This window comes from Frankia sp. AgKG'84/4 (assembly GCF_023242965.2).
Taxonomy (GTDB): Bacteria; Actinomycetota; Actinomycetes; order Frankiales; family Frankiaceae; genus Frankia.
The window spans coordinates 1-46,648 of sequence record NZ_JALKFU020000002.1 but is presented as its reverse complement, the minus strand read 5'-3'; the positions used below and the strand labels follow the sequence as shown (position 1 = coordinate 46,648).

25 protein-coding genes and 3 pseudogenes are annotated in these 46,648 nt (G+C 72.0%); 16 read left to right on the top strand and 12 right to left on the bottom strand.

The features are described 5' to 3' along the window. From MXD58_RS00515 to MXD58_RS00500, 4 genes and pseudogenes are all read right to left on the bottom strand, one after another. Nucleotides 1-1,051 (bottom strand): annotated as a pseudogene (locus MXD58_RS00515) (peptide synthetase); the annotation flags it as partial. Continuing rightward, the gene (locus MXD58_RS00510; RefSeq protein WP_250608967.1) at nt 1,048-3,504 is read right to left on the bottom strand and encodes an amino acid adenylation domain-containing protein; all 2,457 of its coding nucleotides are present in this window, start codon (nt 3,502-3,504) and stop codon (nt 1,048-1,050) included. The pseudogene MXD58_RS00515 and the gene MXD58_RS00510, both read right to left, overlap by 4 nt. Nucleotides 3,505-3,552: 48 nt before the next feature. Then, nucleotides 3,553-4,464, bottom strand: a complete 912-nt coding sequence (locus MXD58_RS00505) for an ABC transporter permease (protein ID WP_248839805.1) — start codon at nt 4,462-4,464, stop codon at nt 3,553-3,555. After that, nucleotides 4,461-5,447, bottom strand: coding sequence for an ABC transporter ATP-binding protein (locus MXD58_RS00500; protein WP_248839806.1), 987 nt, complete (start codon nt 5,445-5,447; stop codon nt 4,461-4,463). The genes MXD58_RS00505 and MXD58_RS00500 overlap by 4 nt, the downstream gene beginning before the upstream one ends. 258 nt (nt 5,448-5,705) lie before the next feature. Here MXD58_RS00500 and MXD58_RS00495 point away from each other — a divergent pair, with 258 nt between their 5' ends. The 3 genes from MXD58_RS00495 to MXD58_RS00485 all read left to right on the top strand — a co-directional run bounded on the left by MXD58_RS00495 (nt 5,706) and on the right by MXD58_RS00485 (nt 7,466). Then, nucleotides 5,706-6,038 (top strand): ArsR/SmtB family transcription factor, encoded by a 333-nt coding sequence (locus MXD58_RS00495; RefSeq protein WP_248839807.1) that lies wholly within the window; start codon nt 5,706-5,708, stop codon nt 6,036-6,038. Beyond that, complete coding sequence (locus MXD58_RS00490) at nt 6,035-6,304, top strand: hypothetical protein (protein ID WP_248839808.1); 270 nt, start codon at nt 6,035-6,037, stop codon at nt 6,302-6,304. Before MXD58_RS00495 ends, MXD58_RS00490 begins: the two co-directional genes overlap by 4 nt. Nucleotides 6,305-6,812: 508 nt before the next feature. Next, nucleotides 6,813-7,466, top strand: coding sequence for an AfsR/SARP family transcriptional regulator (locus tag MXD58_RS00485; protein ID WP_248839809.1), 654 nt, complete (start codon nt 6,813-6,815; stop codon nt 7,464-7,466). Nucleotides 7,467-7,575: 109 nt separating this feature from the next. Here the strand turns inward: MXD58_RS00485 and MXD58_RS00480 are convergent, their stop codons facing one another. Then, nucleotides 7,576-9,168, bottom strand: a complete 1,593-nt coding sequence (locus MXD58_RS00480) for a tryptophan halogenase family protein (protein WP_248839810.1) — start codon at nt 9,166-9,168, stop codon at nt 7,576-7,578. Between the two features lie 345 nt (nt 9,169-9,513). On the opposite strand from MXD58_RS00480, the gene MXD58_RS00475 reads away from it, so the two are divergent. The 9 genes and pseudogenes from MXD58_RS00475 (at nt 9,514) to MXD58_RS00435 (ending at nt 36,595) form a co-directional block, all read left to right on the top strand. After that, nucleotides 9,514-9,846: an ArsR/SmtB family transcription factor gene (locus tag MXD58_RS00475; RefSeq protein ID WP_248839812.1), complete on the top strand. Its 333-nt coding sequence runs from the start codon at nt 9,514-9,516 to the stop codon at nt 9,844-9,846. Next, a complete protein-coding gene (locus MXD58_RS00470; protein WP_248839813.1) occupies nt 9,843-10,112 on the top strand; it encodes a hypothetical protein in 270 nt (89 codons plus the stop codon). The genes MXD58_RS00475 and MXD58_RS00470 overlap by 4 nt, the downstream gene beginning before the upstream one ends. 227 nt (nt 10,113-10,339) lie before the next feature. Continuing rightward, complete coding sequence (locus MXD58_RS00465) at nt 10,340-12,502, top strand: MMPL family transporter (protein WP_248839814.1); 2,163 nt, start codon at nt 10,340-10,342, stop codon at nt 12,500-12,502. Nucleotides 12,503-12,636: 134 nt separating this feature from the next. Beyond that, on the top strand, nt 12,637-12,855 hold the full coding sequence (locus MXD58_RS00460) for an MbtH family protein (protein ID WP_248839815.1): 219 nt from the start codon (nt 12,637-12,639) through the stop codon (nt 12,853-12,855). Between the two features lie 30 nt (nt 12,856-12,885). Next, a pseudogene (locus MXD58_RS00455) lies at nt 12,886-24,330 on the top strand (amino acid adenylation domain-containing protein); the annotation flags it as partial. A 593-nt stretch (nt 24,331-24,923) separates the two neighbouring features. Further along, on the top strand, nt 24,924-29,339 hold the full coding sequence (locus tag MXD58_RS00450) for a non-ribosomal peptide synthetase (protein WP_248839816.1): 4,416 nt from the start codon (nt 24,924-24,926) through the stop codon (nt 29,337-29,339). A 61-nt stretch (nt 29,340-29,400) separates the two neighbouring features. Further along, entirely contained in the window at nt 29,401-30,462 is a 1,062-nt protein-coding gene (locus tag MXD58_RS30520) for a ketoacyl-ACP synthase III family protein (protein WP_248839817.1), read from the top strand. After that, nucleotides 30,450-35,867 carry a type I polyketide synthase gene (locus tag MXD58_RS00440; protein WP_248839818.1) on the top strand — a complete coding sequence of 1,806 codons (5,418 nt, stop codon included), beginning with the start codon at nt 30,450-30,452 and terminating at the stop codon, nt 35,865-35,867. Before MXD58_RS30520 ends, MXD58_RS00440 begins: the two co-directional genes overlap by 13 nt. A 317-nt stretch (nt 35,868-36,184) precedes the next feature. After that, nucleotides 36,185-36,595, top strand: coding sequence for a VOC family protein (locus MXD58_RS00435; RefSeq protein WP_248839819.1), 411 nt, complete (start codon nt 36,185-36,187; stop codon nt 36,593-36,595). Between the two features lie 136 nt (nt 36,596-36,731). Here MXD58_RS00435 and MXD58_RS00430 read toward each other — a convergent pair whose 3' ends face one another. Both MXD58_RS00430 and MXD58_RS00425 read right to left on the bottom strand, forming a co-directional pair. Beyond that, on the bottom strand, nt 36,732-37,688 hold the full coding sequence (locus tag MXD58_RS00430; RefSeq protein WP_284677671.1) for a DMT family transporter: 957 nt from the start codon (nt 37,686-37,688) through the stop codon (nt 36,732-36,734). A gap of 317 nt (nt 37,689-38,005) precedes the next feature. After that, nucleotides 38,006-38,485: a MarR family winged helix-turn-helix transcriptional regulator gene (locus MXD58_RS00425; protein WP_248839821.1), complete on the bottom strand. Its 480-nt coding sequence runs from the start codon at nt 38,483-38,485 to the stop codon at nt 38,006-38,008. Between the two features lie 110 nt (nt 38,486-38,595). Here MXD58_RS00425 and MXD58_RS00420 point away from each other — a divergent pair, with 110 nt between their 5' ends. Both MXD58_RS00420 and MXD58_RS30515 read left to right on the top strand, forming a co-directional pair. Continuing rightward, nucleotides 38,596-39,132 carry a nuclear transport factor 2 family protein gene (locus MXD58_RS00420; RefSeq protein ID WP_248839822.1) on the top strand — a complete coding sequence of 179 codons (537 nt, stop codon included), beginning with the start codon at nt 38,596-38,598 and terminating at the stop codon, nt 39,130-39,132. A 5-nt stretch (nt 39,133-39,137) separates the two neighbouring features. After that, complete coding sequence (locus MXD58_RS30515; RefSeq protein ID WP_248839823.1) at nt 39,138-40,109, top strand: zinc-binding dehydrogenase; 972 nt, start codon at nt 39,138-39,140, stop codon at nt 40,107-40,109. 60 nt (nt 40,110-40,169) lie between these two features. Here the strand turns inward: MXD58_RS30515 and MXD58_RS00410 are convergent, their stop codons facing one another. From MXD58_RS00410 to MXD58_RS00400, 3 genes are all read right to left on the bottom strand, one after another. Beyond that, nucleotides 40,170-42,071 (bottom strand): Ig-like domain repeat protein, encoded by a 1,902-nt coding sequence (locus MXD58_RS00410; RefSeq protein WP_248839824.1) that lies wholly within the window; start codon nt 42,069-42,071, stop codon nt 40,170-40,172. Nucleotides 42,072-42,386: 315 nt separating this feature from the next. Further along, nucleotides 42,387-43,502 carry a hypothetical protein gene (locus tag MXD58_RS00405; protein ID WP_248839825.1) on the bottom strand — a complete coding sequence of 372 codons (1,116 nt, stop codon included), beginning with the start codon at nt 43,500-43,502 and terminating at the stop codon, nt 42,387-42,389. A gap of 311 nt (nt 43,503-43,813) precedes the next feature. Next, a complete protein-coding gene (locus tag MXD58_RS00400) occupies nt 43,814-44,284 on the bottom strand; it encodes a MarR family winged helix-turn-helix transcriptional regulator (RefSeq protein ID WP_248839826.1) in 471 nt (156 codons plus the stop codon). A gap of 155 nt (nt 44,285-44,439) precedes the next feature. Here MXD58_RS00400 and MXD58_RS00395 point away from each other — a divergent pair, with 155 nt between their 5' ends. Next, a complete protein-coding gene (locus MXD58_RS00395) occupies nt 44,440-45,063 on the top strand; it encodes a malonic semialdehyde reductase (RefSeq protein ID WP_248839827.1) in 624 nt (207 codons plus the stop codon). A 37-nt stretch (nt 45,064-45,100) separates the two neighbouring features. Here MXD58_RS00395 and MXD58_RS00390 read toward each other — a convergent pair whose 3' ends face one another. Then, nucleotides 45,101-45,895: a TetR/AcrR family transcriptional regulator gene (locus tag MXD58_RS00390; RefSeq protein WP_248839828.1), complete on the bottom strand. Its 795-nt coding sequence runs from the start codon at nt 45,893-45,895 to the stop codon at nt 45,101-45,103. Nucleotides 45,896-45,979: 84 nt separating this feature from the next. Here MXD58_RS00390 and MXD58_RS00385 point away from each other — a divergent pair, with 84 nt between their 5' ends. Continuing rightward, a complete protein-coding gene (locus tag MXD58_RS00385) occupies nt 45,980-46,387 on the top strand; it encodes a VOC family protein (RefSeq protein WP_248839829.1) in 408 nt (135 codons plus the stop codon). A 73-nt stretch (nt 46,388-46,460) separates the two neighbouring features. Here MXD58_RS00385 and groEL read toward each other — a convergent pair. Beyond that, nucleotides 46,461-46,648: pseudogene (gene groEL, locus MXD58_RS00380) on the bottom strand (chaperonin GroEL); the annotation flags it as partial.

The following is a 46,648-nucleotide window of genomic DNA, read 5'->3' as shown; positions in this document are numbered from 1 at the left end:
GCTCCCCCCAGGCCGCGACCAGCGGGCGCAGCAGCGCGCCGACCAGGCCCGTCAGAACGGCCGGGGTCACCGGCGGCACGGCGGCGAACAGGGCCGGGCGCTCGCCCAGAGCGTTCTCGACCGCGTCCGCCCAGGCCCCGGCGGTGAGCGCGTCGTCGAGGCGCTGGTGCACGTAGGCGCCGAGCAGCTCGCCGCGGCGCCGCGGCGCGCGGGAGAGCTGGTGCAGGTGATTGCCGCGGGCCAGCGCGGTGTTCAGGTAGAGCTGCCAGTAGGCGCCGACGGTCGTGGTGAGCCCCGCCGCGGCGAGCAGCGCCGCCCAGTCGTCGCTGGCGCTCGCCCAGCGCCGGTAGTCGTCGAGCAGGAGCGTGCGGGCGCCCGGATGGGCCCGGTCGAACTCGCCGAGGGCGGCGCGGGCCGTCGCCGTGCGGGCCGCCGGCAAATACGCCGAGAGCTGCAGCAGCGCGAACGTCGTCGCCTCGCGGCGGTCGCGGGTGCCGCGCAGCACCGCGAACGCGTCACCCGGATGGTCGCGGCGCGCCTCCCAGTAGCCGACCACCTCCCCCACCAGCGCACGAAACGCTCCCTCGCCGGCCCGGCCGCCGGGCGGGGCGGGGCGGTCCTCGGCCAGGTGGGAGAACAGGTGGCGTTCGAGCACCGGCTGGGCGAGCGCGGCGCGCAGCCGGTTCGCCGGGCCGTAGAAATCGTCGATGTCGTGCTCGGCGGCGTCGTTGCGTTCCGCCGGCAGGTAGAGCAGGTCCGCGTCGTAGATGTTGCGCAGCATCCGGTGCCCGAGCAGGCCGGACAGCTTCAGCGCCTGCTCACCCCGCAGCGGCGCGCCGTAGTTCAGCCAGCGCAGGTCGTCCGGGCGGACGGGGCGCCGGTACGGGTTGTTCTCGGTGGTCAGCTCCTCCCATTCGGCCGCACGGAAGGCGGGGTTCGCCGCGAACGAGCGCACCAGCGCGTGCCCGTCCACGCCCAGCTGGGCGACCTCGACCACGCTGGCCAGGTCGCTGGCGGCGGACCTGGCCGGCGCCGTCTGATCCACTGTCACAGGATCTCCTCTGCGCTGGAACGGTGAGGGCCGCCGGTGCGGCCGGAGCGGTCGAAGGAGTCGCCGGCGAGGCGGCGGGCGAGGCCCTCGACGGTGGGATGCGTGTAGAGGTCGAGCAGCGGCACCGGCCGGCCCAGGCGCCGTTCGAGGCGCGCCTGGACCCCGGTGAGCAGCAGGGAGTGGCCGCCGAGGGCGAAGAAGTCGTCGCGGGCGTCGACCGTGGTCACGGTCAGGTCGAGGACCTCCGACCAGGCCCGCGCGATGTGCCGCGCCACGTCGTCGGCGGGCACGACCCGGTCCGCGCGCACACCGCCCATGGGCAGCTGCGCGACGGGCACGACCGCGGCCGGGACCATGTGCGCGGGCAGCCGTTCGGCCAGCCAGACCCGCGGGTCCGCCGCCTCGCGGGTCGGCGTGGCCGCGCTCACCCAGTAGGCCAGCAGCTCGTCGGCGCCGTCCTCGCCCGGGGCGAGGACCACCTCGGCGTCGCGCACGGCGGGATGGCGCCGCAGCACCTGTTCGATCTCCGCGAGCTCCACCCGGAAGCCGCGGATCTTCACCTGGCCGTCGGCGCGGCCGACGAACTCGATCTCCCCGTCGGCGCGGAACCGGGCGAGGTCCCCGGTGGCGTACATCCGGCTGCCCGGGACCTTGCTGAACGGGTCGGGCACGAACCGGTCGGCGGTGCGGCGCGAGTCGTCGAGATAGCCGCGGGCGAGCGGCAGGCCGCCGATGAACAGCTCGCCGACGGTGCCGACCGGCACCGGGTCGTACTCGGCGTCCAGGACGCGGACCTGGGCGTTCGGGTTCGGCCGGCCGATGGACACGTGGGCCGCCGCCGTCGCCGGCTCGTACACCCGGCAGGACACGCCGATCGTCGCCTCGGCGGGGCCGTAGCCGTGGAACATCCACGCCTGCCAGCGCTCGCGGAAACGCCGGTACATGGCGTCGTCCATCACCTCGCCGCCGCACCAGACGTAGCGCAGCGAGCGGCCCGCGGCGACACCGCCGGGATGATCGAGCATCGCCGCGAGCATGGACGTCGTGACGTAGATGAACGTCACGGCCTGGTCGTGGATGATCTCCAGGAGCGCGCCGGCGGCGTCCTGCGTCCCCGGCGGCGCGACGACGAGACGGGCGCCGGCGATCAGCGGCAGGAAGATCTCGTTGACGGCGATGTCGATGTCCAGCGGCGAGCGGTGCAGCACGACGTCGTCGCCGGTGAGCCGCAGCAGGTCGACCTGCCAGCGCAGCCGGTTGCAGATCGCCTGGTGCCGGATGGCGACGCCCTTCGGCGTCCCGGTCGACCCGGAGGTGTAGGCGACGTAGGCGAGGTTCTCCATCTCCACGCCGCTGTCGGCGTCGGCCGCGGCGGTTCCGGCGAGGGGCGGCGCCGGGTGGTCCGGGTCGGTGTCGACCGGCGTGACCAGCACGCCGGTCGGGTCGAGCTGGAAGACCCGGGTGGAGGCGATGGCGGGCGACGCGGGGACCGCACTGCCATCGGCGGTGATGACCGCGGCGATGCGGGCGCCGTCGGCCACCTCGTCGAGGCGCCGCGCCGGCCAGGAGGCGTCGAGGGGGACGAACGCCCCGCCGGCGCGCAGCACGCCGAGCAGGCGGCGCATCTCCGCGAGCGCCTCCCGCCCGGTCCGCGACACCTGCGTGATCGCCTGCTTCGCCTGCGGCGCCGAGCTGTCCAGCACGAACTCCGCGCCGTCGGCGAGGGCGATCATCACCGACAGGTTGTGGGCGACGACGTCGTGCATCTCGCGGGCGATCCGGGCCCGTTCGGCGGCGGCGGCGATCTGGGCCTGCTGGTCGCGCTCGCGCTCCAACCGGTCGGCGCGGTCGGTGAGACTCGCGAGGTAGGCGCGCCGCGTTCCCGCGTTGCGCCCGAGCACCCCCACGGTGACCACGACCAGGCCGAGCAGGCTCAGGTTGGTGGGGATCCGCACGTGGTTCTCCGCGTGCCACGCGATGCTCCCCACCACCGCCGCGACGGCCATGAGGGCGGTCGCCGCCCGCCGGGCGCGCCGGGTGCCCTGCGCCGCCACCGTGTAGAAGGCGACCAGCACCGCGACGTTGCTCGTCACCGCCGAGCCGATGAGGGCCTGCACCCCGGCGGCCGTGAGGCAGGCCCCGAGGACCACGATCGGGAACTGGCGCCGCCAGACCACCAGCAGCAGTTCCAGCGCGGCCAGCCCGAGCACGGTGAGCTGACGCGTACCGGACGCCCCGGCCAGCGTGTTCAGCAGCGCGGCGAACACGACCAGGCTGAGCCCGGCGGCCAGCATCCCGTCCACCAGCTTCGGGTGGGTCTGCAGGAAGCGACCGAGCCGGCCGTGGCGCAGCCGGCCGAGCACCAGGCCCGGTTCGGCCGGACCCGTGTTCCGCCGGGACCCGTCCACGGAGACGGCCGGGCCCGGTCCCGTCAGCAGTGCCATACCTGCCATCGTGACCTCCCGCGCGGTGGGAATCGAGACCATGCCGGTGGGTTCGGGTCAGGCGTCCCGCCGGACCAGCAGGACCGCCGCGGCGGCGAGGGTGGCGACCAGGTAGGCGAGCAGCACGAGCAGCCCGTGCGTCGGGGTCGGCACGCTGGGCGAACGCACGACCTGCAGCAGTGCGTCCCCGGACGCCGAGGGCAGGTAGTCGCCGATCCGGGCCAGCCGCGGCGGCAGCGCGCCGACGATCTGCGGGAGCACCAGCAGCACCCCGAACAGCGTGGCGATCGCCGCCGGCGTGTTGCGCAGCAGGGCGCCGAGCGTGAGGCCGAGCACCCCGATCCCCGTCACGAAGAACGCTGTGCCCAGCACCGCCCGCAGCACGCCCGGGTCGGACAGCGCCACGTCGATGTGCCGGGAGGACAGCTGTGCCTGGCCCAGGGTGAACGCGATCAGGTTGGCCACCACCATCAGCCCGAAGCTCGCGACCGCGAAGACCGCGACCTTCGCCCAGAGCACCGGCAGACGGCGCGGGACCACGCCGAGGGAGGCGCGGATCATCCCGGTGGCGTACTCGCCGGAGATCACCAGGACACCGAGCACCCCGATGGCCAGCTGCGCCAGGTACATCCCGCTCAGGCTGGTCGCGGTGGCGTCGAAGGTGCGCATGTCCTCGGCGGTGTAGTGCGGCCAGTCGTTGGCCGTTACCCGGGAGAGGACGAAGCCCAGCAGCACCGTCGCGCCCAGTGCCGCGGCCATCGTCCACACCGTGGAGCGCAGCGAGGTCAGCTTGGTCCACTCGGAGCGCAGGACCCGCAGCTGGGTGACCCGCATCGCCGGCCGGTGCCCGTGGCTCGCGGGCCGGGGCCCGCCCGCCGAGCGTCCCGCCGTCGCCGTCGCCGTCGCCGCCGCCGTCGGCCCGGCAGCGGTCGAGGTGGCGCCGAACATCTGCGTCGTCTGCGTGCTCATGCCCGGGTCTCCGATCCCGCGATGCCCGCCAGGGCAAAAGTCTTCTCGTTGTCTGTGCTGCTGGAGCTGGTGGCGTACGTGCCGGTGGTGCCGTACTCGACCGCGTCGCGGGTGAGGTCCATGAAGGCGTCCTCCAGCGAGACCTGCCTCGGCGTGAGCTCGTACAGGGCCAGGCCGGCGGCGCGCGCCGCCTCGCCGATCTGCACGCTGGTGGCGCCGGTGACGTCGAGGGTGTCGGCGGCGGTCGAGGTTACGGTGACGCCGGGACCGGCCAGTACGTCGCGCAGCGCCGCGCTCTGCGGGGTGCGCACGTGGATCGCGGCCGGCGAGGCGCTCGCGATGACCTCGTCGACGGTCGTCTCGGCGATGAGCCGGCCGCGCCCGACGACCACCAGGTTCGTCGCCGTCTGCGCCATCTCGCTCATCAGGTGCGAGGAGAGGAACACCGTGCGTCCCTCGGCGGCGAGATCGCGCAGCAGGCCGCGGATCCAGCGGATGCCCTCCGGGTCCAGGCCGTTCACCGGCTCGTCGAGGATCAGCGTCGCCGGGTCGCCGAGCAGCGCGGAGGCGATGCCGAGCCGCTGCCCCATGCCGAGGGAGAAGCCACCGGCACGCTTGCGGGCGACGTCGGTCAGCCCGACCATGTCGATCACCTCGGTGACCCGGCGCCGGGAGATGCCGTGGGTCTGGGCGAGGGCGAGCAGGTGCTTGGCCGCGGACCGGCCGGTGTGCACCGCCTTGGCTTCGAGCATCACCCCGACCTCGTGCATCGGCGCCGCCGAGTCGCGGTAGCGGCGGCCGTTGACAAGCACCTCGCCGCGGGTCGGCCGGTCCAGGCCGAGGATCATCCGCATCGTGGTGGACTTGCCGGCGCCGTTGGGACCGAGGAACCCGGTCACCGCCCCCGGCCGCACCGTGAAACTGAGGTCGTGTACGGCGACCTTGTCGCCGTACCGCTTCTCCAGGCCCCTTGCCTCGATCATGTGATCCCGGCTCCCGTGTGGTCGTCGCTCTCGGACAACCATCACGTTAGGGATCTTCGAGGCCCCTGCCGACATCCTCAAGGCCGATCTTTATCGGCCTCCACAGCGCCACATACGCCTGAGGTAGTACTCCTCATGGCTCGTGGCAACGGGGGTCCTCGCGCTCCGGTCGAACGGTTCCTCCAGCAACCGCGGAGGGGGTGCCCAGTCGACTCATCATCTGCTAATATTTCTTAGCATGTGCTTCAGGATCTCACCGTGACGGCTTCGGACCTCGCCGGAGACGAGCTGGTGCAGGTACTGGCGACGCTGGCCAACCCGCACCGACTGCGGGTCCTCGCGGCCTTGGTCACCGGGCGCAACTACGTCAGCCAGCTCGCCCGAGAGCTGGGTATCAGCCGTGCGTTGCTACAGGTTCACCTGCGCAAGCTCGAGGCGGCCGGGCTGGTAACCGCGCAGCTGGAACTGTCCGAGGATGGCAAGGCAATGAAGTTCTACGAGGTCGTGCCGCTCGACCTCCATCTGACGCCAGAGATCATCGTAGTCGCGGCCCGCACACTCAGCCCACCAGAGAAGAGGGAAGAAGAATGAGCACCACCGACTGGCAGGAAATCATCGGGACCATCGGGATCTTCTCGCTGATCGCCATCGTGATCGTCGTGTCGATCTGGCAGTTCGCGTCGACCCGGCGGGCGAAGATCGTGCTTGCTCGCGAAAGCGAATACCGCCGGATCGCGGACAAGTCCCTGCTCGTCCAGGAGTCCGTCGAACGCCACCTCGCCGAGCTGGGCGGGCGGGTGGCGGAGATGCAGACCCGGATACAGATGCTCGAGCGGCTCCTGAAGGAGGTGGAATAACCGCTGGCCGCCGGCCGACCAGCGGCGGCGGCACCGTGTAGACCCGGGTGGCCCACACGGCCACCCGCATCTTCGGCCAACCAGCCAGCAGAACTGTTGACCGAGTAAGTAGGCTCCCCTTTGACGGCCGGCCCGCATGGCGTTCGGTTTCCCGTAGGTCGCCGCTTTCCCCGCGACTTCGGGAAGCACCAGTTGATCGGAAACGATCCGCCCTGCGAGGATATGACCATGCTGCGTCATCGTCCGGGCCGGGCAGCCTGACACCCGACATTCGACCGTCGCACCCAGTGCAGTCGAAAAGGTTTCAGGCGCAGGCAGGCCACCGCCTTCCTGCGGCGACCAGACCGTTCTCTGCCCCATTCAGACGTTGCCGTGGTCGAGCTTTCCAGACATCAGATGCTGGTCGGACTCGAGGTGGGAGGCAACGTTGGAGTTCCGCGTCCTCGGCCCCGTTGGACTATGGGTTGACAACACCGAACTTCCGCTCAAAGGGATCAAACAAAGAACGATGCTGGCGGCCCTGTTACTCGCTGGCGAGTGGGCAGTTCCCGACACGCGACTCGGGGAGCTGCTCTGGGCCGGTCGAGTACCAACCACCTATCAGGCCCAGATCTACACCTACGCGTCGCGCCTGCGCAAAAATCTGGGCGCGGGCACGACCATCACCCGCCAGGGCAGCGGTTACCTGATGCGAATCGGTGCGGCGCGGTTCGACCTACGCGAGTTCGAGAAACTCTCCCGCGCCGGCCGGGACGCGCTGCGGGCGCATGATCCCGAGCGGGCGGCCGAGCTTCTGCGAGCCGCGCTGCACCTGTGGCACGGTCCGACGCTCACCTGGGTGAGCGAACCGCTGGCGGAGAACGAACGACCCCGGATCGAGATGGCCCGGATGGAAACACTGGAGAACCGCATCGCCGCGGATCTCGAACTCGGGCGGCACGAGCTGCTCACCGCCGAACTGGCCGGGCTGGTCAGCGCACATCCACTGCGGGAGTCGTTCCGTGCGCAGTTCATGGTGGCGCTGTACCGGTCCGATCGGCAGGCCGAGGCGTTCGCCACCTACCAGCAGGGCTGCCAGCTGCTGAAAGAGGAGCTGGGGGTCGATCCGGGCCCGGCGCTGCGCAACGCCTACCAGGCGATTCTGACGGATGAGTCCCACTGACGGGAACGCGGCGCCTTACCGGGGGCCCGTGCAGCCGTGGCGGCCATCGATCCGGCGGACCCGGTGCATCTCGGCCGGGCCCGCCGATCAATGGCTACCTGGCAAGCGGTCATCGCCCGTGCAGGGCGCTCAGGTACTCGTAGGTGGTCGGCAGCTGCGCCGCCAGCTCGGCCTGCCGCCGCTTGATCTCATCGAAGATCGGCATGACACCTTCGGCTGCCTCCGGCCGGTACGCCATGGACGGCAGCGGATGGTCCGGCAGGACGTCCAGGCCGGCGAAGATGCAGTAATAACTGCTGTTGGTCCAGTAGTTGCGAAACTCGGCCTCCAAGCTCGAGTAGTAGGTGGCCTCGTCGGTCACCGGCAGGTTGATGGGGAGACCGGCGCGGTAAGCGGCGATCTTGCTCTTGATGTTGTCGGCCAGCTCGAGTTCCTTGCATGCTCGCCAGAACGGCGTGTCCGACCGTGGCGCCAGGGTGAAGTGAGCCTGAATAAAGTCCCGCGAGTCGTCGAACATGGTCTCTATCTCACGGTTGAAGGATTCGGTCAGAATCGGGTCGAAACGCTTGTCCGGGAAGTGCTTGGCGAGCTGGAAAAGCGTGGCGGTGATGAAGTAGATTCCAGTGGACTCGAGGGGTTCCAGGAAGCAGGAGGACAGCCCGATGCTGACGCAGTTCCTAACCCAGGTACGCCGATTGCGGCCCACCCTGAACTTGATGTGGTTGAGCGGCTGTGTCTTCGGGTCGAGGCCCCACAGCGCGCAGAACTCCCTGGTCGCCTCGTCCTGGCCGGTGAATCGGCTCGAGTAGACGTAGCCGGTGCCGAACCGGCCGAGCATCGGAATCTTCCAGGTCCACCCGGAGCTCATCGCGATGGCGGAGGTGTACGGCTCGACGCCGTCCTCGGCGTCGTTCTGCGGCACCGCCGTCGCCACTGCGGAGTCGTTGAGCAGGTGGTCGCTCATATCCAGGAAGGGCTCGCGCATCACCTTGTTGATGAGCAGGCCGCGGAAGCCCGAGCAGTCGATGAACAGGTCTCCCTCGATCGTGCGGCCACCTTTGGTATGCAGGGCCTGGATGTGCCCCCGCTGGTCGATCGTGGCGTTGGTCATCTCATCCTGGACGTGCACTACACCCTGCTTCTCGGTGGCGAACCGGCAGAGGAAGTCGGCGACCAGGCGCGCGTCGAAATGCCAGGCGTAATTGGTCCATCGTGTTCCGTCCAGGAACCGCGGGGCGAGTCCCGCGTCGGCGGCCAGCGGCTCGCGGTAGCACGCGTAGTCGAACGGCTCGTCGGTCTGGCCGGCCAGTTTCCGGGCGGCCCAGTAGTGGGAGATGGGAAGGTTCTCGTGGTTGGGCAGCAGACCAAACAGGTGATAGAAGTGATCCGGGCGTCCATGCAGCTTCCGGGCTGCCGCTTCACCGGTCCCGGCGCTGCGCCAGTTGACGAACTTGATGCCCATCTTGAAACTTGCGTTGCACTCCCGCATCCACTCCTCCTCGGCCAGTCCGAGGAAGTCGAAGAAGGTCTTCTGCAGATTTGGGACCGTCGCCTCGCCAACGCCGATTCGCGGCACTGTCGGAGCTTCCAGCACGGTGATCCTCGCATGGCGACCGAGGGATTTCCCCAGATAGGCGGCAGTCATCCAGCCCGCCGTTCCGCCACCGAGAATAACTACGTCTCTGATACGGTAATCGTCCATCAGGATTTACACCTTCCACGACCTCATCATTTTCGCGGGTCGTGCCACTGTTCCTGGCCGGTCGATAGAACGACTATATCGAGGCTATCTCGGTGTGCTGTTCACCACCGGCCGCCGGGAAGGACTCGACGACCGCGACGATGGTCCACCCCGCCGGATCCATCCACCGTCCGAGCTGCCCTCACCCCGGCGGCCGGTCGCGGCCGAGCCCGGCGCGAGCACGGCACCGGATGCGAGCACCGCGCCGGGCGACGGCCACACCCGCTGAGCTGGAGAATCCCTGGCACCTGTACATCTCTACTCGCACCTGCTAGCATCTCTTAGCATGTGCTCTGGAGATCCTCCATGACTACGCCGGAGCCGTCCGGGGACGAACTGGTGCAGGTGATGGCGACGCTCGCCAATCCCCACCGGCTGCGGGTCCTCGCGGCCCTGGCCACCGATCGCAACTACGTCAGCCGACTCGCCCGCGACCTGGGCATCGGCCGCGGACTGCTGCAGGTCCACCTGCGCAGGCTCGAGGCGACCGGCCTGGTGTCGGCGACTCTCGAGATCTCCCTCGACGGCAAGGCGATGAAGTTCTACGAGGTCGAGCCGTTCGACCTCCGCCTGACGCCGGGGACCATCGCGATCGCGGCCCGCACGATCAGCCCAAACAAGAAAGGAGAGAGGGAATGAGCCCGTGGGACTGGCAGGAGATCATCGGCACCATCGGATTTTTCCTCCTGATAGCCACTGTGATCACAGTATCGATCTGGCAGCTCGCCGCGACGCGGCGGGCAAAGGTGGGGATGGCCCGCGAGGGTGAGTACCGCACCATCGCGGACAAGGGAGTACTCGTCCACGAGGCCATCGAGCGCCAGCTCGCCGAGCTGGGTGGCCGACTGGCCGAGATGCACTCCCGGCTGCACGCCCTCGAGCGGGTGCTGAAAGAGGTCGACTGACCCCCGGCGGCCAATGCCAGACGGCCAAACAGGAAAAGAAAGCGTGGAACCCGTGACCAGACCGGGAAACAGCTTCTCCCCTGCCGAAAGGACTCCAGGTCATGCTGCGCGATAAATCAGACCGGCCGCCGGGCACACCTGCCGAGGCGCGGGTGCGTCCGCCGCTGGTTGAACGCGTCGTTGGCTGGTCGATCCGGCGCCGAGGAAGGGTCATTGGCGGATGGTTGGTGCTCGTCGTGCTGACGGTGCTTGCCAGCGGGGCCGTCTCCGGCGGTGGTGCCAGCTCACACGATCCGGGCCAGTCCGGCCGCGCCCAGCAGGTGCTGCGGGCCGAGCCGAGCTACGAACCGAAGCTCGAGAACGTTCTGGTCCAGGCACGCCAGCCGGGCGGCGCGCTGTTCGCCGACGACCCGGCGCAGCGGGCCGCGGTCCAGGACCTGCTGACGACGCTGGGACGCACTCCCGGCGTGGTCACCGGCCTGCGCTCTCCCCTCGACAGCCCGCAGCAGGTTTCGAAAGACCGGCACTCCGGCCTGGTCACCTTCTTCGTCGCCGGCCCGAACAACCAGATGACCCGGCACTACCGGGCCGTGACCACCGCGGTCGCGCAGGTGACCGCCCGGCACCCGGACGTACGGGTGGTCCAGGCCGGCGATCGCAGCCTCGACAACGCGGTCGATGACGCGGTGCAGTCCGACTTCCACCGGTCGGAGACGATCTCCCTGCCGATCACCGCGGTGATCCTTCTGCTGGTCTTCGGGTCCCTCGTTGCCGCCGCCGTCCCACTGCTGCTCGCCGCCGCGACGGTGGCCGCCACGTTCGGGTTGGTGAGCGTGGTCGGCACCTGGGTGCCGGTCAACAGCGCCGCGTCGTCGATGATCCTGCTGGTGGGGGTGGCGGTCAGCGTCGACTACGCGTTGTTCTACCTGCGGCGGGAGCGCGAGGAGCGCGCGGCCGGGCAGGATGTCGCCCAGGCGCTGCGGACCTCGGCGCGGACTTCCGGACGGGTCGTCGTCGTGTCTGGCGTGACGGTGACTCTGTGCGTCGCCGGCCTGCTGTTCACCGGCCTGGACAACTTCCGCGGGCTCGCTGTGGGCACCGCCATGATCGTCGCGCTCGCTGTGCTCGCCTCGGTGACGCTGCTGCCCGCGCTGCTGGCCGTGCTGGGCTGGCGGGTGGAGGCGATCCGGCTGCCGTTCCTCGGCCGGCGGCGGGCGCAGGCGCGGCCGTCCCGGCTGTGGCTGGGGATCGCCGGCGCGGTGGTTCGCCGCCCGTTGCTGTGGGGCGGCGCGGCAGCCGTGCTGCTGCTGGTGATGGCGGCGCCTGCTCTGGGCATCCATCTGCAGGACGCCGGGCCGACCAACAGCCTGCCGCGCAGCGTCGCCGCCGTCGACGGAGCCGTGCGGATGCAGCAGGCATTTCCCGGCGCACCGAGCCCGGCGAAGGTCGTGGTCTCAGGCCCGGTGGACGACGCCGCCCTGGCCACGACGGTCGATCGGCTGCACGATGAGATCGCCGCGAGCAACGGCCTGCTGAACGAGCCGTTGTCGGTCACCCGGATCGACCAGAGCGTGATGATCCGGGTTCCGCTGGCCGGAGCCGGCACCGACCCGCAGTCCAATCATGCGCTGGAGAGCCTGCGCGACCGGGTGCTGCCCGGCACCGTCGGCAAGCTCCCCGGCGTCCGGTACGCGGTCGCCGGCAGGACCGCGTTCGCCTACGACTTCACCCATCAGGTGCGCCGAACCATGCCGATGGTCTTCGCGTTCGTGCTAGTGCTGGCCTTCTTCCTGCTCGCCGCGGCGTTCCGTACCTGGACGGTGCCGCTGCTGTCCATCGCGCTGAACCTGTTGTCGATCGGTGCCGCCTACGGCGTGCTTACCTGGGTGTTCCAGGACGGTCACCTGGGCTCCGTACTGGGGTTCACCTCGTACGGGGGCGTGGTCGACTGGTTGCCGCTGTTCATGTTCGTGCTGCTGTTCGGCCTGAGCATGGACTACCACATCTTCATCCTCAGCCGGATCCGCGAGCGGTGGTCCGCGGGTGCGCCGGCCCGGACCGCAACCGTGGACGGGGTCGGTGCCAGCGCCGGAGTGGTCACCAGTGCCGCGACGATCATGACGGCCGTGTTCAGCGTGTTCATCGTGCTCAGCGCGATCGAGTACAAAATGCTTGGGCTGGGCATGGCGATCGCTGTCCTGATCGATGCGACGATCGTGCGCGGCATCCTGTTGCCAGCGGGGATGTCCCTGCTCGGGGAACGCGCGTGGACGTCCTCGCGCCGCCGTCCGGCCTGCCGGATACCCGACCCCTCGGCCGGCCCGGACGCCAGCGCGGACCCCGCGCGCCGGGAAGCGGCGGTGACCACGACCGGGCGCTTCGGCAGGTGACGGACGGGACAGCGCCACGGGCGGAACCAGACCGTACCCGGGCGATACCCAGGCGAATAGCCGCAGTATAGGTCGAGTATCGGGGCCGGAGGAACTCTGCAGACACACCAGTTTCTGCGGACAAGGAGTTCCCTGTGGCCCAGGACCAGGATGACACCCAGGTTTACCGTGTGGTCCTCAATCACGAGGAGCAGTATTCGATCTGGCCAGCCGACCGGGATATCCCGGCCGGCTGGCGCGCGGAGGGCACCGAGGGACAGCGCTCGGAATGCCTGACTCACATCGGCGAAGTGTGGACGGACATGCGTCCGCTGAGCCTGCGCCAGCGAATGGAGCAGGCAGCGCGCGGATGAATTCCAGTCTCACCGCCGATCGGAGTCGCAATGAACACCGGGGAAATCGAGCACGGTCCTGCCCGCGACCTTCTGCGGGAGGAGTTCCTGCGCCGCCGGCTGGAAGGCCGGGCGCGGGGGGCAGGACGCGGTATCGAACGCGCCGACCGCTCGGGGCCACTTCCGTTGTCCTTCGGACAGCAGCAGATGTGGTTTCTCGACCAGCTCGACCCCGGCAGCGCCGAGTATCTCGTGCCACTCGCCTTTCGCCTGCGGGGCCCGCTGGACCCGCAGGCGATGGCGCAGGCCTGGACCGGCCTCGTCGCCCGGCACGAGATTCTGCGGACGAGGTACACGTTCGACGGCACCGATCCACGGCCGATCATCGACGACCCGGCGCCGGTCGACCTGCCGGTCGACGACGTCGCCGCCGACCGCCTCGACGAGGCGGTCGCGGCCGAGGCCGTCACCGCATTCGACCTCGCCCGGGACTGGCCGATCCGGGCCCGCCTACTGCGGGTCACACCCGACGATCATGTCCTGACGCTGGTCTTCCACCACGTGGCGTTCGACGCCTGGTCAGCCGCGGTGGTGGCCGCGGAACTGGGCGCCGGCTACGACGCCGCCGTCGACGGCACGTCGGCGGAGGCGGCGGCGCTGCCCGTGCAGTACGCCGACTACGCCGCCTGGCAGCGCCGGACGGTGACGGGCACGCGCCTTGCCCGGCAGCTGGACTACTGGCAGCGCCAGCTCGCCGACCTCCAGCCGGTGGATCTGACGGTGGGCCGTCCCCGTCCCGCCGTGCGGGACAGCCGGGGCGCCCATGTCGCGTTCGCCTTCCCACCACGCCTCGCGGCGGGCATCCGTGACCTCGCCGCCCGCCGCCGAACGACGCCGTTCGCCGTGCTGCTCACCGCCTACCAGCTCCTGCTCGCCCGGTACACCGGCCAGCGCGACATCGCGGTCGGCACGGTCGTCTCCGGCCGGTCCCGCCCGGAACTGCAGGGTCTCGTCGGCTACTGCATCAACAACCTGGTGCTGCGGGGACGTCTGGACGGCAACCCGACCTTCCACGACCTGCTCGCCCGCACCGCGGGCGCACTCGCCGACGCGCACGACCACCAGGAGGTTCCGTTCGCCCGGCTGGTGGACGACCTGCAGCCAGAGCGGGACATGTCTCGCAGCCCGCTGTACCAGGTCGCCTTCACCATGCACCGGCGCGGCGATGCCGGCCTCGCGCTGACCGGTCTCGCGACGCAGCCCTACCCGGCGACGGGCGAGGTGGCCAAGTGCGACCTGGAACTGCAGGTCGACGACGCGCCGGACGGATCGTTGCGGGGCCAGCTGGTGTACGCGACGTCGGTGTTCGAACGGGACCGGGCGACCCGGATGGCGGAGCACCTGCTGCGCCTGCTGGACGCCGCCCTCGCGGACGGCGCCACTCCGGTGGCCCGCCTGGAGTTCCTGGACGACGCCGAGCGGGCGGTCGCCGCCGGCGGCGTGCCCCGCGTCGAACCGGTCACCGCCTGCGTCCACGAGCTGTTCGAGGCCCAGGCGGCCCGCACGCCGGACGCAGTCGCGGTGGTCGCCGACGGGGTGTCCCTGACCTACGCCGAGCTGAACCGTCGCGCGAACCGGCTGGCACACCACCTGCGTGAGCTGGGCGCCGGCCCGGAGGCGCTGGTCGGCGTGTGCCTGGATCCCGGCGCGGACCTGCTGCCGACGCTGGTGGGTGTGCTCAAGTCGGGCGCGGGCTACCTGCCGCTTGACCCGGTGAACCCGCCCGACCGCCTCGGTTTCATACTCGCCGACACCGCCGTGTCGGTCGTGGTCACCGATGCGGCCCACGCAGGCCTGCTCGGCGAGGCCTTCGACGGCCACCGGGTGCTGCTGGACCAGGCTGGTCCGGCCCTCGACCGCGCTCCCGCGACGAACCCGGCGCCCCTGGCCGGACCCGACAACGTCATCTATGTCATCTACACGTCGGGCTCGACCGGCCAGCCCAAGGGATGCGTGCTCACCCACGCCAACGTGGTGCGCCTGATGCGGACCGCCGACGAGCACTGTGCGTTCACGGCCTCGGACGTGTGGACGATGTTCCACTCCTATGCCTTCGACGTGTCGGTGTTCGAGATGTGGGGCGCGCTGCTGCACGGTGGGCGGCTGGTGCTCGTGCCGCGCATGGCCGCCCGTTCCCCGGAGGACTTCCTCGATCTGCTGGTCGAGCACCAGGTGACGATGCTGAGCCAGACGCCGTCGGCATTTCGCTCGCTGGTGGGGCTGGCGGCGGCCGGGGCGGACGATCCACGGCTGGCCCGGCTCGCCCTGCGCATGGTGATTTTCGCGGGTGAGCCGCTCGAGCTCCCCGGGCTGCGGCCATGGGTGGCCAGGTTCGGCCCGGACCGGCCGGTGCTGGCGAACCTGTACGGCATCACCGAGACGACCGTGCACACCACCTTCCACGCCGTCGGCGCCGACGACTTGGCGCCGGGCGCCGGCAACCCGATCGGCCGGCCGCTCGGCGACGTACGGCTGTGCCTGCTCGACGCGGCCGGCGAGCTGGTGCCCTCGGGGGCGACCGGGGAGATCTTCGTCGGTGGACCCGGGGTCGCCCGCGGCTACCTGAACCGACCAGAACTCACCGCCCAACGATTCCTCCCCGACCCCTACGGCCCACCCGGAAGCCGCCTCTACCGCAGCGGCGACACCGCCCGCCGCCACACCGACGCCACCCTGCACTTCCTCGGCCGATCCGACGACCAGGTAAAAATACGGGGCTACCGCATCGAACTAGGCGAAATCACCACAACACTCCTCACCCACCCCGCCATCCGCCAAGCCATCGTCACCACCCGAACCGGCACCACCGGCGAGCAGACCCTCATCGCCTACCTCGTCCCCACCACCCCCACCAACCAACCAGACCCCGCCGAACTACGGACCTGGCTGGCCCGCACGCTGCCCGACTACATGGTTCCGGCCGCGTTCGTCCCGCTCGAGTCGATCCCGCTGACGCCCAACGGCAAGCTTGACCGCCGCGCGCTGCCCGACCCGGACCTCGGGTCGTACTCCCACCGCGCCCCCGTCGCCCCGCGCACGCCGCTGGAGGAGCGCGTCGCGGCGGCATGGGGGCAGGTGCTCGGCCTGGACCCAGTCGGAGTCGAGGACGGTTTCTTCGACCTCGGCGGGGACTCGATGAGCGCGGTCGCTCTCGTCGGCGTGCTGCGCGCCGACGGCTTCGACCTGGCCGTCCGGGACGTGTTCGACCGGCGCACCGTCGCCGAGCTGAGCGGGCTGCTGGCCGAACGTTCGGCAGTGCCAGCCCCGGAGCAGCGGCTCGTCGAGCCGTTCGAGCTCCTCGGCGCCGAGGACCGGGCCGCGCTGCCCGACGGTGTCGTCGACGCCTACCCACTGACCCAGATCCAGACCGGCATGGTCATCGAGATGCTCGCCGAGGGCGGCGACAACAACTACCACAACTGCAGCAGCTTCCGGATCCTCGACGCCCAGCCGTTCGTGCCCGCCGCGTTCGAGCGGGCCACCCAGCTCGTGGTCACCCGCCACGAGATGCTGAGGACGTCGGTACATCTCACCGATTACTCGGTACCGGTGCAGCTCGTCCACGCCGCCGCCACCGTCCCCGTCGGCGTGGAGGACCTGCGGACGCTGGACGAACAGGATCGAGCGCAGGCGTTGCGCGCCCACGTGCGCCGACAGCGGCAGACGCCGTTCGACCTGGCCGTCCCGACCTTGATGAGGTTCCACGCGCACGTCGACGACGGCGCCTGGTGGCTGTCGATCACCGAATGCCACCCGATCATGGAGGGGTGGAGCTACCACACCCTGCTGATGGAGCTGCTCGACGCCTACCGCGAGATCCGCGACGGACAGGAACCAGCGGCGCGGGAACGACCCGCGGTCCGGTTCGCCGACTCGGTCGCGGCCGAGCTCGCGGCGCTGGAGTCCGCAGAGACGGCCGACTACTGGCGCGGGGTCACCGAGCGACACACCCCGTTCGCGCTACCCGTGGGTTGGGGCGACGGGGGCCAGGACGACCCGGACCACGCCCGCACCACCCATCACGTCAGCGTCAGCTGGGCCGACCTCGACGGCGATCTCCGGGCGCTGGCCTCCACCGCGGGCACCTCGCTCAAGAGCGTGCTGCTCGCGGCGTTCGGCAAGGTCCTCAGCCAGCTCACCGACGTCCCGGAGTTCCACGCCGGCCTGGTCTACGACGTACGCCCGGAGATCCTGGGAGCCGACCAAGTCTACGGCATGTACCTCAACACGCTGCCCGTCCCGTTCGACCGGGCCGCCGCCACCTGGCTCGACCTGGTGCGGCAGAGCTTCGCCCGCGAGGTCGAGTCGTGGCCGCACCGCCGGTTCCCGCTGCCGGCGGTGCGGCGGGTCAGCGGCGAGACCGGCCGGCTCATCGAGGTCTTCTTCAACTACCAGGACTTCCGCCAGGTCGACACCACGAGGGTGGACGCGACCACCGGGATCGACGACAGCCCCACCGAGTTCCCGCTGACCGTCTCCTCCCGGGCCGGGCACATCTTCCTTACCGCCGACTCCCGCGCGCTCAGCCTGGCCAACACGCAGCGGATCGCCGACATGTTCCGGGCGGTCCTGGCTGCGATGGCCGCCGACGCCCATGGCGACGCCCGCACACCGCTGATCCCCGCCGCCGAGCGGACACTTCTGCTCGACGCCTGGGCGGTCAACCCGGCCGAACCGGTCTCCCACTGTGTGTACGAACTGTTCGAACTGCAGGTCGCCCGCAGCCCTGGCGTGGTGGCGGTCCACGCCGGCAGCGCGTCGGTGACCTACGCCGAGCTGGACGCCCGCGCCAACCGCCGGGCCCAGCACCTTCGCTCGCTCGGAGTGCGCCCGGAGTCGGTCGTCGGCGTCCTGGTGGACCGGGGCGTCGAGTTGCTGGTGAGCCTGCTGGGGGTGTGGAAGGCGGGGGCGGCGTACCTGCCGCTCGATCCGTCGTTCCCGGCGCGGCGGGTACGCGAGATGCTCGCCGACGCGGGTGCGCCCGTGCTGCTCACCCAGTCCGCTTACCGGGACGGGATCGACTTCACGGGTGAGTCGATCGCGGTGGACGCCGACCGCGCGGCGCTCGACGCCTGGCCGGCGCTGCCACCACCCCGGGCAGCCGACCTCGACCAGCTCGCTTACGTGATCTACACCTCCGGTTCGACCGGGCGCCCCAAGGGCGTGCAGGTCTCCCAGCGCGGGCTGGCCGGCCACGTGCGGTGGGCCGTGGACGAACTGGCTTCCCGGGGTGACGGCGGCGCGCCGCTGTTCTCGTCCGTGGCCTTCGACCTGGTGGTGCCGAACCTGTGGGCGCCGCTGCTGGCCGGCCAGGCCGTGCGGATGGTGCCGCAGGACACCGACCTCGCCGACCTCGGGCCGGCGGTCGCCGCCGGCGCGCCGTACAGCTTCGTCAAGCTCACCCCCGGGCACCTGGAGGTGCTCACCCACCAGCTGACGCCTGAGCAGGCCGGCGGCCTCGCCTCGATCCTGGTCGTCGCCGGCGAGGCCCTGACCGACCGGACGGTGGCCGACTGGGCCGCGCTCGCCCCCGGGGTGCCCCTGATAAACGAGTACGGCCCGACCGAGGCTTCCGTCGGAACCTGCATCCACCCGATCGCCGGGCCGCCGTCGTCGGCCGTCGTGCCGATCGGTCGGCCGCTGCCGAACATGACCATGTATGTGCTGGACGAGCGCCTACAGCCGGTCCCGACCGGGGTGCCGGGACAGCTGTTCGTCGGCGGCGCCGGCGTGGCCCGCGGCTACCTCGGCAGACCCGAGCTGACCGCCGATCGGTTCGTGCCGGACCCATACGGGCCGCCCGGCGCCCGGTTGTACCGCACCGGTGACCGGGCCCGGCTGCGTCCCGACGGGAACGTCGACTTCCTCGGCCGCGCCGACGGCCAGATCAAGATCCGTGGTTACCGGGTCGAGCTCGGCGAGATCGAGTCCGCGATCGGCGACCAACCGCGGGTCGCGGAGGCCCGAGTCGTCCTGCGGGCCGACAGCACGGCGGGCGCCGGCATGCTCGTGGCGTACCTCGTCGCCGGGCCGGGCGGCGCGCCCGACCTGACGGACCTGCGGGACCGGCTGGCACGCACCCTGCCGGCCTACATGGTGCCCGCCGCGTTCGTGCTCATGGACGCGCTGCCGCTCAACGCCAATGGCAAGCTCGACCACCGGGCGCTGCCCGCGCCCAGCGAACCGGCCCTGGCCCGACCCGGGAAGGTCCTCCCGAGCACACCGGCGCAGCGGCGGCTGGCGTCCGCCTGGCGGGAGGCGACGTCGGCCGGCGAACCCGTCGGCATCCACGACGAGTTCTTCGAGCAGGGCGGCGACTCCATCCGGGCCGTGGCGCTGGTCGGCGCCGCCCGCCGGGCGGGGCTGGACCTCACGGTCCGGGACGTGTTCCGGCACCGCACGGTCGCGGCGCTGGCGGAGCTGGCCATGTCCCGGTCGGCGCTGTCCGGCGAGCAGCTGGTCGTCGCACCGTTCGAGCTGATCGGGCCGCAGGACCGGGAACGCCTCCCCGAGGGCGTGGTCGACGCCTACCCGTTGTCCCAGGTCCAGACCGGGATGCTGGTGGAGATGCTGGCCGACACCAGTCGGAGCAATTACCACAATGTCAACGTCTACTTGGTCCGCGACGACGCCCCGTTCGACCCGGTGGCGTTCCGGCGGGCCGTGGAGACGGTGGTGGACCGCAACGACATCCTCCGGACGTCGGTGAGCATGGACGGTTACTCCGTCCCGATGCAGATCGTGCACGCCCGGGCGGACGTTCCGGTCGGCTGGCACGACCTCGCCGGACTCGACGCCGACCAGCAGCGCACGGCGATGACCGAGTTCGTCGCCGCCGAGCGGGCCGACCTGTTCGACCTGTCCGGACCGATGCTGCGGGTGCACGCGCACCTGCGGGCCGACCACGAATGGTGGGCCTCGTTCACCCAGACCCACGCGGTCATGGACGGCTGGAGCAACCAGCTGCTGCTCGTGGACCTGCTCGAGTGCTACCAGGCGATCCGGGATGGCCGGATCAGCCGGCCGGACCAGGTGCCGGCGGTGCGCTACGCCGACGTCGTCGCGGCCGAACTGGCCTCGCTGGAGTCCGCTGCGGACCGGGACTACTGGCGCCGGATCGTGGCGGACCGGGCCAAGCTGGTCGTGCCCGCCGGCTGGCATGACGACCTCGCCCAACCGCCGCGGACCGTGCGCACCGGCACCTCCTTCGCCGACATCGAGGACGACCTGCGGACGCTGGCGGTCGACGCCCAGACGTCCTTCAAGAGCGTGCTGGTCGCCGCCTTCGTCAAGGTGATGAGCCAGCTCACCGACGAGCCGGCGTTCCACGTCGGCATCGTCACCCACACCAGGCCCGAGGCGGCGGGTGCCGACCGCCTGTACGGCAACTTCCTCAACACCCTCCCGTTCCCGGTCGACCGCACCGCCCGCACGTGGCGGGAGCTGGTCCGCCAGGTCGCCGACCGGGAGATCGAGGCGTGGCCGCACCGCCACCACCCGATGCCCGCCATCCACCATCCCGCGGGGGAACGGCTGGTGGACGTCTTCTTCAGCTACCTCGACTTCCACGACCTCGACCCCGACCGCGCCGACGACAGCTGGGAGTTCACCGACGCGCCCAACGAGTTCGCCCTGCGGGTCACCTCGCTCGGCGGGAAGATCAGCCTGCGCGCCTCCAGCCACGTGCTGTCCCGGCATAACGCCGACCGCGTCGCGGCCATGTTCCGCGCTGTGCTGGCGGCGATGGCGGCCGACGCCGACGGAGACGCGCGGGAGACCTGCCTGCCGCCCGGCGAGCGGGGCTGGCTGCTCGAAACCGACGCTCCGAGCGGCGCCAACGCACCGGCCGCGGACACCGCGCCCGGGTCCGTGCACGAACTGTTCGAGGCCCAGGTGTCGCGCTCCCCCGACGCGATCGCCGTGGTGGGCGGCGCCGTGCGCCTGACCTACGCCGAGGTGAACACGCGGGCCGATCAGCTGGCGGAGCGCCTGCGCGGCCTCGGCGTACGCACCGAATCGCTGGTGGGAGTCTGCCTGGAGCCCGGACCAGCGCTCGTCCCGGCTCTGCTCGGGGTGCTGAAGGCCGGCGCCGGCTATCTGTCGGTGGACCCGGCCCTGCCGGCCGATCGACGCCGCCGGCTGCTCGCCGACGCCGGGATCGCGGTCGTCGTGGCCGGTGCGCGGCAGCGTGCGGCGCTGGCGGAGGCGACGCTCGACGACCGGCAGGGCGCCGACGGCGACCGCGTGCCGACCGTCATCCTCGACGAGGCCGGCCGGCCCCTGGACGACGGTGGGGCCGCCCAGGCGGACTGTCCTGGCACCGCCGCGTCCCTCCGGTCGCACCCGGACAACGTGTTCTCCGTCCCCCCACCCGTCCCAAGTTCGGCCGGCCGGGCGAACCTGCGTGTGCTGACCCATGCGAACGCGGTCCATCTCGTGCGCGCGGCCGCGGCGCGGCTGCGGCTCGACCCCTCGGACGTGTGGGCTGTGTGCCACCCGGCGACCGCCGACCTGTCGGTGTTCGAGATCTTCGGTGCGCTGACGCACGGAGCGACGCTGGTCGTGGTGCCTGCGGCCGCGACGGGCTCGGCGGCGGCACTGCTGGAGCTGCTGGCCGACCAGCAGGTGACGATCCTGAGCCAGACACCCCCGGAGTTCGCGGCCCTCACCGCCGCCGTCGGCGCGGACGGCGACGCGGACAGCGGCAGGCAGGACGGGCCCGGCGCCCGGCTGCGCCTACGTGTCGTGCTGCTCTCCGGCGAGCACCCGAACAGGACCGGGCTGCGGCCGTGGGCGCAGGCGGCGGACTGGCCGGGACTTCCCCGGCCGACGCTGGTGACCATGTACGCCACCGCCGAGCCAACGGTGCACTCCACGTTCCACGTGGTGGATGCCGGGGACCTGGCTCAGGGCGCGGCCTACCGCATCGGCCGCCCGCTCGCCGGCACCCGGATCCACCTGCTCGACGGCCACGGCCGGCTCGTCCCGGTCGGGGTTCCCGGCGAGATCCACCTCGGCGGGCCGGCGGTGGCCCGCGGCTGCCTGCACCAGCCGGTCCATACGGCGCAGCGGTTCGTGCCGGACCCGTTCGGTCCGCCCGGCGCACGGCTGTACCGCACCGGCGAGCTCGCCCGCCGGCTGCCGGACGGCGAGTTCGTTCTCGTCGGCCACGCGGACACGCTGGTCCGGATCGCCGGCCAGCGGATCGAACCCGGCGAGATCGAGGCCGTGCTGGCCACCCATCCCCGGATCCGCAGCGCCAAGGTCGTCGTCCGGCAGGACACCGCCGACGACGCGACGCTGGTGGCGTACTGCGTCGCGGCCGGGGAGCCACCGACGCCCGAAGAGCTGGCCGACCACTGCCGGCGTGACCTGCCCGACCGCCTGGTTCCCGCGGCGTTCGTCCCGATCGACGCGGACCTGCTGGTCACCGACGGCCGCCTTGGCCTCGGCGCACTGCCGACGCCCGGGCAGGACGCGTTCGCCCGGACCACCCATGTCGCCCCGCGGTCCCCGCTGCAGGAACGGATCGCGGCCGTGTGGCGATCCGTGCTCGGGCTGGCCGAGATCGGCCTGCACGACCGGTACTTCGAGGTCGGCGGCGACTCGATCAAGGCGGTCCGGCTCGTCGGGCTGCTGCGGTCGAGCGGCCTGGACGTCTCCGTGCGGGACGTGTTCGAGCGGCGCACCGTCGGCGGGCTCAGCGACCTACTGGCCGGCCGCGACGAGCTGGCCCCCGGCGCAGAGCGCCCCGTCGAGCCGTTCGCCCTCCTCTCGGCCGGAGACCGGGAGCGCCTGACGGACCCGGCCGCGGGCACGGGCCCGGTCATCGACGCCTACCCGATGACACAGGTGCAGGTCGGCATGGTCGTCGAGATGCTGACGGGCACCGACGCCTACCGCAGCTTCGTCTCCTACCGGATCTCCGACGACCGGCTGTTCGACCCGGCCGCGCTGCGCCGGGCAACCCGGATCGTGCTCGACCGGCACGACCTGCTGCGCACCTCCTTCGACCTGCACTCCTTCTCGATGCCCCTACAGATCGTGCACGCCGATGTGGAACCACTGGTGCAGGTGTACGACGTACGCGGCGACCGGGACGCGCTCATGCGCAGGCTGAGCGAGCAGCGCGACGCGCCGTTCGACCTGGCAGGCGCCCCGCTGCTGCGGGTGGCCGCGTTCCTCGAAGACGACCGGAACTGGTGGCTGTCCCTGAGCCGGCCGCATGCCGTCACCGAGGGCTGGAGCCACAACTGGCTGCTGGCCGAGCTGATGGAGTGCTACCAGCGGCTGCGCGACGGCCTCGGCTCGCCGCCGTACGAGCCCCCGGCGGTCAGGTACGCCGACCACGTCGCCGCCGAACGGCGCTCCCTCGCGTCGGCCGAGGACAGCGCCTACTGGCGTGCCGTGGTGGACACGTACGCGCCGCTGGCACTGCCCGACGACTGGCGCGATCCCGGCCCGGCAACCAGCTACGACCTGCCGATCGTGCTCGACGACCTCGCGCGGCCGCTGCGGGCCCTGGCCGACCGGCTGCAGGTGTCCGTCAAGAGCGTCCTGCTCGCCGCGCACGTGAAGGTGATGAGCCAGCTCAGCGAGACGCGGGCGGTCCACCTCGGACTTGTCTGCGACGCGCGCCCGGAGCTCGACGGCGCCGACCGGGTCTACGGCATGCACCTCAACACCGTGCCGTTCCCCGTGCCGACGGCGGCGCGCACCTGGCGCGACCTCGTCTCGCAGGTGTTCGACCAGGAGATCGAGCTCTGGCCGCACCGCCGGTACCCGCTGCCGGCGATGCAGGGCGCGCGCGGCGAGCGGCTGCTCAACGTGGTCTTCAACTTCGTCGACCTGCCGCCGGCCGACACCGGGTCGCTCGGCGCCGAAACGCGGTTCCGGGTGTCGCAGACCGACTTTCCGCTGACCGTGCACTGCCGCGCGGACCGACTGAACCTCACCACGAACACCGGAGTGCTCGGCCGGGCGGCCGGGGAACGGCTCGCCGGGATGTACCGGGCAGTGCTCACCGCGATGGCCGCCGACGAGTTCGGCGACGCCCGCGCCGCGTACCTGCCGGCTGGGGAACGCGAGCGCCTGCTCGCCGCGCCGCCGCGGCGGCAGCCGGCCACGCTCGACGTCGCCGCGGAGGTCCAGCGGTGGGCGCACGCCGCCCCGGGCGCTGTCGCGGTCGTCGACGTCGACGGCACGCAGGTGACCTACGGCAAGCTGAACCGGCGGGCCAACCTGCTCGCCCACCGGCTGCGCCGGCTCGGCGTGGGGCCCGAGGTGCTCGTCGCGCTGCGCCTGGAGCGGTCCGCCGAACTTGTGCTGACGGTGCTGGCGGTGCTCAAGGCCGGCGGCGCCTACCTGCCCCTGGACGTGGACAGCCCCGCCGAGCGGGTGCAGTTCGTCCTCGCCGACGCGGCGGCGTCCCTGCTGGTGACTAGGCGGGGGCTGGCCGCCGGCGGGAGCGGGGATCCACACCTACCTGGTGGCAAACGGCTTCGACTTCGACGTGGTGGGGGTGCACGACACCGACGAGGAGTCCGCGCGCGGCCTGCAGGGCCAGCTGGAACGCACCGGCGCGGCGAAGGTGGTCGTCCACGACCGGCCCGAGGATCTCATCCGGGCCGCGGACCTGGTCGTCTTCGCGACGACAGCGGCGACTCCGCACATCACCGAACCGGCCTGGTTCGACCACCACCCGTTGGTCCTGCACATCTCACTGCGCGACCTCGCCCCCGAGGTCGTCCTGTCCGCCTGGAACCTCGCCGACGACATCGAGCACTGCCTAAAGGCCGACACCTCACTGCACCTCACCGAGCAGCGCACCGGGTCTCGCTCGTTCGTGGTCACCGACCTGCCCACATTCCTGCGCGGCACGACGCCCTGCCCGGCCGACCGGCCCGTGGTCTTCTCCCCGTTCGGGCTCGGCGTGCTGGACCTAGCGGTCGGCAGGTACGTCCACGACCACATCGCGCGGCACGGCGGGCTACACGTCGTCCCCGGATTCTTCGAGGAGCTGAGCCGCCATGGCTGAGGCTACGAGGCTGCCGCTGTCCGCAGCCGCGCGCGGAGTGTTTCTCGCCCACCAGCTCGACCCGTCCGGGCAGAGTTTCAACTGCGCTGAGTACCTGGACATCGACGGCCCCGTCGACGAGACGTTGCTGCGCTCGGCCTGGGCCATCCTGTGGGCCGAGGCCGACGCGGTCCGCGTCACCTCGATCGCCGCCGGCGACGGGCCGGGACAGCGGGACGGACTGTGGCAGCGGATGGAGCCCGCCAGCACCCCGCCCGACCTGTCGCTGCTCGACCTGTCCGGGGCCGCCGAGCCGCGCGGCGAGGCGGCGCGGTGGATGCACGCCGACGTCACCCACCCGGTGGACCTGTCCCGCGGCCCGATCTCGACCTTCGCGCTGATCCGGCTGGCGCCCGACCGCCATCTGTTCTACTGCCGCCTGCACCATGCGGTCATCGACGGGTACAGCATCCACCTGATCGAACGACGGATTGCGGAGCTCTACTCGGCCGCCGCCGGCGGCCAGCTCCCCTCCCCCGGCTTCGCCCCGCTGTCGACCCTGGTCGACGAGGACGTCGACTACCGGTCCGGTCCGCAGTTCGCGCGGGACCGCGAGTACTGGACCGACCGGTTCCGCGACGAGCCCGCGGCAACCCGCCTGCCCGGGGGGGACGCCCACAGCGGCGACCCGCGGCCGCCGCGGTTCGCCGCCACCGAACCGCTGCACCGCGAGGAGCTCGACCGAATCGGGCACGCCGCGGCACAGGTCGGCGCCACCTGGCAGATCTTCCTGCTCGCCGCGGTGGCCGCATACACCCGCCGGGTGGCGAACGATGACCAGGACGTGATCATCGGGATGCCGGTGGCCGGCCGCCGCAGCGCCGCCTCGCGGCGTGCCCCCGGGATGGCGACGAACTCGGTGGCGCTGCGCATCGCCGTCGACCCGGGGCAGTCCCTGGCACGGGTCGTGGCGACCGTAGCCGAAGAGGTCCGCGCGGCGCTGCGGCACGACCGGTACCGGGCCGAGGATCTGCGCCGTGACCTTGGACTGGACGGCAGCGGGCGGGCGTTCATCGGCCCGATGGTCAACTTCATGCCGCGGGAGGAGTCGCTGCGGTTCGGCGACAGCCCCGCGACCACGCACAACCTCGCGTCCGGGCCGATCGTCGACCTCTCGATCAGCGTCGTCGGGCAGCCCACCGCCGACCAGCTCGCGCTGGTGTTCGAGGCGAACTCCGACCACCACGACCTGCCGGGGTTCCAGGCCCACCGGGAGCGGTTCAGCGCGTTTCTGGCTGCCGTGACCGCCGCGCCCCAGGTGCCGATCGACCAGGTGGACCTGTTGCTGCCGGCCGAGCGGGTGGAGCTGCTCGACCGGCGGAACGCGACCGCCCGGCCCGTTCCGGCGACGACCGTCGCGCAGGCCATCGAACAGCAGGCGCGGCGCACCCCGGACGCGGTCGCCCTGGCTCATGAGGGGCGCACCTGGACCTACGCCCAGCTCGATGGATGGGCCGGCCAGGTCGCCGCCGACCTGGCCGGGCGCGGTCTCGGGGCCGAGGACCTGGTCGCCGTCCAGCTCCCCCGGTCACCGCAGCTCGTCGTCGCGATGCTCGCCGTGCTGCGGGCCGGCGCGGCGTACGCGCCGGTGGACCCGACCTACCCCGCCGATCGGATCCGCACCATCCTCGACGATCTCAGCCCCCGCCATGTGATCACCACGGTGCGGCCACCCGCCGAGCTCACCGCCGCGGCGGCCCCGAGCCGGCCGGCCGACCCGGCCAGCCCAGCCTATGTGATCTACACCTCGGGCTCAACCGGCACCCCGAAGGGCGTCATGGTGACCCATCGCGCCGTCCACAACTTCGCCCTGGACCACGCCCGGCGCTTCGGCGTCGACGCCGACAGCCGGGTCCTGCAGTACGTCTCGCCCAGCTTTGACGTCGCCGCCGGGGACATCTGGCCGACCCTGCTTCGCGGCGGCCGCGTCGTGCTCGCCCCCGAGGGGCGCACGACCGACGCGGCGGCGCTCGTCGCCCTGCTCGCCGCGGAGCGCATCACCCATGCGGCCATCCCGCCGGCGATGCTGGCCCAGCTGCCAGCCGCCGAGCTACCGGACCTGCGCCTGCTGATCACCGGCGGCGAGCGACCCGAGACCGAGGTGATCCGTCGCTGGTCGACCGGACGCCGCATGGTGAACGTCTACGGTGTCACCGAGGCCACGGTGGCCAGCACCACGGCCGTGCTCAGCGCGGACCTCCCGCCGGCCATCGGGCGCCCGATCGACAACTGCCAGGCGTACCTGCTCGACTCCCGGCTCGGCCCGCTGCCCGCCAGGTCGACCGGCGAGCTGTACCTGGCCGGTTCCGGTCTCGCACGCGGCTACCTGCGCCGACCCGAGCTGACCGCCGCGCGGTTCCTGCCGTGCCCGTTCGGCGCGCCGGGCTCGCGCATGTACGCGACCGGCGACCAGGCCCGGTGGCGCGCGGACGGCGAACTGGAGTTCCGCCACCGGACCGACGACCAGGTCAAGATCCGCGGTTTCCGGGTCGAGCTCGGCGAGGTCTCGGCGGTGCTGAGCGCTCACCCGCAGGTGCGGGCGGCGGTTGCGGTGGCCGCCAGGACGCGGTCCGGGCACCGCCGGCTGACGGCCTACGTGTGCCTGGTACCGGGCGCGACGGTGACCGCGGCGCAGTTGCGCGACGTCGCGGCGCGGGCGCTGCCAGACTTCATGGTCCCGGCGGTGGTGGTGCCGGTCGACACCATCCCGATGACGCCGCACGGCAAGGTGGACCGGGACGCCCTGGCCGCCGCGACACCCGCCGCCTCGACCGCCGGCCCGGCCGGGGACGACGACTGCGCGCCGGCCGGCTCGCGGGAGGCGACGCTGTGTGCCCTGTTCGCGGAGGCACTCGGGGTCGACCGCGTCGGGACGCACGACTCCTTCTTCGACCTCGGCGGCAACAGCATCATGGTGTTCCCACTTGTGGCGCGGGCCCGCGAGGCCGGGCTGGAGCTCTCCGCCCGCGAGGTGTTCCGCTACCCGACCGTCGCCGCCCTGGCGCCGGTGGTGCGGGGCGCGACACCGGCGCCCGTGCCCGCCCCCGGGCCGGGCGCCGCCGCCCGCCTGTCCGGCGACGAGCTCGACCAGCTGCGCCAGCGGTACCCTACGATGGTCGACGTTCTGCGGCTGTCCCCGCTGCAGGAGGGGTTCGTCTTCCACAACGCGCTGGCCGGCGCGGCGGGCGACGCCTACGCCTCCCAGATCCAGCTCGACCTGGACGGCCCGCTGGACACCCGGGCGCTGCGGTCCGCGGGCGAGACGCTGCTACGCCGCCATCCGAACCTGCGGGCGGCGTTCGTGCACGCCGACCTTGCCCAGCCCGTGCAGGTCATCCCCGCCGAGGTGACGCTGCCCTGGGCGGAGGGGGACCTGTCTGGCCACGGCGAGGAGCAGCGTGACGCCGAGGCACGGCGGCTCGCGGCCGGCGAACGGGACCGCGGCTGGGACCTGGGCGTCCCGCCGTTGCTGCGGCTGCTGGTGCTGAAGCTGTCCGCCGAGCGGCACCGGGTGATCCTGACCGGCCATCACATTCTCTGGGACGGCTGGTCGACGTCCATCCTGGTCCGCGAGCTGTTCACCCTCTACGAGGGGCAGCAGCCCCCGGCGGTGCTGCCCTACACCCGGTACCTGGACTGGCTGGCGGCACGGGACCGGGCGACGTCGCGGGCCGCCTGGTCTGCGGCGCTGACCGAGCTGGCCCAGCCCACCCTGGTCGCCCCTGCGGCCGGCGTTGCCGGCCGGCAGCGGCAGGTCCGGTGTGACCTCGGCGTGGAGCTCACCGAGCGGCTGGTCGCCCGCGCCCGGTCCACCGGTCTCACCGTGAACACGCTCGTGCAGGGGACGTGGGCGCTAGTGCTGTCCCAGCTCACCGGGCTCGACGACGTCGTGTTCGGATCGTCGGTGTCGGGCCGGCCGGCGGAGCTGCCCGGCATCGAGACCGCCGTGGGGCTGCTGACCAACACCATTCCCGTCCGGGTGCGGCTGCGTGCCGGTGAACCGCTGCTCGTGACGCTGACCCGGCTGCAGGCCGAGCAGGCGGACCTGATCGCCCACCACCATCTGGGGCTCAGCGAGGTGCAGCGGCAGTGCGATACCGGACCGACCCTGTTCGACACGGCGATCATGTTCGTGAACTACTCGTTCGACCCGGCGGAGTGGACGAGCCAGCTGGCGAACCTGAAGCTGGTCGCCTTCGAGGTGGAGGACGACACCCACTACCCGCTGCGGCTGGCCGTCGTCTCCGGGCCGCAGCTACACCTGCGGCTCGGCTACAGCCCCGAGGCGTTCCGGCCGCCCGAGGCCGAGCGCCTGCTGGCCCGGGTCGTCAGCACCTTCGAGTCGATTGCCGCCGGCACCCCGCGCTGAGGGTCGTCGCGCCGACCGCCGTCGCCCGCAGCGTTGGTACCGGAAAGGAAGTGAGATCGCGGTGAGCGCCCCGGACGTGTTCATCAAGGGGCTTGGCGTCCACCTGCCGGGTCGCGTCACCATCGAGTCGGCTGTCGCGCAGGGGCACTACCCGGCAGCCGACGTCGAGCTGCACCAGCTCACCGGCGCCACCGTCGCCGGCGACCTGCCGGCTCCCGACATGGCGCTGCGGGCCGCGCGTCAGGCGTTCGCACGCGCCCGGCACGACCCGCGCGACATCGATCTGCTGCTCTACGCCGCCTCCTGGCACCAGGGGCCCGACGGCTGGCAGCCGCACTGCCACCTGCAGCGCAACCTGGTCGGCGGTGACATGCTGGCGGTCGAGGTGCGGCAGGGCTGCAACGGCATGTTCGCCGCGCTCGCCCTCGGCGCCGCCCACCTTCGCTCGACGGTGTGCTCGGACCCGGCGGACGGACCGGCCAGTGCCCTGCTCGTCGCCGCGGACAACTTCGGCACACCGATGATCGACCGCTGGCGGATGGGACCGGGCTACGTGGCCGGCGACGCGGGCAGCGCCGTCCTGCTCACGACGGAACCGTCCTTCGCCCGGCTGTGTGCCGTGCGCTCGGTCACCGTCGCGGAAGCCGAGCAGATGCACCGCGGCGACGAACCGATGTTCCCGCCCGGCCCGACGGTGGGACGTGCCCTGGACTTCGCCACCCGGGGCGTGGCGTACAAGCGGGCCGCGGTCGCGGCGGGCGAGGGCACCGGGGCGTTGATCCGGATCCACCAGCAGACGCTCGCCGTCGTGGCGTCCACCCTGGCCGCGGCCGGCCTCGACCTCGGCGACGTCACCCGGGTCGCCTACATGAACTACTCCCGGGAGATCGTCGAACAGCGGTGCATGGCGGCGCTGGGCCTGGCGATGTCCCGCTCGACCTGGGAGTTCGGGCGGACGGTGGGTCACCTCGGGGCAAGTGACCAGGTGGTGTCCCTCGACCATCTGGTATCCGCGGGCGAGCTCCGGCCGGGAGACCACCTGCTCATGCTCGGCGTGGGCCCCGGCGTGACGATCTCGTGCGCGCTCGTGGAGATCGTCGAACCCGTGCCGTGGCGCGACTGAGCCACCCGGCGGCCCTGCACAGACGAGCGGCGGACCATCCCGCGACGGGCGGGCAGGCTATGGAAGGCGAGAACCTCATGTACCGCGTCGCCCAGACCACCGAAGCCCCGACCAGCGCCGCGCCGCCCGCACCCGCCGAGCCGGTGGCGGTGATCGGCCTCGGCTGCCGGTTCCCCGGCGGCGCGGACGGCCCGGAGGCGTTCTGGAACCTGTTGCTCGACGGGCGCGACGGCATCGGCGAACCGCCGGTGGAACGCTGGAGCGGCTACGCCGATCTCGGCCCCGACCATGCGGCAGCCGTGCGCCGCGCCGCCGTGCCCGGCGGGTTTCTCGCCGACATCAGCGGTTTCGACGCGGCGTTCTTCGGCCTCACCCCGCGGGAGGCGGAGCTGATGGACCCCCAGCAGCGCCTGCTGCTTGAGCTCAGCTGGGAGGCGCTGGAACACGCCGGTGTCGCACCACGCGACCTCGCCGGCAGCGACACCGGTGTGTTCGTCGGCATCGGGTCGGACGACTACGGCCGCCGCATGCTCGAGGATCTGCCCGCCATCGAGGCCTGGACGGGCATTGGCAGCGCGCTGTGCGCGGCGGCGAACCGCATCTCCTACGCCCTGGACCTGCGCGGCCCGAGCCTTGCGGTGGACACCGCGTGCTCGGCGTCGCTGGTGGCCACCCATCTGGCCTGCCAGAGCCTGCGGACCGGGGAGAGTTCCCTCGCCCTTGTCGGCGGGGTGAACTTGATCATCTCGCCGGGACTGACGCTCACCCTGGAAGCGGCGGGTGCCACCGCCGCGGACGGCCGGTGCAAGCCTTTCGACGCGGCTGCTGACGGCTACGGCCGCGGTGAGGGCGGCGGGATCCTCGTGCTCAAGCTGCTGTCCGCCGCGGCGCGGGACGGTGACCGGGTGCTGGCCGTCATCCGGGGCAGCGCCGTGCATCAGGACGGTCGCACGGGCGGGATCATGGCGCCCAACGGGGACGCCCAGCGCGAGCTGCTGGCCCGCGCCTGCAGCTCGGCGCGGGTGGCGCCGGATTCCGTCGACTACGTCGAGACCCACGGCACGGGCACCAGCCTTGGCGACCCGCTCGAGGCCGGCGCGCTGGCCGCCGTCTACGGCGCCGGGCGGAGCGCCGACCGGCCGTGCCTGATCGGGTCGGTCAAGCCCAACATCGGCCACCTGGAGGCCGGCGCCGGCGTCGCCAGTCTCATCAAGACGACCCTGGTCCTGGCCCATGATGAGATCCCGCCGAGTCTGAACTTCCGGACCGGCAACCCGGCGATCGACTGGCCGGCCTCCGGCCTGCGGGTCGTCACCGAGCGCACGGTCTGGCCGGACAACGGGCAGGTACGCCGCGCCGGCGTGTCCGGCTTCGGCTACGGCGGCACCATCGGCCATGTCCTGCTGGAGGAAGCCCCAGCACCAGCACCAGCGACGGAGACGGCCGCCTCGGCGGGGCCGGACAGGTTCGCGCCCGGCCGGGACGACGCCGCGACCAGGTCGCCGGGCGCGGGGCTGTTCCCGCTGTCGGCGGCGTCCGAGCCCGCGCTGCGCGCGTATGCCGGCCGCCTGGCCGACTGGCTCACCGAACCCGGCGGGACCGCACCGGCGGCATCGCTCGAGGCGGTCGGGCACACGCTGGGACTGCGGCGGTCCCACCTCGAGCACCGCGCCACCATGGTCGCGACCGACCGGGACGACCTCGTCGACGGACTGCGCCACGTCGCCGCCGGGACACCGTCACGGCAGACCGTCACCGCGACGGTGGCCGCCGGCCGGGGTGCCGGGCTGGTGTGGGTCTTCTCCGGGCACGGCTCGCAGTGGGTCGGTATGGGACGCGAGCTGCTGGTGACCGAGCCGGCCTTCACCGCTGTGCTGGCTGAGCTGGAGCCGGTGTTCGCCGCCGAGGCCGGCTTCTCCCCGCGGAAGGTGCTCGAAGACGGCGAGCTGCACCGCATCGACCACATCCAGACGATGATCTTTGTGATGCAGGTGGGGCTCGCGGCCGTGTGGCGGTCGTACGGCGTCACCCCGGACGCGGTGATCGGTCACTCGGTCGGCGAGATCGCCGCGGCGGTGGCCTGCGGGGCGCTGACCCTGTCGGACGGTGCGCTGCTGAGCTGCCGCCGCTCCCGGTTGTTGCGCAGGGTGGCCGGTGCCGGGGCGATGGCTATGGCGCCCCTGCCCTTCGACGAGGCACAGCAACGGCTGGCCGGGCGCACGGACCTGGTGGCCGCGATCTCGGCATCCCCGTCGTCCAGCGTGCTCTCCGGCTCGCCGGCCGCGCTCGACGCGCTCGCCGAGCAGTGGGCTGCCGAGGACATCCAGCTGCGCCGGGTCGCGTCGGACGTCGCGTTCCACAGCCCGCAGATGGACGAGCTCGTCGACGAGCTGGCGGCGGCCGCGGCAAACCTCATGTCGCGGGCACCACGGATCCCGATGTACCGCACGGCGCTCGCCGACCCCCGCGCGAACGCGCCGCTCGACGCCGCTTACTGGGCGGGCAACCTGCGCAATCCGGTGCTGCTGTCGGCGGCGGTCGAGGCCGCCACGCAGGATGGTTTCCGCGCCTTCCTGGAGATCTCGGCGCATCCTGTCGTCGCCCACTCGGTCAGTGAGACCCTCGCCGAGCTCGGGACGGACCGCGTCTTCGTCGGCTCGTCGCTGCGCCGCGACCAGCCTGAGGGCCACTCGATGCTCGCCGCGCTCGGCGCCGCGCACAGCCACGGCATCACCGTCGACTGGCGTCGCCTGGCGCCAGCCGGCGACCTCGTCACGCTGCCGCCGGTGGCCTGGCAGCGGCAGTCGCACTGGCACCGCGGCACGGCGACCGAGCAGGGCCAGGGCCTGCGGCATGACCCCGACTCCCACACACTGCTCGGATCCGAGATCCCGATTGCCGGGCGGTCGCCCCACCTGTGGCGAACGCTGCTGGACGACTCCAGCCGCCCGTACCCCGGCCATCACACGATCGAGGGCACCGAGGTCGTCCCTGCGGCCGTCGTGCTCACCACCTTCCTCGCCGCCGGTGGCCACACCGCGCTCGACGACGTGGAACTGCGGCTGCCACTGATCGTCGGGCCGCGGCGGGAGGTCCAGGTGCTGCGCGACGAGACGGGCCTGCGGTTGGCATCACGCGCCCCGGACGGCGACTGGCTCGCCCACGCCACCGCGCTGCCCACCGACGGGGAGCCGGTGCAGACCCGGCGGGCCCGCGGGCTGCGACCGGCCGACCCGGGCGAGGTGCGGAGCCAGCTGGCGTCGGTCGGCGTGCCGTCCATGGCCTTCGACTGGACCGTGGCGGAACTGCTGCGCGGCGTGCACGTCCTGCGGGCCCGGGTCGAGATCGGCCCGAGCACCACCTGGGCCGCGGTGCTCGACGCCGCGCTGTCCGTCGCCCCGGCCGTCTTCGCCGGCCCCCCGGCGCTGCGGATGGTGGCGGGCCTGAGCCGGGTGCGACTGGCCGGGCCGCCACCGTCGACGGTGGACGTGCAGGTGATCAACCACGACGACCTGCTCGACGTCCTCGTCCTCGATGCGACCGGCGCCGTGGTGGGGCAGCTGGGTGGGCTGCGCTACGGGGTGGCGACCGGCCGTCCCGCCGCCAGGCCACCGGCGCTGGTGCACGAACTCGTCTGGCGCCCGCTCGACCTCCCGGCACCGCCCGATGGCGCCGCGCACCGGGACATCGTTCTTGTCGGAGCCGGCGAGCTGGACGGGGCCGGCGGGCCGGACAGAGCCGACGGGCTAAACCGGGCCGACGGGCTGGCGGCGGCGCTGCGAGCGGCCGGCGCCCGCTGCCGAACCGTGCGGGACCCGACCGACCTCACCGATCTCACCGACCCGGGCGCCCCGCCGACCGACGTCCTCGTGATGGCGCCGCCCGCCGAGCCTGGCGAGTCGGTACCGGTGGCAGCGGGGCGGGCGGCGTGGCTGTTGCTGGCGGCGGCGCGGCAGCTCGCGGAGTCCCGGACGGCCAGGCTGTGGGCCCTCACCACCGGCGTGCGGGAGAGCGAGGGCGAGGCCCAGCTGACGCAGTCCACCCAGTGGGGGCTCGGCCGGGTGCTGGCCGGCGAGCACAACGGCCTGTGGGGCGGCATAGTCGACCTGCCCGCCGGCGATCTGGCCGAAGCCGGCGGGACGCCGCTGCTCGACGTGCTGCGCGCGGGATGGGACGAGGACGTCGTGGCGGTGCGCGGCACGGACATCACGAGGGCGCGGCTGCGCCCGGTCGCGGCACGTCCCGAGGAGCCGGGCGGGCTGCGTCCGCCCCTTGCGTGCCGGGCCGACGCAAGCTATCTCGTCACGGGCGGCCTCGGCCAGCTCGGCCTGGCGGTCGCCCACTGGCTGACGGAGCGCGGAGCACGCCGGCTCGTCCTTGCTGGCAGGCATGGGCTCCCGCCCCGGCGGGAGTGGGACGATCCCACTGACCCCGAAACCCGCCGCCGGATCGACGCGGTGCGCGCGCTGGAGGGCCTCGGCGTCACGGTCCGGGTTGTCGCGCTCGACGTCGCCGACGAGGCGGCGACCGCCAGGGCACTGTCGGAGTGCACGGATCTGCCGCCGATCAGCGGCATCGTGCACGCGGCCGGCGTCCTGGACAACCGCATGGCGCTGGACGTCGACGAGTCCTCGCTGCGCACGGTCCTACGCCCGAAGGTCAACGGGGCGTGGAACCTGCACCGGCTGTTTCCGCCGGGCACCGTGGACTTCTTTGTCCTGTTCGCCTCGTGCGGCCAGCTGTTGCGGCTACCCGGGCAGGCCAGTTACGGCGCGGCCAACGCCTTCCTCGACGCGCTGGCGGCGCACCGCGGTGACACCACCAGTTTCGACTGGACGTCCTGGCGAGGGCAGGGCATGGCCGCGAACAAGGCTGTTGACCGCGCGCTGCGTGCCATCGGCGTCACCGACATCTCGCCGGCGGAGGCATTCGCCGCGTGGGATTTCGCCTCCCGACGCGGTCCCGGCCAGTTCGTCATCCTGAACCGGGCACCCGTCGACGACGGCCGCCCGGCCGGCGCCGGCACGGATGACATCCCACTGCTGGCCGAGCTCGACGTCCCGCCGGGCGGCACGACGCGGGGCGCGGGTGGGGCCGGCGCAGAGAACACTCCGCAGACTCCCGACCCGCTGGCCGGTCTGCTGCCCGACGAGCTGCGCAGGCGGATGGTCGAGGTGGTCGGCGCCGACGTGGCCGGCGAGATGCGCCTCGCCGCCACGGCGCTGGACGTCGATCGTTCGCTGGTCGAGCAGGGCCTCGACTCGGTGATGACCATCGTCCTCCGCCGGCGGTTGGAAAAGCGGTTCGGCCGCCGGCTCCCGTCGACGCTGCTGTGGCATCACCCGAGCGTGGCGGCGATAGCCGACCATCTGATCGACCAGCTCGCCGCCCCGCCAGGCCCCTGATCCGCAGCGCGCGTCCGCAGGCCCGGCGCCGGCCGTGCGGTCACCGACCGCGACCCGTCAGCGCCGCTGCCCCAGCACCGCCTGCCGCTCGCGCGCCTTATCGCCGATGGCGGCGGGCGTCTCCAGCTCCGCCTCCGTGAGGTGATCGATCAGCACGCAGATTCTGGGTGGTGCCATCGTCCTGGCCGGCGCCACGATCCTCCGCCTGCCCCGGTGAGACGGATCCGGGCGGCCGGTCGGTTCGTGCCGTGACCGCCGGTCCCGATCAGCGTGATACTCGGTCTGAACGCAGATCGTCGAGCGGATCGGGGAGTTCGATGCCGACCACCACCGGTTTCAACCACGTCGCCACCATCACGGCGGACCTGGACAGACTCATCAAGTTCTACATCGACGCGTTCGACGCCGCGATCACCTTCGAGATGGCGGCGAAGGACGACCACCCGCGCATGATCATCCTCGATCTCGGCGGCGGCGCCGCCCTCAACGCATTCGAAGTGCCAGCCGACGAGATCCTCGGTGATCGACGCCGGCAGGGCGGGCGGGGCCCGATCGACCATTTCGGCCTCGCGGTCGACTCGCTCGCGACGCTGGAGGCGACCCGCGACCGGCTGCGCGACCTGGGCGCCGACATCGGCGAGATCCAGCGGCTCGGCTCCGAGTGGTCGCTGTTCTTCCGCGATGTCGATGGCATGGAACTGGAGGTCTGCTGCCACGCCGACGAGTGATCGGATCGAGCGGCGCTCAGCTCAGCTCGACGCGGATCAGGGGCCGGCCGGCCATCGCGGCCAGCCGCAGCGCCTCCTCGTCGAACCGGCGCCGAAATCCCGGCCCGCGGGAACGGCCGGGAATTTCTGGTCGGCGTCAGTCGGCGTCGCTGAACCGAATGCCGACCATCACCATCGCGATGACGACGGCGCCCCCGATCACGCTTCGCGCCGCGGGCACGTCGTCGAGAAGGACCAGCGTCCAGACCGGCGTCAGCGGCGCGTCCAGGACATCTATCAGGGCCGCCGTTCGGGACGGGACGCGGCTCGACCCGATCACCAGGAAGACCCGGCCCAGCCCGAGCGTCACGATTCCGAAGGCCGCGCAGATCAGCAGCTGGGTCGGCCGGAACAGCCCGGACCCGGCGAACGGCGCCGCCACAACCGCGCTCAGCAGGCAGGCCAGGCCGGAGGCGGCGAGCATCGGCGTCTCGCGGTGCTCGCGGGCGATGAGGATGACACCGGCCACGCAGACCGTCATGAGCAGCGCCAGGGCCATTCCCGCGACATCCCCGCCCGAGAGCCCGCCGCCCGACATGACCGCGACACCGACGACCACGCCGCCGCTGGTGACCCAGAAGATCCCGGGGGGCCGGTGCCGCCCCAGCAGCATTTCGATCAGTCCGACGATGATCGGTACCGTGGCGTAGATGATTGACACGTTGACGACGGTGCCGATCCGGTAGGCGATGACCAGGCTGGTCATCCCGATCGTGAACAATGCCGCGACGCTCAGCGCCGGCCAGCGGAAGTTCGCCCGGTCCGACAACCGCTGCCCGGTGAAAAGGCGCGCCACCACCCAGATCGCCAGTGCCCCGAAGACGCCCCGGATCACCAGAACATCCGGCAGCGGTAGCGAGGTGAGCGCGGTGAATAGCCCGACGGTGCTAAAGGCGACCGCCGACCCCAGCATCAACAGAACACCGGAGGCACGTTCGCCCCGCCCGGCCGGCGCGGGCTGTTCCGCCGGTGCTGGTGAAGGCGGGCTGGGCAGACGCTGATCCAGCGGTATCTGTCCTGGTAGTGCCGGTTGCCGCGCTGTGATCCACACCATGGGGGCACCTAACGTTCTCGGTAGGCGGACAACGAACGGGCTTCCCCATGCCAACCGGGTGGAACATGACGGCCCCAGGCGGACCACACCGTGGGTGGTTTGCCGCCGGGCGCGAACCACCGAGACCGTCATGTCCCGGCCGCCGGTCAGAGGGAAAGCGCCGTGCGAGGGCTGCCATCGCACTGCGGTCAATTCGAGGAGACCATCCGCGCCGTCGGCGCCCTGCCGGCGGAGAGTGTGCCGCCAGCCGTCCGCGATGATCTTTTGACGGCTTTCCAGCACTGGTCCGCGCCGGGCGAGAACCCCGGCTGATCACACTAGCTTTCCTGGTCGGCCGCGGTGCAGTTCACCAGGAGCTCGAAGGCGGTCTGGATGGTGCGGGCCTCGTCGGCGGAAAGGGAACCGAGCACGTCGGCCAGCCAGTCACGACTGTGGCAGAGGGCGGCCGACGCGGCGGTGCCGTCGGCGGTGGCGGCGATCAGCTTGACGCGTCCGTCGCGCGGATCGGCGCGGCGTTCGACGAGGCCCAGTTCGATGAGACGGTCGACCTTGGCGGTCAGGTTCGACGGGTCGCAGCCGAACTGCGCGGCGATGTCCTTCATCGATGAGGGCCGGATCGCCGCGAAACCGAGGACCCGCGCCTGGGCGAGGGTCAGCCCGGCCCGCTGGGCGGCGGTCTCGAAGTCGAGCAGGTAGGCACCGACGAAGTCGAGCATCGCCCGGCGGATCCCGGGAAAGCGGCCGCGGGCCATGTCGCCGGTCAGGGTTTCCCCGGTGAAGGACGGTCGGGTGCCCACCACAGGGACGATACCTGAGACTCTCCAGCAAGTGCTTGACACTCTCAGCCAATTAGCTGAGAGTCTCATGCAGTTGTCCCGGGCGCGGGACGCCGACGAAGGAGCACGTCGTGATCACAGAGTCAGCCTCACCGCCGTCCCCAGCCGGGCTTGCCGCGGCCGGCCGCAGCGCCGAACGGCAGGTCGAGGAGGTGGTGGCCGCGTACGTGCGAGCCGCCGACCGGCGGGACGGGTCGGCGATGAGCGGGCTGTTCACCGAGGACGCGGTGGTCGAGATCTATTACACGGGCAGCGGCGGCCGTGATCCGCTGGGCAGCGTGCGGGGAGCGGCGGCGATCGGGCAGGCGGTCGCGGGCCTGATGGCCCCGCACCCGCCGCGCGGCTGGAGCCACCACACCACGTTCAACCCCATCATCGCCGTCGATGGGGACACCGCCACCATCGACGTGCAGTTCCTGGTCTACAACGTGGTCGGCCGGGCGGAGCCTGCGGGCGGATGGCCGCCGGGCGCGGTGGGCGCGCAGGGGAGCATCACCCCGATCGAGTCCGGCTACAACCGGTCGACGCTGCGCCGCGTCAACGGCAAGTGGCTGATCGCCGAGCACGTGATCAGCCACGACCTGCCCTACGCGTTCCCCCGGGACTGAGCCCGGTGCGCGCCATCCGACGACTGGCACCCGACCCCGACGCCTCGCTGACCGGCCTTGAGATCGGCGACCGGGACCAGCAGCCGCCGCCGGACGGGTGGGTCACGGTGACGCTGCGGTGCGCGTCGATCAATCACAGCGACCTGGCCGCCATCCGCGGGCACGGGTTCGATCCGGCCGGGCCGCCGCGGGTGCTCGGCTCGGACGGCGCGGGTGTCGACCCGGACGGCAACGAGGTCATCATCTATCCGATCATCGCGGCGCCGCGGTACGCCGACCCGATGCACGATCCCGCGCTGCGGATGCTGTCGCAGGGCGTCGACGGCACCTGGGCCGAGCGGGTCCACGTGCGTCGCGCCAACCTGGTCCCGAAACCGCCGGAACTGACCTGGGAGCAGGCTGCCTGCCTGGGCACCGCCTGGCTGACGGCGTATCGGATGCTGTTCGGCCGGGCCAGGGTCGACCCCGGCGGGACGGTCCTCGTGCAGGGTGCGGGCGGCGGCGTTCCGACCGCCCTGATCCGGCTGGCCGTGGCCGCCGGTCTGCGGGTGTGGGTCACCAGCCGCGACCCGCGGCGCGGTCGACGCGTGGTCGAGGAACTCGGCGCGCACGCCGCCTTTCCGTCCGGCGCCGACCTGCCCGAACCCGTCGACGCGGCCCTGGACTGCGTCGGCAGGGCGACGCTGGCGCACTCGCTGCGCTCGGTCCGCCCCGGCGGATGTGTCGTGGCCGCCGGGGCCGTGACCGGTGCCGCCGTCGATGTCGACCTGGCCGACCTGTTCGTACGGTCGGTCTCCCTGCACGGCAGCGCGATGGGCACGCCCGCCGAACTACTGGCGCTCGCCCGGTTGTGCGCCACCACCGGCGCCGGGCCGGTGATCGACACCGTCTGGCCTCTCACCGAGGCCCGCCCGGGTATCGGCAGGGCCTTCGCCGGCCAGCAGTTCGGCAAGATCATCCTGCGCTGCGACCAGTGAGCGCGGCGTCGCCACGGCCGAGCCGGCCCTACCGGCAGGTGCCGCCAGCGAAACGATCGCTCAGGCGCACTGCCCCGAGCGGGGGCCGTTCACGGTGTTGCCCGTCTGGCGCAGCGAGGGGGTGTTCCCGCTGCAGCTGAGCGGGCCGCCGACGCGGTTCGCCGTGAACGCGGGGACGGCGTCGGCGGGTGTCGGGCCGCTGCCGCTGTTGTTGGTGATCTGCGCCGGCCCGCTGATCGCGTAGCCGGAGACCTCCAGACCCGCGGTGTTACCGCTCACGCTCAGCGGACCGGAGATGCTGCCACCGGCGCAGGGCGCGTGGTCCGAGCCGATCTGGACGTAGCCGGTGCTGCCCTGGACGGTGACGGGCCCGCTCACCGTCGCCTGGCACAGGACCAGGGCGGACGCCCGGGTGCTGGACACCGGTCCGGAGATCGACGCGCCGGTCACGGAAAGAGATCCGCCGGCCTGCACGGTGACCGGGCCGGCCTGCCGTCCGCCCGCGGCCAGGCAGACGGCCTGGTTGGCGGTCACGGTCAGGGGTCCGCTGTGGGCACCGGTGAGGCAGGGCTGGCTGAAGCCGACGGTGATCGTCGTCGGGGCGGGCGTGGCGCTCGGGCGGAAGGTCGGGCCGCCGCTGTAGCTCGCCGTGATCTGGTGCGCGCCGGGCTGGAGCTGGGCGGCGCGGAAGGTCGCCGTCCCCGCGGTCAGCGGGACGGTCGCCAGCGGGGTCGTCCCGTCCGAGAAGGTCACCGTTCCGCTCGGGGTGCCGACGCCGGCCACATCCGGCGCCACTGCGGCGGTCAGGTCGACGGGCCGGCCGAACAGCGGGCTGGTGGTCGACGCGGTCAGCGAGGTCGTCGTGGCGTGGGTGAAGTCGGCGCACAGCGCGTAGGCGCTCGCGACCTGGTCACCCGTACCGCCGGAGCCGCCGGCCGCGAAGATCGCGCTCCAGGAGGTGGGGTTGGTCGTCCCGTTGGCGGCGGGATCACCCGCCGTGTCGCTCGGGTAGCTGCCGCGCAGGTGGGTGCCACCGGCCGGGTTGCCCGAGGTCGGACCCGCCTGCAGGCCCTGGCCGCCGCCGAGGAGGGTGAGATCCGTCGGGCAGCTCGCGGTGGCGACCGCGAAGGTGCTCCCCTCCTGAGGACCGAGGCCGGACTTGCGGACGACCTTGATGGTCGTGTCACCAGGCTCGGCGCACACGGCGTACGCGAAGGTCTGCGCGCCGTTGTCGGACTGCCCGTTGATGAGGCCCATGCCCGTCCAGTAGCGCGGGTTCGTCGCCCCGTCGGGCAGCGGGTTGCCCGCCGCGTCGCTCGGGAAGCTGCCCACGGCCTTCAGGCTGGCCGACGGCGGCGGGATCGTGTGGGCTCCACCGCCGACCGCGACGGTTCCGTCGGGGCAGGCGGCGGTGGTGTAGGCGAGTCCGGCCCGGACCGGGCCGGGGACGGAGGCGACCGCGACGGTCCGGTGGTCGAGCTTCGTCCCCTCGGCGCACATCGCGAAGCTGGTGATCTTGTCACCGTCCTCGGCCTGACCGCCGAAGTTGCCCAGGGCCGACCAGAACTCGGGGTTCTGCGCCCCGTTCACGACCATGGTCCCGCTCGCGTCGCTGGGGAACGTCCCCTTCGCGCGCAGCCCGTTGATCGGCGGGATGGGGTCGGTGGCGTCGATCTTGCTGCCCCACATGCCACCGCTGACCAGCACGCTGCCCGCCGGACACGACGTCACCGCGGTCGCGTACGCCGAGGGCGCGCCCGGGACGGACACATCCGTGCGGGTCACGCGGATCACCGGCCGCTGCGCCGTGTCCGCCGGTGCCGCACCCGGTGCCGGCGCTGCCGCGGCGGGCGCCGCCATGGCAACGGTCACCGCCAGCGCGGACATCCCGGCGATGACGCCCCCGCGCCCGCGCGCCGCTCCTGGCCCGCCGCGGCTCCCGATCCAGTTCGTTCCGAGCACCCTGCCGTCCCCCCGTAGTCACCTCAAAGATTTCGGGCACGGCAACAGACCGCACCCGCAATGAGCCCAGCGCCACGCCGCCTCGGCGGTTCGTGACCTTCCCGAGCGACAGGACTGTACTGCTGGACAATGCGCAAATGCGAGGAGTTTGGCAAAAAAAGTGCGCATATACGGTTTGGATTCGGGTGGATAGCCGCTTGCGCTGGATCGGCAACCACCGGTGTTCGACAGGAGGGCCGTGCGCGGGCGCCGTGCCCTCCTGCCGTTCGTGCCGTTACCTCGCGACCGGAGCGACCGCGCGGCGAGCGCCGGCCGTCAGTTGCCGGCCAGGCACAGGGCCCACGCGTGTGACCTGGTGGCCGAGGTGGAACCGCCTCCCCCGGTGTGGGTGGTGGAGGTCCAGTTGGCCGGTGCGGTGGTGGACGGACTCCCGCTGCCGTCGCTGGGGTAGCTGCCGTTCAGATGATCGCCCTGGGCGCCCGGCGCGGAGAAGTCGGACGACGTGACGTCGCCGCCGGTGACGCCGGCTCCGCCGCTGATCAGCGTTCCGTCGCCCTCCCCGCACCCGGTCGTGGTCTTCTGCGGCGCCGCGACGCTGGCCGGGCCGGTCGACTCGGCGTACCGCACGGTGACGGTGGTCCCGCTGATGTTGATGCCGCTTCCGCTGCAGATCGCGTAGGCGTAGGTGACGTTGGTGGCGCCGGTGGTGCTGCCGCCGTACAGGCTGCCCGCGACCCAGGAGTCCGGGTTCGTCTCCCCGTCATCGGCGGCGATGGCGCCGTTGTCATGCGTGCCCGCACCGGTGCCGTCCAGGTAGGTGGGGGCGCTGAGGACCGGCTTGAGAGCACCCACGTTGTTCGGTGTGGTGCGCGCCCCGCCGCCGAGGAGCCGCGTGCCCTCGGGGCAGGTCGCCACCGTCAGGGCGGTGGTCCCGGGACTGGTCGGGCCAGCGACGCTGTTCATCACGATCTGGGTGCCCGTGATCGTGCCGCCGGGATCGAGGCACATCGCGTACGGCGTCGAGCCGAACGCCGCGTCGAGGCCGCCGCCCGACCCGCCCGTGCCGCCGATGGCCCGCGCCTGCGTCGCATTCGTGCCGACGACGCCGGGCGAATAGCTGTTGGCCGCGACGTACTCGGCCGTTCCGTCGAAGGGAACGATTCCCCTGACGTGCAGATTGCTCTGCGCCGTCCCGGTGCCGACGGTCTGCAGGATTCCGACGCCGGAGACCACGTCGTTCGCGTCACCGCCGGTTCGGCAGTTCGCGTTGCTCGCGCTCTCCGAGTTGGCCGTCGTGGGCCCGCTCGTGGCGCCAGGGCTGCGAACAGTCAGCGTCGTTGACGCGTATGCGGTTCCTGGCAGCGCGACCACCAGGGCGGCCCCGAGAACGAGTGCCGTGAACACGGGGGTCCGAAGAGACTTTCTCGCCATCGCCTTCTTCCTTGTCGGAGAGACGTGTTCGCCTGCGAACGTGACCTGGCGGAGAGGGACCGCTCGCCCGCCGGAGTTCCTGAGAACGCGCGCATGCGCCGATGACCGCCCGGTCGGCTCTCCACGATCGAGTTCGCCCACCGGCATCGGCGTCGCGCGGCCCGCCCCACCGTGGGAGCGACCCTCAGGATCGGAAGCATAGAGCGATTCAATCCGTGGATGCGCCATTTTCGTGGAAGCAACCCCGCTCTAGCGGATTCGTGCTTGAATCCCTGCGGCCGACCGGCCGCACCGTCACCGGCCGCAACCCGTCAGCGCTTCTGCCCCAGCGCCGCCAGCCGCTCGCGCACCTTGTCGCCGATGGCGGCGAGCGTCTCCAGCTCCGCTTCCGTGAGGTGATCGATCAGCACGCCGCGCACGTCATCCACGTGCTGGGGAGCAGCGTCCTCGATCAGTTTCCGGCCGCGCGGCGTGACGGCCACGACCGCCCCCCGCTGGTCGGTGGGGCACCGCTCGCGCCGCACCAGGCCGCGGTTCTCCATCCGGGCCAGGTGCTGGGAGAGCCGGCTCTTCTCCCAGCGCAGCAGCCCTCCCAGCTCGAACGGCCGCAGCCGGCCCTCCGACGCCTCGGAGAGGTGGACCAGCACCTGGTAGTCGGAGTTCGAGAGCCCGCACCCGTTGCGGAGCTGCCGGTCGACGAACTCCGTCAGGCCGTCCTGCATCTCCATCAGGCCGCGCCAGGCCCGCTGCTCGCGCTCGTCCAACCACCGCACCTCTGCCATGCAGGCACCCTACCGCTTGGTTGACATGTTAACCAGACTTCGATACGGTGCGGTTAACACATTAACTACCCTGTAGACGAATCTGATCACGCGAGCTCGGTGGCGACCCCAGTCGCCACCGGCGCACCGCGGACGACGGATGGGAAAGAACGCAGATGGACACCAGCTCCGCAACAGGCCACCGCGCGCTCGATCACCTCGACGCCGAGGGCCGCCGCATACTGTTCAGCGAGGCGCGGACCGCCAACAGCTTCGCGGACACCCCGGTGTCCGACGCGGAGCTGTCGGACATCTGGGAACTGGCCAAATGGGCGCCGACCGCGGCCAACTCCCAGCCGCTGCGCGTGCTCTACGTCCGTCCCGGCGAGGGCCGTGACCGGCTCCTCAAGCACATGGCCGAAGGCAACCGCGCGAAGACGGCAGCCGCCCCGGCCGTGGCCGTCCTCGCCGTGGACACCCAGTTTCACGAGCACATTCCGACAGTTCTGCCGTTCAGGCCAGAGCTGAAGGACGTCTACGCCGCGAACGAGGCGATGCGCACCGAAACCGGCACCTTCAACGCCACTCTGCAGGCGGGCTATTTCATCCTTGCCGTCCGCGCCCACGGCCTCGCCGCCGGGCCGATGGCGGGTTTCGACGCGGCCGGCGTCGACGCCGAGTTCTTCCCCGACGGCCGTCTCCACTCGATTCTGGTCGTCAACATCGGTCACCCCGGCGAGAACCCCTGGTTCGGCCGGCTGCCCCGCCTGGAGCACGGCGACGTCGTGCAGTGGGCCTGAGAAAGACCGATCAGTGCCGCGGCCGTGGCGGTCGGCGTCAGGCGGTGTGATCGGCCGGCCCTGAGGGCTCTCGGCGGCCGCGTTCGATGAGCGGGGCCAGCCCGTCGAGCAGGCGGGCGAGGCCGAAGCGGTAGGCGTGACCAGGGTCGTGGGCGCTGCCGTGCGCCTGACCGGCGGCCGCGCCAACCCGGCTCGCGCGCGGATAGCGGCTTTCGTCCAGCACGCGGCTCAGTAGCGGGCCGACCGTCGCCCACCATCGGGCGTCGTCGCCGTCGGGCCCGGCGGACGCCACGGCCGCGTCGTGGGCCGCGCGGGCGTTGGCCTGGACGAAGGACAGCAGACAGGTCAGGCAGTCGTCCATCTCGACGTCTGACAGGTCAAGGTCGTCGAAGGCGGAGAGCTCGTGCTCGTACTTCGCCATGAGACCAGGCCCCAGCGGCGGCCGCAGCGTGGAGACCTCAGCTGCCCAGGGATGCGCGGCGAACAGGGCCTGGTTCTCGTCGGCCACGGCGGTCAGCCGCTCCCGCCAGACCGCGCCGGCCGTGTCCGTCCGCGGCATTCCGGCGTAGGCCGCGTCGAGCATCAGGTCAAGCAGTTCCTCCTTGCCCGGCACATAGGTGTACAGCGTCATGGGGACCACTCCCAGGGCACGGGCGACGGCCCGCATCGTCACCGCGGGGAGCCCCTCCTGGTCGGCGAGGTCGGTGGCGGCCCGGACCACGGCGGTGAGGTCCAGCGCCCGGCTCGGTCCCCGGCGGGGGGCCGGCGCCTCTCCCCACAGCAGAGCCAGCGTGCGGGCCGGATCTCCGGCGCTCGATCGTTCGGCGCTCACGTGCCCATCATCCGGGGTAAAACTCTGTACGTCGTATGGTGTACGGAGTACAGAGTAAGTGCCAGCCGATCCCGGAGGTTGCACGTGAAGATCAGCTCGTCGGCCGTGTCGCTGAACGTCGACGACGTCGCCGCCTCGGCCACCTTCCTCACCAGCCACTTCGGCTTCACGGAGCTGATGGCCGCCGACGGCTTCGTCTCCCTCGGCCGCGAGGACGCCGGGATGAACGTCGTCTACCTGCGCCGCGGGCTGCCCACCCTGCCCGCCGACCAGCGCGACGCCCACGCCGGCGGACTGATCCTCGCGTTCGTCGTCGACGACCTGGAGGGGGAACTCGCCCGGCTCCAGAACGCCGGCGTGACCATCACGATGCCGCTGACAGTCGAGGAGTGGGGCGAACGCGCCTTCCAGGTCCGCGACCCCAACGGCGTCATCGTCCAACTGGTCGACTGGAACGGCGCCAGCGGTCAGCCCGCCGCCGGCAACGCCTGACGCGGTCGGACCGCCCGCGGGGCCCCGTGACGGCAGGGCCGCGCGGGCGGTTCGGCGTGACGGGCGCGTCGGGTCAGAAGCCCTGGCTGCGCATGGCGGCGTCGACGTTCGCGGCGTCGGCCGCCGCGTACTCCGGCGCGTTCGCCACCACGGCCTGGGTGGTGAGGAAGAGGCCGGCGATGCTGGCGGCGTTCTGCAGGGCGGAGCGGGTGACCTTGGCGGGGTCGATGATGCCGGTGGCGATGAGGTCGACGTACTCGC

Bases quoted from the DNA above. Each gene is read 5' to 3' on its own strand.
- MXD58_RS00435 (WP_248839819.1), top strand. From the start codon at position 36,185: ATGCCGACCACCACCGGTTTCAACCACGTCGCCACCATCACGGCGGAC.
- MXD58_RS00475 (WP_248839812.1), top strand. From the start codon at position 9,514: ATGACTACGCCGGAGCCGTCCGGGGACGAACTGGTGCAGGTGATGGCG.
- MXD58_RS00510 (WP_250608967.1), bottom strand. From the start codon at position 3,504: ATGGCAGGTATGGCACTGCTGACGGGACCGGGCCCGGCCGTCTCCGTG.
- MXD58_RS00500 (WP_248839806.1), bottom strand. From the start codon at position 5,447: ATGATCGAGGCAAGGGGCCTGGAGAAGCGGTACGGCGACAAGGTCGCC.
- MXD58_RS00400 (WP_248839826.1), bottom strand. From the start codon at position 44,284: ATGGCAGAGGTGCGGTGGTTGGACGAGCGCGAGCAGCGGGCCTGGCGC.
- MXD58_RS00450 (WP_248839816.1), top strand. From the start codon at position 24,924: ATGGCTGAGGCTACGAGGCTGCCGCTGTCCGCAGCCGCGCGCGGAGTG.
- MXD58_RS00470 (WP_248839813.1), top strand. From the start codon at position 9,843: ATGAGCCCGTGGGACTGGCAGGAGATCATCGGCACCATCGGATTTTTC.
- MXD58_RS00490 (WP_248839808.1), top strand. From the start codon at position 6,035: ATGAGCACCACCGACTGGCAGGAAATCATCGGGACCATCGGGATCTTC.
- MXD58_RS00480 (WP_248839810.1), bottom strand. From the start codon at position 9,168: ATGGACGATTACCGTATCAGAGACGTAGTTATTCTCGGTGGCGGAACG.
- MXD58_RS00405 (WP_248839825.1), bottom strand. From the start codon at position 43,502: ATGGCGAGAAAGTCTCTTCGGACCCCCGTGTTCACGGCACTCGTTCTC.
- MXD58_RS00430 (WP_284677671.1), bottom strand. From the start codon at position 37,688: ATGGTGTGGATCACAGCGCGGCAACCGGCACTACCAGGACAGATACCG.
- MXD58_RS00505 (WP_248839805.1), bottom strand. From the start codon at position 4,464: ATGAGCACGCAGACGACGCAGATGTTCGGCGCCACCTCGACCGCTGCC.
- MXD58_RS00395 (WP_248839827.1), top strand. From the start codon at position 44,440: ATGGACACCAGCTCCGCAACAGGCCACCGCGCGCTCGATCACCTCGAC.
- MXD58_RS00485 (WP_248839809.1), top strand. From the start codon at position 6,813: ATGCTGGCGGCCCTGTTACTCGCTGGCGAGTGGGCAGTTCCCGACACG.